The 54,988-nt window shown below is 64.8% G+C and carries 63 protein-coding genes and 3 tRNA genes (2 of these 66 running past the window's edge); 33 read left to right on the top strand and 33 right to left on the bottom strand.

The features are described from left to right. From F464_RS0118315 to F464_RS28945, 14 genes are all read right to left on the bottom strand, one after another. Window positions 1-127 carry the 5' end (the start) of a hypothetical protein gene (locus tag F464_RS0118315; RefSeq protein ID WP_018991298.1) on the bottom strand. 164 nt of this gene lie to the left of the window's left edge, so only the first 127 of its 291 coding nucleotides appear in the window; its start codon is at window positions 125-127; its stop codon lies off the left edge, out of view. Window positions 128-137: 10 nt separating this feature from the next. Continuing rightward, window positions 138-500, bottom strand: a complete 363-nt coding sequence (locus tag F464_RS0118310; protein ID WP_018991297.1) for a DUF2190 family protein — start codon at window positions 498-500, stop codon at window positions 138-140. Window positions 501-552: 52 nt separating this feature from the next. After that, on the bottom strand, window positions 553-2,484 hold the full coding sequence (locus tag F464_RS0118305) for a prohead protease/major capsid protein fusion protein (RefSeq protein ID WP_018991296.1): 1,932 nt from the start codon (window positions 2,482-2,484) through the stop codon (window positions 553-555). After that, window positions 2,481-4,001, bottom strand: a complete 1,521-nt coding sequence (locus F464_RS28970; RefSeq protein ID WP_018991295.1) for a phage portal protein — start codon at window positions 3,999-4,001, stop codon at window positions 2,481-2,483. The genes F464_RS0118305 and F464_RS28970 overlap by 4 nt, the downstream gene beginning before the upstream one ends. Then, window positions 4,001-4,201, bottom strand: coding sequence for a phage head-tail joining protein (locus F464_RS28965; RefSeq protein ID WP_018991294.1), 201 nt, complete (start codon window positions 4,199-4,201; stop codon window positions 4,001-4,003). Before F464_RS28965 ends, F464_RS28970 begins: the two co-directional genes overlap by 1 nt. Window positions 4,202-4,268: 67 nt before the next feature. Continuing rightward, window positions 4,269-4,523 (bottom strand): Mor transcription activator family protein, encoded by a 255-nt coding sequence (locus F464_RS28960; RefSeq protein WP_018991293.1) that lies wholly within the window; start codon window positions 4,521-4,523, stop codon window positions 4,269-4,271. Further along, window positions 4,523-6,562 (bottom strand): phage terminase large subunit family protein, encoded by a 2,040-nt coding sequence (locus F464_RS0118285; RefSeq protein ID WP_018991292.1) that lies wholly within the window; start codon window positions 6,560-6,562, stop codon window positions 4,523-4,525. The genes F464_RS28960 and F464_RS0118285 overlap by 1 nt, the downstream gene beginning before the upstream one ends. Before the next feature lie 5 nt (window positions 6,563-6,567). Next, entirely contained in the window at window positions 6,568-7,038 is a 471-nt protein-coding gene (locus F464_RS28955; RefSeq protein ID WP_018991291.1) for a terminase small subunit, read from the bottom strand. Between the two features lie 131 nt (window positions 7,039-7,169). Next, window positions 7,170-7,973 (bottom strand): hypothetical protein, encoded by an 804-nt coding sequence (locus tag F464_RS0118275; RefSeq protein ID WP_018991290.1) that lies wholly within the window; start codon window positions 7,971-7,973, stop codon window positions 7,170-7,172. After that, entirely contained in the window at window positions 7,970-8,278 is a 309-nt protein-coding gene (locus tag F464_RS0118270; RefSeq protein WP_018991289.1) for a hypothetical protein, read from the bottom strand. Before F464_RS0118270 ends, F464_RS0118275 begins: the two co-directional genes overlap by 4 nt. A 318-nt stretch (window positions 8,279-8,596) precedes the next feature. Further along, window positions 8,597-11,011: a VapE domain-containing protein gene (locus F464_RS30010; protein WP_051092318.1), complete on the bottom strand. Its 2,415-nt coding sequence runs from the start codon at window positions 11,009-11,011 to the stop codon at window positions 8,597-8,599. Then, the gene (locus F464_RS0118260) at window positions 11,008-11,250 is read right to left on the bottom strand and encodes a zinc-ribbon domain-containing protein (protein ID WP_018991288.1); all 243 of its coding nucleotides are present in this window, start codon (window positions 11,248-11,250) and stop codon (window positions 11,008-11,010) included. Before F464_RS0118260 ends, F464_RS30010 begins: the two co-directional genes overlap by 4 nt. Then, a complete protein-coding gene (locus F464_RS0118255) occupies window positions 11,250-11,765 on the bottom strand; it encodes a phage regulatory CII family protein (RefSeq protein WP_018991287.1) in 516 nt (171 codons plus the stop codon). The genes F464_RS0118260 and F464_RS0118255 overlap by 1 nt, the downstream gene beginning before the upstream one ends. A 302-nt stretch (window positions 11,766-12,067) precedes the next feature. Beyond that, window positions 12,068-12,445: a helix-turn-helix domain-containing protein gene (locus tag F464_RS28945; RefSeq protein ID WP_018991286.1), complete on the bottom strand. Its 378-nt coding sequence runs from the start codon at window positions 12,443-12,445 to the stop codon at window positions 12,068-12,070. Window positions 12,446-12,522: 77 nt separating this feature from the next. On the opposite strand from F464_RS28945, the gene F464_RS30005 reads away from it, so the two are divergent. From F464_RS30005 to F464_RS0118145, 20 genes are all read left to right on the top strand, one after another. Further along, a complete protein-coding gene (locus F464_RS30005; RefSeq protein WP_198292291.1) occupies window positions 12,523-13,266 on the top strand; it encodes a S24 family peptidase in 744 nt (247 codons plus the stop codon). Window positions 13,267-13,280: 14 nt separating this feature from the next. After that, window positions 13,281-13,790, top strand: a complete 510-nt coding sequence (locus tag F464_RS31065) for a hypothetical protein (RefSeq protein ID WP_018991284.1) — start codon at window positions 13,281-13,283, stop codon at window positions 13,788-13,790. A gap of 141 nt (window positions 13,791-13,931) precedes the next feature. Then, window positions 13,932-14,213, top strand: a complete 282-nt coding sequence (locus F464_RS0118235) for a class II aldolase/adducin head domain-containing protein (protein ID WP_018991283.1) — start codon at window positions 13,932-13,934, stop codon at window positions 14,211-14,213. Between the two features lies 1 nt (window position 14,214). Further along, window positions 14,215-14,418, top strand: a complete 204-nt coding sequence (locus F464_RS0118230) for a hypothetical protein (protein WP_018991282.1) — start codon at window positions 14,215-14,217, stop codon at window positions 14,416-14,418. Further along, on the top strand, window positions 14,415-14,711 hold the full coding sequence (locus tag F464_RS28935) for a DUF7673 family protein (protein WP_018991281.1): 297 nt from the start codon (window positions 14,415-14,417) through the stop codon (window positions 14,709-14,711). The genes F464_RS0118230 and F464_RS28935 overlap by 4 nt, the downstream gene beginning before the upstream one ends. Next, entirely contained in the window at window positions 14,708-14,968 is a 261-nt protein-coding gene (locus tag F464_RS0118220; protein WP_018991280.1) for a hypothetical protein, read from the top strand. Before F464_RS28935 ends, F464_RS0118220 begins: the two co-directional genes overlap by 4 nt. A gap of 3 nt (window positions 14,969-14,971) precedes the next feature. Further along, window positions 14,972-15,823 carry a hypothetical protein gene (locus F464_RS0118215; RefSeq protein ID WP_198292290.1) on the top strand — a complete coding sequence of 284 codons (852 nt, stop codon included), beginning with the start codon at window positions 14,972-14,974 and terminating at the stop codon, window positions 15,821-15,823. Between the two features lie 12 nt (window positions 15,824-15,835). Then, the gene (locus F464_RS0118210) at window positions 15,836-16,066 is read left to right on the top strand and encodes a hypothetical protein (protein WP_018991278.1); all 231 of its coding nucleotides are present in this window, start codon (window positions 15,836-15,838) and stop codon (window positions 16,064-16,066) included. A gap of 94 nt (window positions 16,067-16,160) precedes the next feature. Continuing rightward, window positions 16,161-16,385, top strand: coding sequence for a hypothetical protein (locus F464_RS0118200; RefSeq protein ID WP_018991276.1), 225 nt, complete (start codon window positions 16,161-16,163; stop codon window positions 16,383-16,385). After that, a complete protein-coding gene (locus F464_RS0118195; protein ID WP_018991275.1) occupies window positions 16,382-17,704 on the top strand; it encodes a hypothetical protein in 1,323 nt (440 codons plus the stop codon). The genes F464_RS0118200 and F464_RS0118195 overlap by 4 nt, the downstream gene beginning before the upstream one ends. A 22-nt stretch (window positions 17,705-17,726) precedes the next feature. Further along, a complete protein-coding gene (locus F464_RS0118190; protein ID WP_018991274.1) occupies window positions 17,727-18,419 on the top strand; it encodes an SUMF1/EgtB/PvdO family nonheme iron enzyme in 693 nt (230 codons plus the stop codon). Between the two features lie 61 nt (window positions 18,420-18,480). Further along, a complete protein-coding gene (locus F464_RS0118185) occupies window positions 18,481-19,392 on the top strand; it encodes an SUMF1/EgtB/PvdO family nonheme iron enzyme (RefSeq protein ID WP_018991273.1) in 912 nt (303 codons plus the stop codon). Between the two features lie 41 nt (window positions 19,393-19,433). Next, window positions 19,434-20,315, top strand: coding sequence for a four helix bundle protein (locus tag F464_RS0118180; RefSeq protein WP_018991272.1), 882 nt, complete (start codon window positions 19,434-19,436; stop codon window positions 20,313-20,315). A gap of 278 nt (window positions 20,316-20,593) precedes the next feature. Then, window positions 20,594-20,851: an H-NS family nucleoid-associated regulatory protein gene (locus F464_RS28930; protein WP_018991271.1), complete on the top strand. Its 258-nt coding sequence runs from the start codon at window positions 20,594-20,596 to the stop codon at window positions 20,849-20,851. Then, on the top strand, window positions 20,848-21,834 hold the full coding sequence (locus tag F464_RS0118170) for an RNA-directed DNA polymerase (protein WP_018991270.1): 987 nt from the start codon (window positions 20,848-20,850) through the stop codon (window positions 21,832-21,834). The genes F464_RS28930 and F464_RS0118170 overlap by 4 nt, the downstream gene beginning before the upstream one ends. After that, window positions 21,831-22,877, top strand: coding sequence for a DUF5131 family protein (locus tag F464_RS0118165; RefSeq protein WP_018991269.1), 1,047 nt, complete (start codon window positions 21,831-21,833; stop codon window positions 22,875-22,877). Before F464_RS0118170 ends, F464_RS0118165 begins: the two co-directional genes overlap by 4 nt. After that, complete coding sequence (locus F464_RS0118160; protein ID WP_018991268.1) at window positions 22,874-24,445, top strand: DNA cytosine methyltransferase; 1,572 nt, start codon at window positions 22,874-22,876, stop codon at window positions 24,443-24,445. Before F464_RS0118165 ends, F464_RS0118160 begins: the two co-directional genes overlap by 4 nt. Then, window positions 24,442-24,918 (top strand): hypothetical protein, encoded by a 477-nt coding sequence (locus tag F464_RS0118155; RefSeq protein WP_018991267.1) that lies wholly within the window; start codon window positions 24,442-24,444, stop codon window positions 24,916-24,918. The genes F464_RS0118160 and F464_RS0118155 overlap by 4 nt, the downstream gene beginning before the upstream one ends. Beyond that, complete coding sequence (locus tag F464_RS28925) at window positions 24,915-25,166, top strand: P-loop NTPase family protein (RefSeq protein ID WP_018991266.1); 252 nt, start codon at window positions 24,915-24,917, stop codon at window positions 25,164-25,166. The genes F464_RS0118155 and F464_RS28925 overlap by 4 nt, the downstream gene beginning before the upstream one ends. A 47-nt stretch (window positions 25,167-25,213) precedes the next feature. After that, window positions 25,214-25,585 (top strand): hypothetical protein, encoded by a 372-nt coding sequence (locus F464_RS0118145; RefSeq protein WP_018991265.1) that lies wholly within the window; start codon window positions 25,214-25,216, stop codon window positions 25,583-25,585. Window positions 25,586-25,781: 196 nt separating this feature from the next. Here the strand turns inward: F464_RS0118145 and phaR are convergent, their stop codons facing one another. From phaR to phaC, 4 genes are all read right to left on the bottom strand, one after another. Further along, complete coding sequence (gene phaR, locus F464_RS0118140; RefSeq protein WP_018991264.1) at window positions 25,782-26,411, bottom strand: polyhydroxyalkanoate synthesis repressor PhaR; 630 nt, start codon at window positions 26,409-26,411, stop codon at window positions 25,782-25,784. 126 nt (window positions 26,412-26,537) lie between these two features. Beyond that, complete coding sequence (gene phbB, locus F464_RS0118135) at window positions 26,538-27,278, bottom strand: beta-ketoacyl-ACP reductase (RefSeq protein ID WP_026296123.1); 741 nt, start codon at window positions 27,276-27,278, stop codon at window positions 26,538-26,540. A 214-nt stretch (window positions 27,279-27,492) separates the two neighbouring features. Next, the gene (phbB, locus tag F464_RS0118130) at window positions 27,493-28,233 is read right to left on the bottom strand and encodes an acetoacetyl-CoA reductase (protein WP_026296122.1); all 741 of its coding nucleotides are present in this window, start codon (window positions 28,231-28,233) and stop codon (window positions 27,493-27,495) included. Window positions 28,234-28,344: 111 nt separating this feature from the next. Continuing rightward, window positions 28,345-30,087, bottom strand: a complete 1,743-nt coding sequence (gene phaC / locus F464_RS0118125) for a class I poly(R)-hydroxyalkanoic acid synthase (protein WP_018991261.1) — start codon at window positions 30,085-30,087, stop codon at window positions 28,345-28,347. 119 nt (window positions 30,088-30,206) lie between these two features. Here phaC and F464_RS0118120 point away from each other — a divergent pair, with 119 nt between their 5' ends. Next, window positions 30,207-30,431, top strand: a complete 225-nt coding sequence (locus F464_RS0118120; RefSeq protein WP_018991260.1) for a hypothetical protein — start codon at window positions 30,207-30,209, stop codon at window positions 30,429-30,431. Between the two features lie 16 nt (window positions 30,432-30,447). Here F464_RS0118120 and pgeF read toward each other — a convergent pair whose 3' ends face one another. Both pgeF and rluD read right to left on the bottom strand, forming a co-directional pair. Next, window positions 30,448-31,191 carry a peptidoglycan editing factor PgeF gene (gene pgeF / locus F464_RS0118115; protein WP_018991259.1) on the bottom strand — a complete coding sequence of 248 codons (744 nt, stop codon included), beginning with the start codon at window positions 31,189-31,191 and terminating at the stop codon, window positions 30,448-30,450. Continuing rightward, window positions 31,188-32,150 (bottom strand): 23S rRNA pseudouridine(1911/1915/1917) synthase RluD, encoded by a 963-nt coding sequence (rluD, locus tag F464_RS0118110; protein WP_018991258.1) that lies wholly within the window; start codon window positions 32,148-32,150, stop codon window positions 31,188-31,190. The genes pgeF and rluD overlap by 4 nt, the downstream gene beginning before the upstream one ends. A 13-nt stretch (window positions 32,151-32,163) precedes the next feature. Between rluD and F464_RS0118105 the strand changes: the two genes are divergently transcribed. Next, window positions 32,164-32,961 carry an outer membrane protein assembly factor BamD gene (locus tag F464_RS0118105; protein WP_040395458.1) on the top strand — a complete coding sequence of 266 codons (798 nt, stop codon included), beginning with the start codon at window positions 32,164-32,166 and terminating at the stop codon, window positions 32,959-32,961. Between the two features lie 55 nt (window positions 32,962-33,016). Here the strand turns inward: F464_RS0118105 and F464_RS0118100 are convergent, their stop codons facing one another. Beyond that, complete coding sequence (locus tag F464_RS0118100; protein WP_018991256.1) at window positions 33,017-34,462, bottom strand: mannose-1-phosphate guanylyltransferase/mannose-6-phosphate isomerase; 1,446 nt, start codon at window positions 34,460-34,462, stop codon at window positions 33,017-33,019. 314 nt (window positions 34,463-34,776) lie between these two features. Here F464_RS0118100 and F464_RS0118090 point away from each other — a divergent pair, with 314 nt between their 5' ends. The 4 genes from F464_RS0118090 (at window position 34,777) to F464_RS0118075 (ending at window position 39,123) form a co-directional block, all read left to right on the top strand. After that, window positions 34,777-35,997 (top strand): lytic murein transglycosylase, encoded by a 1,221-nt coding sequence (locus F464_RS0118090; protein ID WP_018991254.1) that lies wholly within the window; start codon window positions 34,777-34,779, stop codon window positions 35,995-35,997. 407 nt (window positions 35,998-36,404) lie between these two features. Further along, window positions 36,405-37,118: a carbonic anhydrase gene (locus F464_RS28920; RefSeq protein WP_018991253.1), complete on the top strand. Its 714-nt coding sequence runs from the start codon at window positions 36,405-36,407 to the stop codon at window positions 37,116-37,118. Between the two features lie 38 nt (window positions 37,119-37,156). Next, window positions 37,157-38,725, top strand: a complete 1,569-nt coding sequence (locus F464_RS0118080) for a SulP family inorganic anion transporter (RefSeq protein ID WP_026296120.1) — start codon at window positions 37,157-37,159, stop codon at window positions 38,723-38,725. A gap of 191 nt (window positions 38,726-38,916) precedes the next feature. After that, window positions 38,917-39,123 carry a hypothetical protein gene (locus F464_RS0118075; protein WP_018991250.1) on the top strand — a complete coding sequence of 69 codons (207 nt, stop codon included), beginning with the start codon at window positions 38,917-38,919 and terminating at the stop codon, window positions 39,121-39,123. 97 nt (window positions 39,124-39,220) lie between these two features. On the opposite strand, the gene F464_RS0118070 is transcribed toward F464_RS0118075, so the two are convergent. The 4 genes from F464_RS0118070 to F464_RS0118055 all read right to left on the bottom strand — a co-directional run bounded on the left by F464_RS0118070 (window position 39,221) and on the right by F464_RS0118055 (window position 40,094). Further along, window positions 39,221-39,297: transfer RNA gene (locus F464_RS0118070), tRNA-Arg, on the bottom strand. Window positions 39,298-39,421: 124 nt separating this feature from the next. Next, window positions 39,422-39,498, bottom strand: a tRNA-Arg gene (locus F464_RS0118065). A gap of 38 nt (window positions 39,499-39,536) precedes the next feature. Then, window positions 39,537-39,626, bottom strand: a tRNA-Ser gene (locus F464_RS0118060). 102 nt (window positions 39,627-39,728) lie between these two features. Then, a complete protein-coding gene (locus F464_RS0118055; RefSeq protein WP_018991249.1) occupies window positions 39,729-40,094 on the bottom strand; it encodes a carboxymuconolactone decarboxylase family protein in 366 nt (121 codons plus the stop codon). A gap of 150 nt (window positions 40,095-40,244) precedes the next feature. On the opposite strand from F464_RS0118055, the gene mltF reads away from it, so the two are divergent. Beyond that, a complete protein-coding gene (mltF, locus tag F464_RS0118050; RefSeq protein WP_018991248.1) occupies window positions 40,245-41,672 on the top strand; it encodes a membrane-bound lytic murein transglycosylase MltF in 1,428 nt (475 codons plus the stop codon). Here mltF and serS read toward each other — a convergent pair. Next, window positions 41,669-42,952, bottom strand: coding sequence for a serine--tRNA ligase (gene serS, locus F464_RS0118045; protein ID WP_018991247.1), 1,284 nt, complete (start codon window positions 42,950-42,952; stop codon window positions 41,669-41,671). The two genes, mltF and serS, sit on opposite strands and share 4 nt — an antisense overlap. Window positions 42,953-43,217: 265 nt before the next feature. Between serS and F464_RS0118040 the strand changes: the two genes are divergently transcribed. Beyond that, window positions 43,218-43,481: a hypothetical protein gene (locus F464_RS0118040; RefSeq protein ID WP_018991246.1), complete on the top strand. Its 264-nt coding sequence runs from the start codon at window positions 43,218-43,220 to the stop codon at window positions 43,479-43,481. 14 nt (window positions 43,482-43,495) lie between these two features. On the opposite strand, the gene F464_RS28915 is transcribed toward F464_RS0118040, so the two are convergent. The 4 genes from F464_RS28915 to F464_RS0118020 all read right to left on the bottom strand — a co-directional run bounded on the left by F464_RS28915 (window position 43,496) and on the right by F464_RS0118020 (window position 48,584). Next, entirely contained in the window at window positions 43,496-44,836 is a 1,341-nt protein-coding gene (locus F464_RS28915) for a replication-associated recombination protein A (RefSeq protein WP_018991245.1), read from the bottom strand. A gap of 14 nt (window positions 44,837-44,850) precedes the next feature. Beyond that, window positions 44,851-45,492: an outer membrane lipoprotein chaperone LolA gene (gene lolA, locus F464_RS0118030; RefSeq protein WP_040395453.1), complete on the bottom strand. Its 642-nt coding sequence runs from the start codon at window positions 45,490-45,492 to the stop codon at window positions 44,851-44,853. Next, entirely contained in the window at window positions 45,489-47,801 is a 2,313-nt protein-coding gene (locus F464_RS0118025; protein ID WP_026296118.1) for a DNA translocase FtsK, read from the bottom strand. Before F464_RS0118025 ends, lolA begins: the two co-directional genes overlap by 4 nt. Window positions 47,802-47,912: 111 nt before the next feature. After that, entirely contained in the window at window positions 47,913-48,584 is a 672-nt protein-coding gene (locus tag F464_RS0118020) for a Crp/Fnr family transcriptional regulator (protein ID WP_018991242.1), read from the bottom strand. A gap of 24 nt (window positions 48,585-48,608) precedes the next feature. Here F464_RS0118020 and F464_RS31055 point away from each other — a divergent pair, with 24 nt between their 5' ends. The 3 genes from F464_RS31055 (at window position 48,609) to F464_RS30485 (ending at window position 50,831) form a co-directional block, all read left to right on the top strand. Further along, a complete protein-coding gene (locus tag F464_RS31055) occupies window positions 48,609-48,749 on the top strand; it encodes a hypothetical protein (protein ID WP_018991241.1) in 141 nt (46 codons plus the stop codon). Window positions 48,750-48,811: 62 nt separating this feature from the next. Next, window positions 48,812-49,765, top strand: coding sequence for a thioredoxin-disulfide reductase (trxB, locus tag F464_RS0118010; protein WP_026296117.1), 954 nt, complete (start codon window positions 48,812-48,814; stop codon window positions 49,763-49,765). A gap of 82 nt (window positions 49,766-49,847) precedes the next feature. After that, complete coding sequence (locus F464_RS30485; RefSeq protein WP_018991239.1) at window positions 49,848-50,831, top strand: Smr/MutS family protein; 984 nt, start codon at window positions 49,848-49,850, stop codon at window positions 50,829-50,831. A gap of 12 nt (window positions 50,832-50,843) precedes the next feature. On the opposite strand, the gene F464_RS0118000 is transcribed toward F464_RS30485, so the two are convergent. Continuing rightward, window positions 50,844-51,182 carry a P-II family nitrogen regulator gene (locus F464_RS0118000; protein ID WP_018991238.1) on the bottom strand — a complete coding sequence of 113 codons (339 nt, stop codon included), beginning with the start codon at window positions 51,180-51,182 and terminating at the stop codon, window positions 50,844-50,846. Between the two features lie 51 nt (window positions 51,183-51,233). Further along, the gene (locus F464_RS0117995; RefSeq protein WP_018991237.1) at window positions 51,234-52,859 is read right to left on the bottom strand and encodes an NAD+ synthase; all 1,626 of its coding nucleotides are present in this window, start codon (window positions 52,857-52,859) and stop codon (window positions 51,234-51,236) included. A 165-nt stretch (window positions 52,860-53,024) separates the two neighbouring features. Here F464_RS0117995 and F464_RS0117990 point away from each other — a divergent pair, with 165 nt between their 5' ends. Next, a complete protein-coding gene (locus F464_RS0117990; RefSeq protein ID WP_018991236.1) occupies window positions 53,025-53,411 on the top strand; it encodes an MliC family protein in 387 nt (128 codons plus the stop codon). A gap of 72 nt (window positions 53,412-53,483) precedes the next feature. Here F464_RS0117990 and ppa read toward each other — a convergent pair whose 3' ends face one another. Next, window positions 53,484-54,011 (bottom strand): inorganic diphosphatase, encoded by a 528-nt coding sequence (ppa, locus tag F464_RS0117985; RefSeq protein ID WP_018991235.1) that lies wholly within the window; start codon window positions 54,009-54,011, stop codon window positions 53,484-53,486. Window positions 54,012-54,177: 166 nt separating this feature from the next. Here ppa and F464_RS31895 point away from each other — a divergent pair, with 166 nt between their 5' ends. Further along, a protein-coding gene (locus tag F464_RS31895) for an energy transducer TonB (protein WP_084600532.1) crosses the window boundary here: on the top strand, window positions 54,178-54,988 show its 5' portion. Its footprint extends 17 nt past the window's final position; only the first 811 of its 828 coding nucleotides appear in the window; its start codon is at window positions 54,178-54,180; the stop codon falls past the right edge of the window.

Raw genomic sequence — 54,988 nt, 5'->3', positions numbered from 1 at the left:
CGGCGCCATCCAGAGTGGAGACGTCTGCACAGGAGAACATGCCGATGAACGGATCCCCGACAGCCGGGGTTACCGGCTCGCCGAGGGTCGCGTAGATCGTCGCGAGATGCGCCGCAGGATCGAACATGCGCGAGCGCTTACGCCGTCAGGGTGCCGGGGCAGCCGGTGAACTTCACCAGCAGCGAGGTCACGCCGTTGCCGGCAGCCTCGAAAGCGACGGCAGCGGGGCCGGTGATGTCGCCGGACGCAGCAATAGCTGCGTTGTCGTCGAACGCCGCAGCGGAGGCGTCCCAGGTGAGAGTCTCGCCCTGGGCGATCACGGCGCCGGAAACCTTCGGCACCCTGTGCACCCCGTGCAGGCAGACTTCTCCGATGGCGCCGTTGGCAATCGCGTCCGTTGCGACGCCGAGCAGGTTGCCGACGCGGACGACTTGTCCCGACACGATGTCGGCGGAAGCGGTGATGGTCATCACCATGCCGTGTTGCGTGAAGTTTTTCATGTCTTGAGCTCCTGTTCAGGCCGGTTCTAGCCCGGCCCTATGGGGGAATGGGTTAGGCGCCGACGTTCTTCCACAGGCCGCGGTGATCGATGGCCTTGGCGGCGAAGTCGAGGCGGGCCTTGATCTCCATGCCATCGACCTCGAAGCCGTTGCGGGTCTCGAGATACACGCCCTCATTGCCGTCGAGGTAGCAGTACTCGATGGTGTCGATCTGCGCGGGATCGGCGGCGAGATACCACGCCGTTGCGCTCGATGCGTCGAGGCGGGGCTCGGCGATCACCTGCAGCGTGCTGGAGAACGGGTTGATGTCTGCGCCCTTGGTCGAGACGTACGCAGCGCTGGTGTATTGCTGCGCCACGGTTTCGAGCGCGGCCGGCACCAGAAGGAACTGCGGCATCACGTTGATGAGCTGGCCATCGAGGCTGGTCTGCTTGCGCATCGCGGCGCGGCCGATGCCCAGCGACGCCACGGCGATGACTGCATTGGCTGCAGCCAGGTTGCCGTGGTCGGCGTGGAACAGCGCAACGCCGTCGGCCATCGCGGCGTTCGCCGTCACGATGCCCCACACGATGTCCGATTCCAGGTTCGCCGCGGCGCGGCCGAACTTCGCCGGCATGTCGGTGAAGGCGCTCAGGTCATCGTTGATGATGGCCTGACGGGTGATGGCGATGATGCGGCCGTAGGTCGCGAGCTGGTAGGTTTCCTTGCCCTCGCCGATCGTGCCGTAGGTGAATTCGCCGTGCTCGTTCACCTTCTTCAGGGTCGGCGCGTCGCCCACCTGCGTGCGCTGGATCTGCTTGAAGTCCGGCGCGCTGGCCTGCTTTGTGAAGGGGCGGAAGGTCTGCGGCGCGTTTTCATAGGCGGCACGCAGCGTCTTGTTCGCGACGTTCGCGAGGATCGCCGGGAAGTCGCCCGTTGCCTGCATCGAGCGCGTCGCGATCTCCATCTTGTCCAGGCCGCGGGTGTTGATGCCCTGCGCCTCGAGCAGGCTGCGCCCGACTTCCAGCAGCGACAGGCCACGGTACTGACGGCCGTTGTCGTCCAGCTTGTGCTTGCCCGGGGCCGCGCGGTTCAGGATCGCGTTTTCCACGCCAGCGCGGCGCACGTCGACCTCGTCCTGCACGGTCTGGATTTGCGGCGTACGGGGCGCGGTACCGGCTGCATCACGGGCGGCGAGGTGCTCGAGCACGGCGGCACGGGCCTGCTCGACGGTCGAACCGTCGGCGATCAGCTTGTCGGCCAGCGCGACGTTGTGGCGCTTGCACAGGGCGGTGATGTCGGCCGTGCGGGTGCGCTCGGCGGCAATCGCCTCGGAACGAACCTGGTCGGCGTTAATGGGATCGACGGGGGTGCCCGCCGGCTTTTCAGTGGGATCGGCCATCGTGGCGGCTCCTTGGGTGGCGGGCTGGGCCCGGTTGATGAAGATGCATTCGGTACGCTCGGCGCCGGGTTGCGGCGCACTGCGCACCTGTGCATCGGCGTCCGCAGGAATCGCGACGAACGACAGCTCTTGCGGCTCCCAGTCGACGGCGCGGTAGATATCCACCGCGCCCTCTTCCTTGACGATTTCGTACTTGCGCACGGCATAGCCGACGGAGATGTTCCGCAGGATCCCGGCCTTCACGTCGGCGATGATCGCCGCGACGTCGGCGCGCTCCGAAAAGCGCACCAGCGCGCGACCTTCGCCGTTCTCGATCCACGCCCTCACGACTACGCCGATGATGTTGTCGAGGCTGGCCCGGTGATCCTTGAGCAACGGCGCGCCGGCATTGAGGCGCTCCATGCGCACATGCGCGACGTCGAGGCTAAGTTCCTCGTCGTAGTAGCGGTCTTCCCACCAGTCATAGCGCCGCACCTTGGCGCCGGTGCTCCAGACGAGTTCGACGGTGCGCGCCTCCTCGTTCAGCGTGGCGGGCTGGAAGCTCGCCTCGCGCTGCTGGACGGGCAGCGCGCGGCGGGTCTCTCGGGTTGCGGGAGTTGTCATTGGGTCACCTCGGGTTCAACGGCAGGGGCGGGCTCTGCGGTTTTCTTGCTGGCAAAGAACGCGAGCGCTTCGAGCGCGCCACTGTCCTTCAGCTTCTTGAAGTCCGCGCCCAGCTCGGCGAATACCCGGTCGGGCTGATAGCCCCGCTGGCGCAGCTTTTCCGACAGGGACGACATGCCCGACTCGATTTCCATCGCATCGGCCTTGGCGTCCTGCTGCGGATTGACGTACTGCCACTTCGGCGGCGTCCATTCGACGGCAGTGTCGGCAGCGCGGAGCTTCCCGACGAGCACGGCAGCGTCGACGAAGGCACGCCAGATCGGCCAGAGCAGCCTCGGCACGAGGACATGCCACTGTCGCTGTGAGGCAGCGCGGCGAAATTCCAGCAGCCCAACGCGAGCAGACGAGAAATTCACGAGTGACAGATCGCCCGTCAGCATCTCGTACGTCACGCCGAGCCCGGCCGCGAGCGCGTAGAGCTGCACGCGCACATACTCCGCATAGCCCCCGACCGCGGCTGGCTGTGCGACGGTCACGTTCTGGCCATTCGTCGCGAGCACCGCCCCGGGGGCGAGGCTCCCCAGGTTGCCGAAGAGCGCCGCACGATCCTGCGCCGCGGCCACGGATTCCCCCGCGCCTGGGACGGCGAAATCCGCACCATCGCCGGAGACGATCACGGACAACAGCGCTTCGTTCTGCTTGCGGGCGAGCTCGGCATCCTCGTAGATGGCGAGGTCGCGCATGCGGGCGATCACGGGAGCGAAACGCGTGATGCCGCGAGCCTGGCCCGGGCGGTCCGGCGCAAAGAGATGGATGACGGATTCAGAAAGAATCCGCCGACTGGATGCTGATTGCCGGGCGCCCAGGTTCTTGTCTCCCGGATGGGAGTCGAACAGCCAGTACGCCGCGACGCGGCCGATGCTGTTCAGCTCAACGCCCGAGATGATCGGACCGCCCGCTTCGCCTTTCGCAGCGTTGCGGGTCGAGTCGAGATAGTCGATTTCGAGGACTTGCAGTTGCAGCGGCACCGCGAGGCCGTCTTCCGGGCGCCGGGTGCGCAGGCGAATCAGCACCTCGCCGTCCTGCTCCATGGCGCGGTAGGCCTGCGCCACCAGTCCGTTGAAGTCGGCGCGGCCGTCGGCGTCGCATTGCACCGCCCACTCCGCCCACAGCGCGTCGATCACCTTGCGATCCGATGCCCGTTTCGCACGCGACTCGGGAACAATGCCGTCGCCGACGACATTCGCGACCAACGAATCGAGTGCCTTGCGGGCATACGGGTTGTTCTGCACCAGGCTGCGGGCGCGGTGCCGAAGCATCGGCGCGTCGGCGGCGTGATCCGCATTCGGGCCGGCACCGGCGCGCCGCGGAATCCATCCGTCCTTCAGGCTCGCGCCCTCATAGGCGCGGGCAACTACCTTCCCCAGGGACTGGCGCGCAACTGCACGACGCAGCGCCCGCGCCGGATCGAAGATGGCGATTGCCTTGTCGATGAGGTTGTAGGCCGTCGTTGCCATCAGTCGCGACGCCCGGCCGGGGTGAAGTAGTAGACGGAGCGAGCGGGCCGCACGGAGACTTCCCGCTCGATGATCGCCTTGACGCGCTCCATCTCGCGCAGGCTGCGATACGTAACGTTCTGGCCATTGACGACGCACGACAGAACGCCCGATGCGATCGCGGCGTTGATTCGGTCGAGGTCGGTCTGGGTGTAAGCCATGCTGCTGTTTTACGCATGGCCTTGTCGCATTTCCCGGAAATTTGCGACAACTTTTTCAGGGGAGGCGCTACGCCTTTTTCAGGACCCTGTACACCGTGGCACGGTGAATACCCAGCTCTTCAGCCACCTGCCCGGCGTTGCGGCCGTTGAACCGACGACGTACACGGTCCGCAAGTTCGTCCGGCGGAATGCGCTTGTAGATTCGGCATTCCTCACCGCCGAACTCGCGGCGCAGCTGCAGTTCGAGCTCTACCGCCATCGTTTCGGAAAACGTCGGCTCGATGTGGCGGAGGCGTTCAATCATTCGGGCGAGGAGGTCCATTACCAGGCGCGGGCGAGTTTTCGGGAGGGCTGAACGGCGGGACGCGGCAGCAGCGGGGCGGACGCGGGTTCCGATGCAGACGTCTGCGCCGCTGGGCGCTGCGGGGCGGGCTGTGGGTTGGCACCAAATAGGTCTTCAATGGTCGGCTGCACCTGCTCCTCGAGATCGGACCACCAGCGCTTGCGCTTCGGGGCCCACAGGTCGAGGCGCTCTTCCAGCCAGATCGCGTACGCGGTCATGTCGATCACCTCGTTCCGCTTGCGATTCGGCGTCCAACGCGACTGTGTTCCAGCCTGCGTGCGCACCGTGACGCGATCTTCGGCGGCGAGCTGGCGAAACCATTCGTCGGTGTTGTCGGCAGACAGATGCACGTAGCCGGGTCCGGGCTGGGTGATTTCGAGGCGGGCGGCGAGGCGGTCCTTCGCAAGGTTGGTACCCACGTGCCACAAGGTCGGGCCGTGCTTCTCGCGCTTGCCTTGCCAATTGAAGCCGACTTTCGTGTTTCCGTTCTCGATGCTGCGCTCCACTCCAGACGAGCCCTTCACGGCATACACGCGCCGCGCGCGGTGCTTGTGGGCGAACGCATAGACGGCGTCGGCGTGGTGGCCCCCGGAGTCGACGGCGGTGGCGTAGATGCTCTGTGTCGTGCCGCTCGCGTGCTGGTAGGTCTCGCCGAGAATGAATTCCTCGAATTCCAGCCACACATCTTCCTGCGCCGGGTTGCCAAAGAACACGCGGTGATCGATCGTCCACATCTGGCCGCCGAGGCCGTAGCCCCACACCTGCGCCTCGAGCCGGTTTCCTTGGGTGTCGGCGCCACACAGCAGAAGCAGGCAATCACGCGGCAGCAGGCGGATCTTGAAAGGCTCGGCGCGCTGCTTGAGTTCTTCGGCGTCTGTGCGCTCGATCTCCCCTTCCCAGCACTCCCCGCGGGTGGTGTTGGTCCACGCCTTCATCTTGGTTTCGTCGCCCCGCTCCATCGCCTCCCGCGCGGCGAGAAACTCGCGCACGATCTGCGCCCAGGACACGGCCGGGCTGTAGGCGGTCCAGACGTGGAATGCAATGTGCCGGGGCGTGGGCACGCCATCTCCGGCAGGCGTCGTGAAGCGGCCGTCCGCGTGCAGCCAGATCGTCCCGTCCTCGTTGATCCACACGCCCTGCGATTCGACGGCGAGATACTCGCCGTGATCGATGAGGGTGGCGCAGTGGGGGCACAGGTGGCGCGCGGTGGCCGGATCGCGATCGGTGAATTTCAGGCCGTGCGGCTCATCCTTCCCGCCCCAGGTGAGCGCGTGCCGCTCTCCGCAGTGGGGGCACGGGATCTGAAACGTGAAGCGCTCATCGGCCAGGGTGTAGCGCTCGTCGACAAGCGAGAAGCCCTTGAGCTTCGGCGTAGATCCGACGATCACCTTCGGGAAGGTCGCGCCTTCAACGCGCTTGGCCGCGAGGGTGAAGGGGTCGCCTTCCTTCTCCACGTCCCGGTCCATCGCGTCGACTTCGTCCAGCTCGGCAACGTCGACCGAGATCCGCCGGAAATTCTTCGCGGCCTTTGCCCCCTTCGTGTGCAGCATGGAGCCGATGAACTTCTTTGCCTGCAGCGTGTTGTCTTTGTGCCGCGACACATAGGACGGCAGCACGTCGCGCATCACCGGCACGTCGCGCAGCATCGGGTCGAGCTCGGTTTTCACGAACTCGTCGCGGTCCTCGTCGGTGGGCTGCCACAGCGCCTGATTGCGGCGCTTGTGGTGGGCGAAGTAGCCGACGGCCGCGAGCAGGATCTTGGTGTAGCCGACCCGCGCGGATTTCTTCAGGTCGATCTCGTAGATATCGTCGTTCGAGATGCACGCCATGATCGCGCGCTGGAAGGTCCAGGGCGTCCAGCGCTGCTCGACGTAGGACGATTCGGCCGACAGGTAGAAGTGCTCCTGCGCCCACTCGTCCAGCGTCATGGGCTCCGGTACCGCCCACGCGGACATGCCGCGCTGCAGCCTGCGATCGGCTTCCGCTTCGGCAAGACGGGCGATTTCGGAGAGGTCCATTCCGGTCAGGCCTCCACGTCAAGCGCGCCGGAAGAATCGCCGGCCTCGTCCGCCTGGTCGTCCTCGCGCAGGTCGGCGAGCGACACGGCCGCCGCGATGTTGCGGACCTTGGCGATATCTTTCGCGATGGCGGCGATGGTGTCCGCAGAAAGCGACGGCTCACGGCGTCGAATCGTCCCGGGGATCGTGTCCAGGATCTTCGCCGCGCGGGCGCCGGCCTTCGCGAGGACTTCCTCGATCAGCTGCACTGGCGCGAGCTCGCCGCGCGTGACAGCGTTCTGCATGGCCACGCGGTCGGCCTGCTCTTTCGCCAGTCGTGCCCGCTCCCCTGCGAGATCGAGATCCCCGGCGGCGGCACGCCCTGCAGCCTGTTCGCGCAGGCGGCGGATGTAGCGCACGCGGACCTCGTCCAGGGAGGCGGTGCGCCAATCGATCCCGAGGTCGGCACACAGGCCGGAAACCGCCTGCTGCGACATGTCGAGATGATCCGCAATTCCCTGTTGAGTCAGCAACTTACAACCCCCTTAGAAGAAACCTGTGACTAGAGAAACAAGCAGGTCCGAATTACCCTTGACTAGCCTTTCGCGGAAGGACCCAAAGCGCGCGGTCACCGGCTGGCCTCGCGGTTGAAGGCCTCGGCGTACTCGCGCGCGAAGTTCTGCTCGATGGCCTTGCGACCCACACCGTAGAAGTCGAACCGCGGGCGGTACTGCGCACGAGTCACGAACATCAGGATCGGTTCGATTGCGCTCATCCTTCCGCCCCGAGTACCAACGAACGAGAACGACGTTCGCTTGTAGATGCCAGGCTTTAGGTTCTGACGACGGCCCTCCTTCCAACTACCGCCCCCCACACGCCGCCCCGGCATGGCGGCGAAGTACTCGAACCCGCGCTTGGTGCGCGTTCCCTTGCGCCGCTTGTTGCGCCCCTTCTCTCCCATGTTCTGAGTCGATCCAGCGTAGGGCTCTGCCGAGTCGAACCAGGACAGCACCTGCTTGATCTGTCCGACCGACATGTTCCCGTACGCATCGAGCGCCGCCTTCCTGCCCGGCACCGCATACCAGCCCGCAGGTAGTAGGCCGCGCTTGCGAAGGGCCAGTTCGAACGCCTTATCCTTCCGCCCGCCCCCAACGATCTGGGAGTTAAGGTAGTTGTCTGCCCTGTGCCAGTAGCCGTCCTTTACCTGGACACGCGCCGACATCTCGCCCTTGTCGATGACCACCTCGAAGGCATTCAGCGTCCAGCGGGTGGGCCGGTCGAACACCTTGGCCATTTCCTTTTGCTCGATGTCCTTCACGATGCGCGCAGTCTTCAGCAGCGCACGCTGTGCAGCGACCTCGACTTTGCGGTTATGAGCCTTCAGGGCCGTGGCCAGCTGCGGCAGGTCGTGCTTCACGGAAATCCTGATCATCGTGCCGCCCCTTTCTTCTGCTCAGCATCCCGCGCCTCGCGCTCCGACCGCGCCTGGTGGCGCATGCGGGCGAGGCTTCCGCGCACGATCAGATCCCATGCTGCGATGGATGCAGAGAGATCGGCCAGCCACAGCGCCCAGCTCGCGATCATGTCCGGGTCGCCCTTGTCGATTGCCGCCTTGATTGCGACGCCGATCTCGCGTTCGTCCTCTTCCGACCAGTCCTCGCGCGCTTTGCGCACCTCGGCCACGCGCACGAAATCGGCGCGCATCTTCTCGACAACTTGCTTTATCGGCTGCTCCATGCGCCCTCCACGGTGATAACCCCTTCTTTCCCTGCCTGCTTCCCAACCTTTCCCAACCTAAAAACAGAGGTTGGGAAGCAAAAGCCCTTGAATCCCCTGCTACTTCCCAACCTTCCCAACCTTCCCAACCTTTTTTTGTATTTGCTCACGCGCATGTACACGCGCGGGTGTGTGTGCGCCCGCTCGCTCGCACCTGTGCATGCGTGGACGAGGTTGGGAAGGTTGGGAAGGTTGGGAACACCCAACAACGGCGCGGCTTCCAGCTTCCCAACCTCGGCGCCAAGGCTGGGAAGGTTGGGAACGGAGGTTGGGAAGCGGTCAGAACGGCGCATACGTTTCTTCCCCCTCCTGCACCCGCGCCACCCGCGGATTAGCTGCGCTGGCACGGGAATCGCTTCGGGCGCGTGACGGCGGAACATAGAGGCGACGGCGACCCGGATCATCGGCGAGCCTGTCCTCTTGCCGGCCGCAGCCGAGCTTGCGTAGCGTGATCCCGATGCGCGTGACGACCGCAGGCGTGAGCTTGTCGGGCGTCAGCCCGAGCGGGCCCGACGCCACGTCGGCCATCGAGAAGGGCGCAACCTGATCCTTCACCCACTTGGCGAGGTAGTCCTCGAACGGCTCTGGCATGCCCCGCTTGGCCTGCTCGGGGTTGAAGAGCTGCTGTTGCTCCTCGGGCGATGGCCAGCAGCGTTCGCCCGCCCGGTAGTCGGCCAGCGCCTCAGCGAGCATGTTCTCGAGGTTGCCGCGCAGGCCGTCCAGGTTGAGCTCGTCTCCGCACATCACGGGCCAGAAGCGGCGTCCGCCGGTCGCATCCTTGAGGTATTCCTCCTCGTTGGTGGTACCGATGAACACCGACTGGCGCGGCACCTTCGTCAGGCGCTTACCGTAGGGCGGGCGATACTCGTCTTCCTGCCGGCTTAGGAAGGACTTCTGCTTGCGCTCTTCCGCCTTCATCAGCGAACCCAGCTCCGCGATCTCATAGATCCAGTGTCCCGGCAGGGCCAGCAGGGCATCCTTGTTGTTGAGATCGAGGTCAGTGTCGCCGAACCACTTCCAGGAGAGGATGCGCGCAACCGTCGACTTCCCCTTCCCTTGCTCGCCTTCCAGCACGAGGCAGTAGTCGAACTTGCAGCCGGGCTCCATCACGCGCTTGATCATGCCGCGCAGGAAGAATGACCCGACCAGCGCGGTGTATTCGGTTTTCTCGACACCGAGGTAGTCCGACAGCCAGTCTTCATTGCGCCGGACGCCATCCCACGGTGCCAGCCCGGCAAGAGCCTCGCGCACGGGGTGAAAGCGGTTCTGCCGGGCGATCACCTCAACAGCCTGCCCGACAGTCGTGGGCGAGAACTCGACCGCCCACGCCCGCTGCAACCAGATTGCGGCGGTTGTGTCGAGATGATCCGTCCATTCCCCTTGAACAGCTCCGCGCGGGTCGCAAGGCAAAAGCGAGCGGAAGACGGTTTTCTCGGCAAACTCGTCGTACGCGATCACGCCCCGCCATTCGCGCATGCACGAGAGCACCAGCTCCGCATTGGCCAGGCAGGGCGAGATCTCGCCCTTCTTGCGCAGCAGGCGCTCCGGCCAGTCTTCCTGATCCGGTGGTTCCATCCCCTCCCCCGCGGGAGCTTCGGAGGGGTAGAAAGGGGTTTCGTCAGTGGGCGAATGATCGGGGGCAGCCGGGGCGGGCGTGGCGGGCATGGGGGGCTGCGATGCCTTCGCCGGGCGCTGTCGGGCCTTGCGGTCCTTCGCCTTCGCCCAGGGCGACACCCAGCCCAGCCCCTCCGCCAACCCGAAGATCGTGCCGATGGTGATCTTGTCCGGGTTGAACCCGTCCCAGCGCTTGCGGGTGTCGTCACCGCCCGCGTATTTCGGGCTGCGCGCGGACCATGCATCCCACACGTAATAGCCGGCGGTGCCAAGGCCCGCCTTGCAGGCCATGCCAACGTCGATCCATTGCTGGTACTCGTCAGGCGACACATGCCCGAGCGCCTCTTCGGCCAGCGCTACGGTTTCCGCCACACTCCGCTGCCGCCCGCCTGGAAGATTCAACGGGGCCGGCGCCGGGGCACTGGACGGCTGCGCGGGGCGGGCGTGCTCGGGCTTGCCCTTCACCGTGACGTACAGGCGCCTCAACACCTCGGGCGCGATCGGGCGCACTTCGGACGGCGCACCATCCCACACGCGACCCGTGAAGGTGAAGAACTGAACGCCGCAGAAAACTTCGATGCCGACCTTGTTGCTCTTGAACGAATCCGTTTCCCCGGCGCAGATGATGTGCACACCCTTTCCGCTGGGGGAATACTCGGTATAGCTGTCGCAGGCGCGGATGATCTCGGCGCACCGATCGGAGATCTCGCCCGTCTCCGAATCGATCATCCCGTCGAGGTCGATCCCGACCAGCCCGTCACCGGGCAGGAAGGCGAATCCGACGCCGTCGAAATCCCCCCCTGCCACAGCCGCGGCCGCAGCGGAAAAGGGCACAAGCCGAGCGCGATCGCGCTCGCCGCCTTGCTCTTTCCAGCGCTTCCCGCCGGCCGCGTAATACGGCATCTTGCGCGGCTTTTTCTCGGGCGTTTCGCCCGGCTCGTAGCGCCACACTAGCCACTGGGCCAGTTCGGCCAGAGCAGGGATGACCGCTGCCGGCACAGGGCAGCGGCGCCGATAGTCCGCGCGATACGCAGCAAGGTCCGCCCAGGGCGGCGTCTGCTTCTCGTCGTTTCCGGTCATGACTTGTGCGTGGCCCGTCCGCTACGTGCTCGCCAGTCGATCAGGCACGCCGATTCATGCTCACCAGGAGCGACGTACGCACAGAACGTCGCTCCTTCCGGAACTTCATCGCCGCAGTTGTGGCACAGCCCGACCGCCGGAAGCGCGCGGGCCGGGGCTGCCCGGCGGCACGATTCGATGGCGCTGTCGAGCATCGCCAGCTGGTGCGCTTCAGACGACTCGATGAAGTTCTCATCCATCACCGCCCCTCGCCCGCTGAAACGACACGCATGGGCTTCGTGTCGGGCTCGCGCACCTGACTCTCCACTTCCTTCAGGAAGCCGTGCACCGAGCGGATCACACGGCTGCCGACCACGCGCAGGGCTGCGACCTCGTCGCGGGTGATGAGACCGTCGCGGCGCGCCTCAGTAAACTGCGCGGCGAGCTCGCCGAAGCGGCGCATCATCTCGAGCTGCGCCTCGAGGAGGTCATCATCGGCGGCCTCGCCGTCGAGCACCGGCACGAATATTCCGCCGAAGGTTCCGCACTTGGCCTCGATGTAGCCCATGGCGCCGGTCTTCTCCATCACCGCCAGGCCCAGCGCATCGGCTTCGTGGTCGGTTACGTCGTAGTTCGGCATGCTGTCGGCGAACTTGTTGTGCAGCACACCGGGCGAGCGCCCGATCAGGCGAGCCAGGGCAGCGATGCCACCGGGGAAGGCCTTTGAATCCGCATGCAATGCGAAGATGCCGTCGTGCTTTTCTGCGTGTGTCATTTTCTTATCTCCTCAGTCCACTGCGAAAAACGAACGCCCTACACTTTCCTCAACCAAAAAGGTGCCGGCCGACGAGTGCCGGCCGGCATAACAGCCTCGGTGGCTGAGGAGAGAAAACCATGCAACGAGGGGCGCGCACCATGCGGATAGAATTGGAGTTCTCACACACCATGTTCATCACCACAGGAGCGCGCCGTGAAACGACGACGAACGCGAACTGCACTCTCAGATCTGCTCGGCGCATTGATGACCGGCCATCTTCAATCTGTGATCGCGGCCGTCCGCCGGTTGAGCGGGATCCGCTAGACGCACGGAACGATCCCATCGCGCCCGCAATCACCCTCGACCGTTCCCTTCCCGTCGCCCTGCCGCGCCGCGGCGATCATCACCGCATCGTCGGTCGATGCCGGATCTGCGGTCTGACACCCAAGCTTCGCCCCCTGACCAGATTCGGGCAGGGGGCGTGGCTTCGATGGTGGCGGGTGATCACCCCTTTCCGACTCCCGCTCCAGGCGGTTCAGAAACTCGACGAGGCGAAGCCCATCCTCGACAGGATCCGGAACGTCCCCGCTCTCCCATCGGGAGATGCGCGGCTGCGGAATACCAACGGCGCGCCCGATCTCGGACTGGGACAGTCCGCGTTGACGCAGCTTGAGGATGGTGTCTTGTACGGTAGTCATGATCTCATTATACGACGCCGTATAACGCGGTCAATACGCACGCGTTTAATTCACGCGTGCATAGTTTGGGGATGACAGTGCACAAGATCGTCGCCCGCCTAATCGACCAGCTGTTGGACTCGCGCTCTTATCCGAGCGTCAATGCCATCGCGAAAGACATGGGCATGAACCAACCGACCCTCGCCCGCATCTACAACGGCGAATCGCTTGACCCCAAGCGCGAGAGCGTCGAGAAGATCGCGAAGTTCTTCCACCTGACCGTGGATGACCTGTACCGCGACGCCCGACGCGTATCACCTTCGCCGAATGGTCACGCAACGAGCAATGGGGGAGAATTGCCGACCTCAAACGAAGTGCGAGACAACCGGGCGGAATATGCAGCGCAGGTGCAGGACAGTGTTGAAATCCCGCAGTACGATGTGTCGGGCGCAATGGGCAACGACGGACTGATGCTCGCCGACCAACCGGGGGTGATCAAGGATTGGCACGTGACCCCGGAATGGCTGACGAAGAACGTGCCCCACTGCACGGGCGTGCGCAACCTTTGCATCGTCACCGGGTTCGGTGACAGCATGCGACCGCTTTACAACCCCGGCGATCCGCTGCTGGTCGATATCGGCGTGCGCAAGATCGAAGCGGACGCCGTGTATTTCTTCAGGGTCGGCAGTGAAGGCTACATCAAGCGAATCCAGCGCATCCCCGGGCGCGGGTACTTGGTTAAGTCGGCCAACCCCGAGTACGAGACCTGGACGATCACGCCCGACATGGAGGTCCAGGTGCTCGGACGGGTGTTGATGGCGTGGCGCTCGGAAAAGTTCTGACGGAGAACAGAAGCATGACCTACGGGAAAGCGGTTGCTGCGGTGCTACTGATGGCGGCGAGCTGTGCCGCCACCGCACAGGTCTACAAGTGTTCCCAGCCAGATGGGAGGATGGCATACCAGGACCACGCCTGCGCAAGCGGGGCTGGCAAGCCCATCGACGCGCGGCCCGCCGCCGGCAGCTCGAGAACTGCCACCACAGGAGCATCTGCTGCGGCCAGCACGACCAGCAAGGAAAAAGCGTTGCTCGACCAATACGAGCGCGAACGGCAGCTGCGCGCCATCACGTACGACATCGATCAGCTCGAGCGGGCGATGGATTCCGACCAGCAGCGCATGGACGCGGAACTTGACGCGCTGCGCAACCGGAAGCGCTATGCGAACAACAATCTCGCGGGAGCGACATGGGAAGCGAGCATTTCGCAAGAGATGCAGGCCGTGACCGAGCGCTACAACACCAAGGCCGCCGCTGATCGACAACGGCTCGAAGACATGCGAAAGCGCCGGGACAGCCTAGAGCAGTAGCCCGGCCAGACCGAAACAAAGCAGACGCCCGCCTCGCGCGGGCTTTTTCTTATGCACAGTTATACGTTCGCGTATTGACATTCCTATACGCGCTCGTATAAATTTCTCCCATCGCCTAACCCATAGGCACGGGAGAACACGATGATCGGCACCCCCACCACAGACACCCTCGCGCACACCGTCATCAGCGGGTCGGCCACGACCGGCATGACGGTGACCACTCGCGACGGTCGCCCGGCCCGCCTGGCGGTGCTGGACGAGGACGGCAACGTGATCGAGGCCGGCGACGCCGTGGCCCGCGAGGCGTGGAACGTGGCGATCCAGTGTCACCGCAACTTCTGGCAGGCGAATGGCCACCTGGTGGTGCACACGAGCCCGACCGGGCTGGTGACGGCGCCGCCGAAAGGGCGCGCGAGGCGCTGAGATGGACATCGCCGCCGCCTACCAGCGCAGCGCGTTTCCCGCCCTCGGGATCAGCCTGGAGACGGCGACGACGGAACCGGCCCTGCGAGCGACGTTGGAACTGGCGCACTGGATGCGCGAACGCGAGCAGCGCAGGACGGCGAAGCGTGCCGAGCGGATCGCGGCGGGGAAGTGGATCGAGAACACGAACGGAGAACGGACATGAGCACACCGGAGCAAATGGAGGCACTGCAGCGGCTGTGGCAGCTCGCCAACGGCCATAGCGGGCAATGCCGAATCGTCGCGGCCTTCCTGCTCGGGCTTTACAACGGGCGCCGGTTTCCGTTCGACATGACGGATTTTCGCGGCCTGGATACGGAAATCTTCCGCGACTGCCTTGCGGTACTGGCGATGGACAACACGCCGAAAGCAGAAGTGCACGAGCTGCTCGGCGTGCCGGGAGCGCGTTTCGAGAAGCTGGCCGACGACTGGCGCATCAAGGACCGGAGGGCGGCATGACCATCACGCTCGACGAGGCCACCACGCGCGCCGCGTTTCTGGCTTCCACCACCCGCACGAACATGCTGCGCCAGGCGCGCGACGGCCACATGGACCACGAGGCCTATGCAGTGCTGTCGGCCCTGACCTTCTGCGGCTTGCTCCCCGAATCGACCGCCGCCGCGATCCGCGCTGAGGCGGACGCGGCGTGCCAGCAGTTCTATTCGGATGCCCTTGCCGAACTGGGCGTCCCCCGCCACACCACCGAGGAGGCCTAAGCCATGAAGCTTGAACCGTATCCGGCCATCGCCGCCCAGCCACTGGAGTCCATTATGAGCAACGAACCGCAAACCCTTCAGCAGCTCCTCACCGAGCGCGTGACGATGTTCGCCGACGGCGAGCGGCCGCGCGAGATCCTCGATGCAGCCGTTGAGAAAATGTTCGTAGCGGTCATCGAAGACGCCTTCCGCAGTTACGGCGACATGGGCAAAGCCGTCAAAGAGGCGATCACCGCCGCGATGCCGGCCAATGTCAGCAACGTATTCGAGCTTACGCGATACAACGCGTTGATCTCGGAGTCCCTCAAACAGCGCTGGCACCAGGCAGCCGTCGAAAGCACGATGCTCGAGCGCGCAACAGCGGCAATAGACGAGGTCATGTCGCCCGAGTTCATCACGGGGGAGGTGTCGCTGCGCAAGCTGTTCGAGGTGTTCATCGAGCAACACAAGCAAGAGGCCGCTGAGAATCACTGGGAGCACCCGGAGATCCGTTTCCAAGACGGAACGAGCGGCAGCACCGAATTCCTGCACATCTATTTCGACCAGAAGCCAGAGGCCGAATACAAGCGGGATCAAAGCGCTTACTCGTCGGCCCGCGCGCCGCGACGCGACTACGAACTTTCCCACGCTCTTCACGTGTCCATCAATGGTGAGCGCACAGAAGGCGAAGGCCCCTGGAAGACGACCACCCGGATCGGGCGCGTCTATTCCGCGCAGATCGACGAGAAGAAGGTCGCTGTCGACATGCAGATCAGAACAGGGTGGGAACGCATCCTCGCTTCGCTGTACTTCGGCAATGCGACGCTAGTCATTGACTGCGACGCCGACGAATTCAGCTATGGCATCTACGACTGAGGGGACCGCGCCATGAATCTCCGACTGATCCAAGCCCTGACCCGCCACCGCCTGCGCCGCCGCCTGATGATCGAGACGGCACGACTCGAGGAGATGCGCGAGAACGCGAAGGAAACCATCGCAGCGCAGGAGCGCGCCGTGGAGCAGGCGCTGCGCCGCTACGACGCGGAGATCGGGGAGTCGGCAATCGACATCGCCAACCGCATCGACCGGGCCAGCAAGGCCGGATTGCTGGCCGCATGAACCTCCTGACCCTGACCGCACTGATCTGCGCTGCCTGCCTGCTGGTAGGCCTGCTGGTGGCGCAGGCCGTGGGGGATCTGCGCGAGGTGGCGGCGTGAGCGACGTGATTGCGGCGGACGCGCTGCTCGTCGACGAGCGTGTCGCTGTGCCGGTGACGGCCGTGCTGTCGCACGCGGACGCTGTTCGCCTTGAAGTCCTCGTCGCCCGCTGGCGCGGCGTGAATCCCGCCATGGACGAAAACACCATTACCGACGCGGTGTTCGCGGCAGGCCTGGCCGCCGTCGAGCAGCTCGTCGCCACTTTCCCGGAGCAAGCATGAACGCGAAGCACCCCACGACCAGCCTCGCGCCGCTGCGCGAACAGATCGCTCGCCACCTGGACGCGGAACCTGAATCGACAGTGAAGGCGATTGCGGCGACCTGCGGACAGGCGGAATACCCGAGCCGCATCGTCGGCGCGCTGAACGTCATGCGCACAGATGGTGATGTCGAGTGCGAGCAGCGCAAGGGCGAGATGCGGTATTGGCTGGCTCGGCCGCTGGATGTGATTCTCTCGGGCGAACAAGGCGCGATCACTGCTGCGCCGCGCAGGGCGGAGACGCCGCCCGCCCCTACGCGGCAAACGGAACGCGCCGAGCAGCGCCGCGAAATCATCCGCACAGCGATCGCCGGCAAGACTGCAGCGATCGGACCGACGCTGAAGTATTTGGCCGAAGCGTGCGAATGCACCGTTCCGGCGGTCGAGCAGCTGGTTGCCCCGATGCTCAGCGCCGGGACGGTGCGCAAGGCTCGCACCGAGGGCGAACGCTTCAATCGGCTTTTCGATCCGAAGGCAATTGCACCGCCCCAGCCGGAGGTGGGTGAAAACACCGGCAGCGACGGATCGGGGGAGTCAATAGTCCTCGCCGCAGTACCCGAGGCCGGCGCCGGCCAGGAACCCGCCCCGGCCGCTGTGGCGCCAACCGCAGCACCAGGTGCGGAGGACGATATGGAGCGACTCAAGTGCGCCGCCGAGCAGCTCGCGCTTTTCCACGAGATCTGCGAGCGATACGAGATCGGAGATTACCCGGCAGGGCTGGCCGGCCACCTGTCACGGCAGATCGAGCTGCGCGACATGCTTGTTTCCCGCGCCACCAAGGCCGAAGCAGAACGCGACGAACTGGCGCAGCAGTACAAGGACAAGGACGCGGAGCTGCTCAACCAGTCGAGCGTCGTTGTGTCCCTGCGTGCCGAACTCTCGACAGCGGAGCAAAAGCGCATCGACACGACCGGCGCCCTGACGCGCTCCATGCAGGATCTGGACACGATCCGCGAGCTCCTCGCGCCGTTCTCGGGCGATATCGACCCGTCGGACATGACCGAGGTAGAACTCGCCCAGCAGGCCGCAACCCTGTTGGTCAATCTTGCCCGAACCGTCGAGAACATGGCGCAAGGGGATCCCGCGGTCGACGTACTCGACGCCGCATCCGCCTACCTGATTCGTATCCCGAAGCGACGCCCGCGCGTCGTCACCAAGCCCGAGAAGGTCCGCGAGGCCGCCGTCGCTGCCGTACGCAACGGCGCCGAGCGCGCCGACGTGTTTGCACTGATCCCCCTCGGCACCGCCAAGCGCGGCGCCGAATGGACCGACGCCAACTGATCCACCACCCGAGAAGGACATCATGCACAACTTCTTCATCACCGTCCCGGAAACCACGCTCCCCGACGGCACCATCGTCCCGGCCTTTCAGGTCGGCCAGTACGCCTGCAGCCGGAGCAAGGACGGCCAGGCCGTCGTCACCGCCGAGGGCACGCCCTGGGTGCGGATCAACTACCGCGCCGCGATCGAGGACTGCAAGGCCGCGGGCTTCGCGCTCATCACCGAGCGCCAATGGCTCGCGATCGCGCACAACGTCGCTGCGCAGGCCTGCAACTGGACGGGCGGCGCCGTCGGCGAGGGCGAACTCTTCCAGGGGCTGCGCAACTGGATGGTCGAGGAGGCGCAGCCCGGCACCTACCAGCCCACCGACGAGAGCGAGCGCCGCTGGCTGACGCTCTCCAATGGTGAGCGCATCTGCGATCTCAACGGCAACGTCTATCAGTGGATCTTCGACGACTTGCAGGGCGACGAGGAAGGCGTCGTCGCACACCCCTTCGCCGAGGCCTCGCCCTCGATTAAGGCGCCGTTCGAGCGGATGCAGAAGGGTATGGGCTGGCGCCCGCAGGCCGGCGCGGATTGGTCCGGCTACGCCCTCATCCGGGGCGGCTACTGGGACTCGGACTCGCTTGCCGGCGTGTTCCGCCTCAGCTACGTCTGGCCCGACCGCGAGTACGACATCGTCGGCTTCCGCTGCACCAAGCCCATTGGTCTCTGATCCCCGGTCTCCGGTCACTGCGTCAGCGGTGACCGGACCCTCTCAGCACAAGGAATTCGCCATGCAAAAAGCCACCGCATTCGCCGAACGCGACCCCGCGACGCCCGCCACCGAGCAGGGCCTGATTCACAAGTTCAACGTCAGCCGCGTCGACGGCCGTGACGCCCCCGGCGGCGATCGCCACGGCGCGCGCTATTTCGTCCTCGATCTCGACCACGATCCGCACGCCAAGCCCGCACTGCGCGCCTATGCCGAGTCCTGCGAGGACAACTATCCGCAGCTCGCTGCGGACCTGCTCGCACAGATCGACCGCATCGAGCTCGGCGCCTTCGTTACTGTTCCCGAGACAACGCTCCCCTCCGGCCTGGTCGTGCCGGCCTTCCAGGCGAGCCAGTACCTGTGCAGCCAGTCGAAGGACGGCGCGCCGTGGGTCGAGATCAACTACCACGATGCCCGCGCCGCCTGCGAACGCGCCGACACGCGCCTCATCACAGAGACGCAGGCACTCGCCATCGCGCACGACATCGCGCAGCAGGACATCAACTGGACCGGCGGCAAGGTCGGCGAAGGGTCGATCTATCAGGGCCTGCGCAAGGGCAGCGTGAGCGCCGCGCAAGGGTCGAGCCTTGAGCCGATAGACCCCGACGAGCGCCGCTGGCACCTGCTCAGCAACGGCGAACGCATCTACGACTTCGCCGGCAACGCCTTCACGTGGGTTTTCGACGATGTGCAGGGCGACGAACAGGGCCTGACAACGCGCATCGCGGCCGACTCGATCAGCCTGACCACGGCGCCCTTACCGTCACTCGAGAAGGGTATGGGCTGGAGACCGCAGGACGGCGCGAATTGGTCCGGCTTCGCCCTCCTCCGGGGCGGCTACTGGGACTCGCGCTCGCGTGCCGGCGTGTTCTACCTCAGCAACGACTGGCCCGACTACGAGCGCGGCAGCGTCGGCTTCCGCTGCACCAAGTAACGCGGGTCTCTGAACCCTGGTCTCCGGTCACTGCGTAAGCGGTGACCGGCCGCACAGCACCCCAACCGCTCGACACCATGCACGACACCCACCCCACCACCACCGAGCAAACCGAGTTCTCGATTCGTGCCTTTCGCGGCATCGAAGTCGGCCTCGGGCAGGCCGACCCGGTTGCGGCGATCGCCGCCAAGCTCGAGGCGCAGCACCCAGGGCACCTGATCCTGGTGCAGGCCGGCAAGTTCCTGCACGGCTACGACCGCAGCGCCTACGCGCTCAACATTCTCAAGCGCTACAAACTCAAACTCGTCGGCACCGCTACCGATCCGCACCTGCGCGTCGGCTTCCCCGCCGGCAACTTCAAGCGCCGCCTGTGGCCAATGGTCGCCGAGTTCGGCATCCCCTACGTCGTCGCGCTCGGCACCCAGGCGAACGGCCACACCGTCTATGTGTCCGAGCAGCCGTCCGGCAACGCCTCGGTGCTCGCCACCGTCACGGACGAGCTCATCCGCGACACCATCGCCGACCTGCGCCAGCGCGGCGAACTCAACAAGGCCGCCGCCAAGCACCTGCTCACCAATCCTGACACCGCCGGATTCAAGCTCAAGAGCCACGCCCAGGACCTCGACACCGTGCTCCTGCAGGACGTCATCAAGATGCCACGCGACGTGCGCACCACCTACGGCGAAACCCTGCGCGCGACGATGGCGCGGATCATGCGCGCCGTGTTCGCCTTCGGCCTCGAGGAGAACAAGCCGGCGCTGCTGCGCGCCCTGTCGGCTGACGTCGACCTCCTCAAGCACTACCTCACCCAGGCCCCGCGCCTGAGCCCGCTCAAGCTCAACTTCGAGCACCGCGCGGGCTCAGCCGTCGAGCTTGGCCGGCTGGTGGGCGGCCTTCTCAAAGCCCAGCAGGTGCAGCCATGACCGACAAGGGGAGCGCTCTGGAAGGTCCGGCAACGCCCTCATCCGGGGCGGCTACTGGGACTCGAACTCGAATGCCGGCGTGTTCAACCTCAACAACGACTGGCCCGACAACGAGAACGACAACGTCGGCTTCCGCTGACCCAAGGATTCACGGCCTGGACGTCGGCACCGCCGACGGGAGGTCCCTTCTTGGTCGAGCGCTTCCCGGGGCCCCCGCTCCGAAAGCACGGCGCAACAGCGCCCAACCGGGAACCGCCGCGGGGCCTACGGGTGCCGCGGTGGAACACGGTGACCAGCTCGCGCTCCTGTTCCCGCCCGTATGCATCGCGGGACAGCGCTGCTTGCCCTTCATCGGCAACGACAGCCTGAAACGGCTGAGATCACGCGGACTGCTCAAGAAAGGCCAGCCGATCTACCTGCTCAAGAACGGGGGGCTCCCTGTCATGACGTGGAGCGGCAGAGGCCAGCGTCCGGCCTGGGTGCGGGATTGGCTCGCGAATGGCGGTACGCTCCACGAACTGTCGGCGGCAGAATGACCACCTTCGCCGACCTCACCACCATCGACAACCTCTTCGCCTGCTGGCTCAAGGCCCGCCGGAACAAGGGCCGGTGCATCCGCATCCAGCGATTCGCCGAAGACCCGCTGCGCTACCTCGCCACCATCCAGCAGCGCCTGCGCAGCCGTAGCTACACCTTCGGTCCGTACAAGACATTCACCGTCCGCGAGAAGAAGTGGCGTGACGTGGTCGATGCGCCGATGAAGGACCGCATCGTGCACTGGATGCTCTACGAGTACCTGCTGCCGATCTGGCAGCCGCGCTTCATCCACGACACCTACGGCAACCTGCCCGAGCGCGGCACCCATGCCGCCGTCGCCCGTCTCGCCCAGTTCGCCCGCGCGCAGGACGCACGCTGGGTGCTGCAGCTCGACATCAGCAAGTACTTCTACGCCGTCCGCCACGACCGCCTCAAGGCGCGCGTGCTGCGCTACGTCGGCGACCACGATCTGCGGCAGCTGATCACCGACCTGGTGGATTCCTTCCGCACCGACGACCGCTACGACGCGCTCTTCCCGACCGGTAGCCCGTACCACCAGACCGCGGCGAAGGGCATGCCCATCGGCAACCTGTCGTCGCAGCTCTTCGCGAACATCTACCTGAACGACTTCGATCACTGGATGAAGGAGACGCTGCGCGTGCGCCACTACATCCGCTACGTCGACGACATGGTCCTGCTCGGACCCGACCGTGACGAACTTCGCCGCATGTGCACCGCGATCGTCGAGCACCTCTCCGCCGACGGCCTGGTGATCCACCCCCGCAAGGTGCGGCTCGCTCCGGTCGCCGACGGCATTCCTTTCCTCGGATACGTCGTCTGGCAGAACCACCTCAGCGCCGGCCGATACATCCGCAGCCGCTACCACCACCGGCTGCGCCAACACGAAACCCAGGGCATCGACCGGACGGAATCGCTGACGTCCTACCGGGCGATGCTCACGCACACAGGAGCGACACGATGAGCGACTCGACCGGCATCGAATGGACCGATGCCACATGGAACCCGGTGACCGGGTGCAGCAAGGTTTCTGCCGGCTGCAAACACTGCTACGCCGAGCGCGACTGGGCGCGGCTGTCGGCAAACAAGTCGACGCGCTACTTCGGCCGGAAGTTCACCGACGTGCAGTGCCACGATGACGTGATTGCGCTCCCGCTGCGCTGGACCAAGCCGCGCCGTATCTTCGTCAATTCTATGTCTGACCTGTTCCACTCGGATGTACCCGATGCTTTCATCGACCGGGTGTTTGCGGCCATGGCACTGACTCCCCATCACACGTACCAGGTGCTGACGAAACGTCCGGAGCGGATGCGCGACTACCTGTCGTCGAGCGCGCGGCGCGATGACTGGGCCCGAGCAGGCGACATGATCGCTGAAAGCATGGAGCCACAACGGTATGCCAACATCTCGCACGTCGGAGAACCCGGGAATCTCGTCAGCGTGTTCTCCGCGTGGCCGCTGCCTAACGTCTGGCTTGGCGTCAGCATCGAGGACCAGGAAACGGCCGCGGCACGCATCCCGCTGCTGCTCGATACGCCATCCGCCGTGCGCTGGATCAGTGCCGAGCCGCTTCTCGGGTCAGTGGATTTGCGCCTCCTGCAGCAGCCGGACGGTCAGCGCCGAGATGGCCTCAACTACGGACTGCATTGGGTAGTCGTCGGCGGCGAATCCGGCCCGAAGTCGCGGCCAATGCATCCGCAGTGGGCCCGTACCCTGCGTGACCAGTGTGCGGTGGCCGGCGTGACGTTCCTGTTCAAACAGTGGGGCGAGTGGGCGCCGCGCAGCGACTGCTATCACACGCTGACCTGCGGACAAGCGGCGGCTGAAATCGACCCCAGCGCAACGAAATGGCCGTGCATCCGCCTTACCGGCGCAGGCCGCAATGGCCGTGATCTTGCGAACGCTTGCGATGGTGATGACTGCTACATGCAGAAGGTCGGCAAGAAGCTCGCCGGCCGACTGCTTGACGGCGTGTTGCACGACGCATACCCGGAGGCCTTCCGGTGATCCGCGACCAGTTCATCCTCGACCTGCAACAGGAACTCATCGTCGACAACTTCGCCGGCGGGGGCGGTGCGTCCTGCGGCATCGAGCTCGCGCTCGGTCGGCACGTCGACATCGCGATCAACCACGACCCCGAAGCCGTCGCGATGCACCACATCAACCACCCGCAGACGCAGCACCACTGCGAAAGCGTGTGGGATGTGGATCCGCTCCAAGCCACCCAGGGCCGCCCGGTCGGGCTCGCGTGGTTCAGCCCGGACTGCAAGCACTTCAGCAAGGCCAAGGGCGGCAAGCCGCGCGAGAAGAAGATCCGCGGCCTGGCGTGGATCGTCCAGCGCTGGGCGGCGCTCGTGCGGCCGCGCGTGATCATCCTCGAGAACGTCGAGGAGTTCCGCACCTGGGGCCCGCTCACCGCCGACGGCCATCCCTGCCCCGTGCGCAAGGGCCAAACCTTTCGCAGCTTCATCCGGCAGCTGCAGGAGAAGGGCTACGCCGTCGAGCACCGCGAGCTGCGCGCCTGCGACTATGGCGCGCCGACGATCCGCAAACGCCTTTTCCTCATCGCCCGCTGCGACGGCAACCCGATCGTCTGGCCGGCGCCGACGCACGGCGCGCCCAGCTCGCCAGAGGTGAAAGCCGGCCACCGCAAGCCGTGGCGCACGGCCGCGGAGTGCATCGACTGGACAATCCCCTGCCCGAGCATTTTCGAGCGTAGGAAGCCGCTCGCCGAGGCGACGCTGCGGCGCATCGCGCGCGGGATTCGGCGGTATGTGATCGAGACGGCGCAACCGTTCATCGTTGGCATCGATCATCGCGGCAGCGGTGACAGCGCCGCGTGGGCTTCATCGGCCCCCATGACCACCGTCACCAGCGAGGCCCGGCACGCGCTTTGCGTTCCGACATTGGTGCAGACGGGCTACGGCGAACGCCCCGGCCAGGCCCCGCGCGTACCGGGCCTGCACAAGCCGCTCGGCACCGCCGTCGACGGCCAGAAGCACGCCTTGGTCACTGCCTTCCTCGCCAAGCACTACGGCGGCAACGAGACACCGGGCTGGCCGCTGCAATCGCCGATCAGCACCCTGACCACGCAGGACCATCACCACCTCGTCACGTCCAACATGGTGAAGCTGCGCGGTACCAGCAGCGCCGCCGGAACGGACGAACCCCTGCACACGGTCAGCGCAGGCGGCACCCATCACGCCGAGGTCCGCGCCTTCCTGGTCAAGTACTACAGCGAAGGCGGCCAGGATCAGGACTGCCGCGACCCGATGCACACGATCCCGACGAAGGACCGCCTCGGCTTGGTGACCGTCGCCGGCGAGCAATACGCGATCGCCGACATTGGCATGCGCATGCTCGAACCGCACGAGCTCTACGCCGCGCAAGGCTTCCCAGCGAGCTACGTGTTCGCTCCGGTCATCAACGACCGGCGCCTGCCGAAGCACGCCCAGGTGCGCATGTGCGGCAACAGCGTCAGCCCGCCACTCGCCGCCGCGTTGGTGCGCGCCAACGTCCCCGAAATGATCGCCTACAGCCGCAAGGAAGTTCGCCAGATGGAGAAAGCAGCATGAAGCGCCGCAACCCTAATCGCCGTGAAGGTCTGCACCCTCTGATCGCCGCAGGCATCCACCGCGCCGAGAAAGCCCGCAAGGCCGACGTGATCGCGCGCCCGATGCGCGAGCTTTTCGCGCTGCTGATGTCGGGCGAAGTCATGGAGATCGACGGCCGAGCTGTAATGCGCATGCCAGAGATAGACACGACGATTACCGAGCAGGCGCAATGGTGCGAGATCGCCCCCGCGATCCGCGGCTGGATCGACTGCTGGGGCCACCTCGCGGCGGAAATTCGCCTGTACCACATGGGCGTGCTGGCAGATCGCCTGGAGCGCGATCAGGAAATCACCCCGCGCCTGGTGGAGCAGGCCCGCGACGAGTTCGAGCGGACGATCAAGCGGCTGCCGTCCCTGCCCGACGGCGCGATCCTGAGCGCGATCAGGACGACCGAGATCGGGTGGGAGTTCGAAAAACTGGAGCAACAAGCATGAGCATCATCATCCATGGGCCGCAGGGCTGCGGAAAGAGCAGAAACGCCGAAGCGCTGCGCCGTCATTTCAAGATGGAGCGGGTCGTCGACGACGCTGAGTGCGCCTACCCGCGCACGACCGATCTACCCAGGTTCGAGGCAGGCCGCACCCTCTATCTCACGAATCAGGAACCCCCGGAACACCTTCGCAGTGCTCGACGCGTGGTCAGCTATGAAGCGGCGATCGCGCAGATACGGGACGGGCGGTGACAGAACGACCAAGGCAAGCGGGCCGCCAAAAGCGAAAGGAGAAGACGATGGATGCAACACAAGACGCGGTACTCGACTGGCTGAATACCGGCGAGACTGGAACCAGCAGCAAGTGCATGGCGATGTGGCTTGCCTTCGGCAAGCGAACCAGAGGCGGCACGTTCGGCAACCACCCGCACGACCCGGACGACATGGACCGCTGCCTGAAGCTGCTCGCGACGGCTCCGGGGCTGCGCGAACGCCTGCCGAAAATGGCCAAGCTATCGAAGACGTGGGCTGCGCTTGTGGCGCGGTGGGACGAAATCGAGGCGATGCAGATGGACGAGATTGGCCTAAACTGGACGAAGTCGAGGAGCGCACCAAAGACCTACGCGCTGATGAAAGAGGTGATCGACGGAGCGCGGAAGCGAGCCGCATAGCGATTAATCAGCATAGCCAAAGCAAAAAGCCCCGCGAGCCGGGGCTTTTTCATGTCCTGCACTATGGTTTATATGGCGTATCACTCAGGCAGCCGAGGGAGACGAAACCGACTCGCGGTACGCCTGGGGTCTTGTGCTGGGTCATGCTCTGAGGGGGGGGTGTTGGCCGGAATCCGGGATGGCCCCGGCCGAAATGTTATTTCTGGCTCGAACGGCCGCTCTTCGCCGCAGGTGCTTCGGGCTTTGCTTCCTTCGCAGCCTGGGGGGCGGCCTGCTCATCCTTGGCAGCCGGGGCGTAGTTCGGGAAGGGGAAGCCGGTGAAGATACTGCGCGTCTGGTTCTCGATCTGTTCCTGCATCTGCGAGAACATCTTCTTGCTCTGATCGACGTAGGTGCCCATCACACTCTGCAGCGCGGGCCCCTGGAAATTGAGGAACTGGGCCCACAGATCCTGGCTGATCGGGCTGTTCTCGCCGTAGATCGCCTGCGTCTGCTCCTGCAGCTTGGCCTGCATTTCGGTGAAGGCCTTGATGTTGTTCTCGAGGTACTTGCCCATCATCCCCTGCGTCGCATTTCCGTAGAAACGGATCATGTGCGCGAGCAGGTCGCTGGTGAACATGGGGGCTCCGCCCGCCTCTTCCTCGAGGATGATCTGGAGGAGGATGCTGCGCGTGAGATCCTCGCCGGTCTTGGCATCGACAACCTGAAATTCCTCCCGCCCCAGTACGAGTTCCTTCACATCAGCCAGCGTGATGTAGGAACTGGTCCGGGTGTCGTACAGACGGCGGTTGGGATACTTCTTGATAAGACGTGCCTGCTCAGCCATCAATGCCTCTCCTCGTCGGCGGTGAATTCCGCTCTCCACGTTCAACAAAATTATACCGCGGTGCAGAAATAAAAACCCCGCCGTTCGGCGGGGTCTCGCAGCGATCCGCCTACGCGGAATACTGCATCAGCACATGTGCAGGCCACCGTTGATGTTGATAGTGGCACCCGTCACATAGCCGGCCAGCTCGGACGCGAGATAAGAGCACAGGGCGCCGATTTCCTCCGGCTTGCCGAGACGCTTCATCGGGACGGTATCGATGATGCCCTGGCGGATGTCATCGCGGATCGCCATGACCATTTCGGTGCCGATGTAGCCCGGGGCGATGGCATTGACGGTCACACCCTTGGTCGCCAACTCGGCGGCCAAGGCCTTGGTGAAGCCCAGCACGCCGGCCTTGGCCGTGGAGTAGTTGGTCTGCCCCGCCTGACCCTTGACGCCATTCACCGAAGAGATATTGATGATGCGCCCCCAGCCGCGCTCGGCCATCTTGGGCGAGACGTGATGGGTGACGTTGAACAGGCTGTTGAGGTTGGTGTTGATCACCGCATCCCACTGCCCCTTCTCCATCTTGGGGAAGAACTTGTCGCGGGTGATGCCGGCGTTGTTCACCAGAACCTCGATCGCGCCGACTTCAGCTTCGATCTTGGCGACCATTGCCTTGCAGGATTCGTAATCGGACACGTCACCTTCGGCAGGAATGAACTCGAAACCGAGTTCCTTCTGCTTGGCAAGCCACTCATCCTTCTGCGGGAAACCCGGCAGACAGTTGGCGACGACCTTCAGGCCGTCCCTGGACAGGGCCTGACAGATCGCGGTGCCCAAACCGCCCATGGCGCCGGTAACGAGTGCGACTTTTTGAGTCATGGTGCAATCCTCTTGCAGATTGGTGATGGGAGGCGCGTCCGGCCGCGCGACAAGCGTCCGCAGTGCACCTCCTCTGACAACCGTGCGGCAGTGCATTACCGCAAAGCGGGTAAATTATAGGGATTTTTGAAGGAGTTTGCTGCACTGCAAAAGGAAAATAAAACGGCGCGCTCCTTTCGGAAACGCGCCGTTCGAGAACCGGATACGGTCCCGGTCAGAACATGTGCTGACCGCCGTTGATGGAGATGTTGGCACCGGTCACGAATGCAGCCTCCTCGGACGCGAGGTAGGCCACCAGGCCGGCGATTTCCTCGGGCTTGCCCAACCGTGACACCGGAATCTGCGGCAGGATCTTGGATTCAAGGATTTCCTGCGGGATTGCCGTCACCATTTTGGTACCGATGTATCCCGGCGAGATGGTGTTGACGGTTACTCCACTACGCGCAACTTCGAGCGCCAGCGCCTTGGTGAAGCCATGCATCCCCGCCTTCGCAGCGGAGTAGTTGGTCTGGCCGAATGCACCTTTCTGGCCATTCACCGACGAAACGTTGATGACGCGCCCCCACTTGCGCTCGACCATGCCGTCCATGACCTGCTTGGTCATGTTGAACACGCTGTCGAGGTTGGTGGAGACGACGGCATCCCAGTCGGCCTTGGTCATCTTCTTGAAGGTCATGTCGCGGGTGATCCCGGCGTTATTCACCAGCACATCCACAGGCCCCACTTCCCGGGCGACGGTTTCGACGCAGGTCTTGCACGAATCGAAATCCGACACGTCGCAGGGATAGGCCCTGAAGCCGTAGCCCATGTTGTTCATGGTCTGCAGCCATTCAGCGGCCTTGGTGTTGCCCGGGGAATGCGTCGTCACGACCCTGTAGCCCAGCGCGGCGAGCTTGATGCAGACCGCCTCGCCCAGGCCACCCATGCCACCGGTCACTAGTGCAACTCTTGCCATAAACTTACTCCTCTCCCGTTGATCGATCCACGAAGGGTTTCCAGACACTTCCGGCAGCGCCCCCCGTGTCCGCTGCCGCTGGGTAATTCTTGTTCCCGGGCCGCTTATCCGTCAGGCCTTTTCCTTGACGTAACGACCGGGCGCGGGCTCAACCGGCGCGTACTTCGCATTGCCCAGCCGGTTGCGCGCCGCAACCTGCTTGCCTCCGTATGGCCTGAGCCATTCGATCCAGTTCAGCCACCAGCTGCCCTTCTGCTCGACCGCCCCGTCGAGCCATTCCTCCGGGTCGGCCGCGTTTGAGGCATTCACCCAGTAGCTGCGGCGATTCTTCGACGCCGCATTGATCGCTCCGGCGATGTGGCCGCTCGCACCGAGCACGAAGGTGGTTTCCCCACCCAACAGGCCGCGCGAAAGGTAGGCGCCCTTCCACGGAACGATGTGATCCTCACGCGTCGCGAGCAGATATGCCGGCACGTCGACTTTGCCCAGATCAACCTTCACGCCGAGCATTTTGAGCTTGCCCGGCATACGCAGGTTATTTTCCAGATACATGTTACGCAAATACCAGGTCAGGAACGGCCCCGGCAGATTCGTGCTGTCGGAATTCCAGTACAGCAGGTCGAACGCCTGCGGCTTGTTGCCCTTCAGATAGTTGCCGACGACGTATTGCCAGATGAGGTCGTTGGCACGCAGCGCCGAAAAGACGTTTGCCAGCTCTTGCCCGGGCAGCAGCCCCCCTTTGCCGATCGCAGCCTCGCGTGCGGCCACGCTTGCCTCGTCGACCAGGCAGCCGAGCTCGCCCGCGTCCGCGAAATCGAGCAGCGTCGTCATTAGAGTAAGGCTCGCCACGGGATCTTCGCCACGCGCACGCGCGATACCGAGTGCCGACGTCAATATCGTGCCACCAACGCAGAAGCCGAGCACGTTCGGTTTCTTCACGCGCGTGACGGTGCGCACGACCTCCAGCGCCTTGAGCGGCCCCTTCTCGAGGTAGTCGTCCCAGGTCGCCGCGGACTCGGCCGCCTTGGGATTCTTCCACGATACGAGGAAGACCGTGAATCCCTGCTCCACGGCAAATCGCACGAGCGAGTTGTCGGGCTGCAGATCGAGGATGTAGAACTTGTTGATGCAGGGCGGCACGATCAGCAGCGGCACCTGTGCGACCTTGTCGGTGAGCGGCGCGTACTGGATGAGCTGCATCAGCTCGTTTTCGTAGATGACCGCTCCCGGCGACACGGCGATGTTGCGTCCGACCTCGAAGGCGCCATCGTCGGTCATCGACACGCGTCCCTTTTCGAGATCGGCGATCAGGTTCTTGATCCCGCGCGTGATGCTCTCGCCTTCGGTGTCGAGGGCCGTCTTGATGAATTCGGGATTCGTCGCGGCGAAATTGGACGGCGCGAGCGCATCGATGTATTGCCGCGTCAGGAACTGCAGACGCGACTTGGCACGGCCGTCGGCCATCGGCAGTTCGTCGGAAACCTGGCTGAGGAAGCTGGCGTTCAGCAGGTAGGCCTGGCGGATGTAGTCGAAGACCGGGCTATCGTTCCATTCCGGCGCCGAAAACCGCCGGTCTCCCGGCCCGGGGGAAATGACGGGCGCGGCTTTCTCGCCCGGCTTCAGTTGCAGCATCGACGACCACAGCGCAACGTGGCGCGCGGCGAAATCCTGCTGCAGACGGGTAAACGCGTCGGTTTCGGGCATCGTGACGCCTGACGCCGCCTCGCCGCTGCTGTCCTGCATGACCGCATGCTGGCGCGCGATGGCCTGAAAGAAGTTCTGCGCCATTGCCTGGCCGAACTGCAGCATTCCCTCGATTGCGGGGTTGCCCTGGTTGTTGTCGGATTCGGACATCAGCCCCTCCTGAGGCGCAGGTTCGGACGCATGCGGATTTCACTGGTCATCTTGATTCTCCCTGGACCGCATGCGGTCCCCGGCGCCACACCCGCAGTGCCGCAGGTAGAATCGGCGCCATGTACATTATTGCAATCGCCTGGTTGTACGTCGTGCTGATCGCGGCGATCTCGGACACGACGGTCATTGGCGGCGTGCTCACCTTCGTGTTCTGGGGGCTCGGCCCACTGGCCCTCTTCCTCTGGCTTGCCGGAACACCGGCACGCCGCCGCGCCGCAGCCCGCCGCGAAGACGCAAACGAGGCACCGTCGAACGATAGAACCGATTCGAATATCGATCAATAGCGGGAAAGGCCGGCCTTCAATCGGAGAGCCATACGAGCGAAGCCAGCCGTCCCGTCACGCCGTCGCGACGGTAGGAAAACCAGCGCAAGGGGTCGGAGTATGTGCACACGTCGCCGCCGTACACCCGCTCTACCCCGATCGCACGCAGGCGCTGGCGCGCCAGTTCGAACAGGTCCGCATACCACTTGCCGGCGGATTCTGCGGGGAGGAACGCACGCGCGGCGTCCTTGTCGGCAGCAACGAAGCGCTCCCTGACCTCGCTACCGACTTCGAAGGCATCCGGTCCGATGGCGGGCCCCATCCACGCCATGATGCGCGCGGGCGCCACATCCATGCGTGCGACCGTCGCATCGAGAATGCCGGACGCCAACCCCCGCCACCCGGCGTGAGCGGCGGCCACGACCGAGCCGTCGTCATCGCAGAACAGCACCGGCAGGCAGTCCGCGGTCATCACGGCGCATACTGCGCCGGCCTTGCGCGCGACCGCAGCGTCGGCACGCGGCACAACGCCCTCAGCGCCCGCGCTTGCGGCATCCCACACGTCCGTGCCGTGAACCTGGTTCAGCCAGCATGGCTCCGCCGGCACGACGGCACGCAGGATGGCCCTGTTGCGGGCGACCGCGATCGGCGAATCACCAACATGGGCACCCAGATTCATGCTCGCCCAAGGCCCATCGCTGACTCCGCCGTGTCGCGTCGTGACCAGCGCGCGCACGCGCTCGGGAGCGGGCCAGTCGGGTTCGAACCAGTCTGGACTCATGCGGGCGTCTCCGCGCGGATGATTGCAAGCAGGCTGTCGAAGTCTTCGGGCAAGGGCGACTCCCACGCCATCTCCTCGCCGCTCGCGGGGTGAACAAGACCCAGGCGGAAGGCATGCAGGGCCTGGCGCGGGAAATCATCGAGAATCGGGCTGCCGCTGCGCCGGCGGCCGTAGGTCGCGTCGCCGACCAGCGGATGGCCGATGTGCGCCATGTGTACGCGGATCTGGTGTGTGCGCCCGGTCTCGAGCCGGCATTCGACGAGTGTCGCGCGTGCGAAATGTTCACGCACGGAATAGCGTGTGACGGCCACACGCCCGGCCGAATGCACGGCCATCTTCGTGCGCTGGGACGGGTGCCGGCCGATCGATGCATCGACGACGCCGGGCCCGGTCACCATGCCATGCACAAGCGCGAGATAGTGACGCCTGACGGTGCGCGCCTGCAGCTGGCGCACGAGATCGGTCTGCGCCTCGAGGGTCCGGGCGACGACCATCAGGCCGCTGGTGTCCTTGTCGAGGCGATGTACGATGCCGGCGCGCGGTATGTTGGCAAGTTCCGGCGCGTGGTGCAGCAGCGCATTGAGAAGCGTCCCGCTCCAGTTGCCGCTGCCTGGATGCACGACGAGACCGGCCGGCTTGTCGATGACGAGGATGTAGGCATCCTCGTAGGCGACGTTCAGCGGGATATCCTCGGGGGCCTCGGCGACCTCTTCGGGGGTCGGCGCCGCGTCGACTTCGAGGACTTCGCCGCCCCAGACCTTGAACTTCGCATCATGAAGGCCGCCGTTGAGGCTGACGCGACCGGACTTGAGCCAGCCTTGCAGGCGACTGCGCGAGTGCTCGGGAAACAGGCGCGCGAGTGCTTGATCGAGGCGCAGGCCGGCACAGTCGCCCGGTATCGTCAGCCTGTGGTGCGAAGCAGCCTCGTCCAGTGGGCTATAATCGTCCAGTTCATTCACGCGAGTTTTTTCGATGGCCAGGTTCACCCTTGGAAGTTTAGCGGTTATCGGTGCATTGCTGCTCGGCGGATGCGGCCTGTTGCCGGAACAGATCGACGAGACGGCGGGCTGGAATGCCCAGAAGCTGTACTCTGAAGCGAAGAACTACATGGCCGAGGGTTCCTACGAACAGGCCATCAAGCTCTTCGAAAAGCTCGAGGCACGCTTCCCCTATGGGCGTTATGCACAGCAGGCGCAAATCGAGGTCGCCTACGCCCACTACAAGTCGTATGAGCCGGCACTGGCCATCGCGGCGGCGGATCGCTTCATCAAGCTGCACCCCAACCATCCGAATGCGGATTACATGTACTACCTGAAGGGCCTGGCGACCTTCAACGAGGATCTCGGGCTGCTCGCCGGACTGTCGAACCAGGACCTGTCCGAGCGTGACCCGAAGGCCGCACAGGAGTCCTTCGACACCTTCGGCCAGCTGGTAAACCGCTTCCCGAGCAGCCGCTACGCTGAAGATTCACGGCAGCGCATGCAGTACCTGGTGAATTCGCTCGCCCAGCATGAAGTGCATGTCGCGCGCTACTACTACAAGCGCGGCGCCTACGTGGCGGCCATCAACCGGGCGCAGGCGACGATCAAGACCTACCCGAATGCCCCGGCGACCGAAGAGGCGCTGTTCGTTCTGGTCAAGAGCTACGATGCACTGGGCATGAGCGACCTGCGCGACGACGCGGAACGCGTGATGCGCAAGAACTTCCCCAACAGCGTGTATTACGCGGGCGGTCCGAAGGACGGCCGTCCGTGGTGGCAGCTCTGGTAATAGGAGCCGCCCCGCCGTCCGGACGGACGCCAGGTCCGTCCGCCAAGTGCCCCTGTCACTTGCGACCGTAGGTATCCTCGAAGCGCACGATGTCGTCTTCGCCGAGATAGCTCCCGGACTGGACCTCGATCATCTCGAGCATCATCTTTCCCGGGTTCTCGAGACGGTGTGTTACCCCCAGCGGGATGTAGGTCGACTGGTTTTCGGTGAGCAGGAAGGTTTCGTCGCCCCGCGTGACCTTCGCGGTGCCACGCACGACGATCCAGTGCTCGGCACGGTGATGGTGCATCTGCAGGCTGAGCGCGGCACCCGGTTTCACTTCGATGTGCTTGACCTGGAAGCGCTGTCCATCGTCGACCGAATCGTAACAACCCCACGGCCGGTGGATCTTGCGATGTGCGTAAACCTGGCTACGCTTGTCCGCCTTTAGGCGCGAGACGACCTTCTTGACGTCCTGCGTGCGGTCCCTGTGCGCGACCATCACGACGTCGGGCGTTTCGACGACGACGAGCCCGTCCAACCCAACACATGCGACCATGCGGCTGGTGGCATGGACGAGGCTGTCGGTGGTGCCCTCGAATACGACGTCGCCGCGCGCCGCATTGCCGGCGCAGTCCTTCTCCGCAAGAGACCACAGCGCATCCCAGGCGCCGACGTCGGACCAGCCGACCGACATCGGCACGACGCACGGTGCGATACCCAGTTCGGGCGCACCGGCAAGCTTCTCCATCACCGCGTAGTCGATCGAGTCGGATGGGCAGGCCTCGAAAGCGTCCCGCCCTATCCGTATGAAGTCGATGTCGCGAACCGCGCCGTCCAGGCTGGCCTCGCACGCGCTCAGCATCGCCGGGTTGAAGTGGCCGATCGCGTCGAGCCATACGCTGGCGTGCACCATGAACAGGCCACTGTTCCAGAGGTAGGCCCCGCTTGCGACGTACTCCGCCGCGGTGTCCGCGTCCGGCTTCTCGACGAAGGCTGCGACCTCGCGCACACCCGGACCGCATTCGCTGCCGGAACGGATGTAGCCGTAACCGGTTTCCGCGCGTTCCGGGACGATGCCAAACGTGACCATTGCGCCGCCCTGCGCCGCCTCGAGCCCGATCGCGACGGCACGATGGAATGCTTCAGGCTCGCGGACGACGTGATCGGCAGGCATGACCAGAAGCACCCCGTCACCGTTTTCGCGCGCCACCGTAAGGGCAGCGAGTGTCAGCGCCGGAGCGGTATTGCGGCCGATGGGCTCGAGCAGGATGCGGTACGCCGGACGTCCTGTCGCACGCAGCTGCTCGGCCGTGATGAAACGGTACTCTTCGTTACACACAACGATGGGCTCGGCTGCAACGGGAAGGCTTCCGGCAAAACCATCGAGCCGGGTCGCGGTCTGCTGGAGCATGGTGTCGTCGCCGATCAGCGCCAGCAGCTGCTTGGGATATTGCTCGCGGGAGAGCGGCCATAGCCGTGTGCCGGAACCGCCGGAAAGGATTACGGGGTGAAGGTGCATGCTGATCTACCGTCGACATTCAGGGGTGCGAATCGGGGAAAGGCGGAGCACTCATGGTCCGGCTCCCGCCCGGCGCGTCCGAAGGATACGTCAAGAACGCCGGATCCCGCCCGGGACGCACCACCGTGAACGTAAGCAAATTCTGCGGCACACGCATGCACGTCGCTTCGCCGGCAGCGATCACGACCGCCCGCGACAATCGCTCATCGCGTTGAAGGCTGACGCAACGGTCCGCTCAGCGCATTCCCGCCTCCGCACCAGTCGCATCGGGAGTACCATTTACTCGAAAATCTGCGACCCAAAGTCCATTCGCGATGATCCTGAAGCCCGCCGTTGCCTGCAGCGCCCTTTTGACCACCCTGTTGTCGCTGCCCGCAGCAGCCGATGCATCCTTCGAACGCTGCATCGGCGAGTTGCGCGCGGAAGCACAGACGCGTGGCATCAGGACGGAAACCTTCGATGCACTCACACGGGCGCTCGAACCCGACCGTTCTGTCCTTGACCAACTCGATTACCAACCCGAGTTCCGCACGCCGATCTGGGACTATTTGTCAGGACTCGTTGACGACGAACGCATCGCCGATGGCCAGGCGATGATGGCACAGTGGGCCACGACACTGCAGGAGGTCGAGACGCGATACGGCATCGACCGGGCAACGATCGTGGCTGTATGGGGCATCGAGAGCAACTTCGGCCGCAACTTCGGCAAACGCCCGCTGCTGGCCTCGCTCTCCACCTTGTCCTGCTTCGGTCGACGGCAGAGTTTTTTCCGCAGCGAATTCTTCGCAACCCTGAAAATCATCGAGAGCGGCGATGTCGACGCAGCGCGGCTGACCGGCTCGTGGGCGGGCGCCTTCGGGCACACGCAGTTCATGCCTTCAACCTTCGCACGGGTGGCGGTGGACTTCGACGGCGACGGCCGGCGCGATCTCATCGACAGCATTCCCGACGCTCTCGCCTCGACGGCGAATTTCCTCGCCCAGGCCGGCTGGGTCAGCGGACAACCGTGGGGGCATGAGGTGACACTGCCGGCCGGATTCGACTTCGCACTCGCGGGCAGGCACAACAAGCGCTCGATCGCGGAATGGGGGCGACTGGGCGTCCGGCGTATCGACGGTCTTCCGCTCGAGCCCTCGACCACCGCAGCGGCCATCCTGCTGCCCGCGGGCGAGGGCGGGCCCATCTTCCTCGTGCAACGGAACTTCGAGGCGCTCTATTCGTACAACACCGCCGAAACCTATGCGCTTGCGATTGCCCACCTGTCCGATCGGCTGCGCGGCGGTGGAGCTTTCGTCAAACCATGGCCGACGGACGATCCCGGCCTCTCACGGACCGAACGCCGCGAGGTGCAGGCCCTGCTGACACGCCTGGGTTATCCGGTCGGGGAGATCGACGGGATAATCGGGAAGACCAGCCGAGAAGCCATCCAGGATGTCCAGAAGATGAACGGACTGGAGCCGGACGGCCGGGCCGGCCGCTACATGCTGCGCGTACTGCGCCGGCTCGCCGGAGAAGCGCAGGGCGGGGGCAGCTGAGGGCGACCGGGTTTCGGACCCTGATCTCCGCACCCCTGGAGCAATGCGCCCCGCGCCTGGGATAAGGTGCAGGAAGATCCTGCGCCGCTGACGGTTACCGCCCACGATCGCCGAACGCTTCGCTGCGGAACGGTACGACGGTCATCGGTTCGGGCGCGGACACCCCGGGGAGGCCGTCGCTCTCCGGCGACACGAATTCTCTCAGCAAATCAATAGCCTGCAAAATAGACACGAATGAAGTCGTCAGGAACCGACAGTTTTTTGGCGCGCTGCAGCACCACGTCCGTACAGCGCCTTCCCCTGCGCGCTAAAGACCTTGATCGGAAAGGGTTTTTAATTCGTTGGCATGGAAACTGCGGTAGGGACCGGCGGCAAGTGCCGTTCCCCGTCTTCACAGGAGCTTCAACATGGTCGATTCCCTCGTCAAAGGCGTCGCACGGTTCCATCGCAGCTACTTCCGGAAGAACCGGTCGAAGTTCGTCGAACTCGTGCGCGAAGGGCAAAACCCCGACACGCTGTTCATAACCTGCGCTGACTCCCGCATCATCCCGCATGCACTCACCCAGTCGGACCCGGGCGACCTGTTCGTGATGCGTAATGTCGGCAACATGGTTCCCGCGCACCGTCCGGGACAGGAATGCAGCTCCACCGGCGCCGGCATCGAGTACGCGGTATCCGTCCTTGGAGTATCGGAAATCGTCGTCTGCGGCCACTCGCACTGCGGCGCATGCGCCGCCCTGTACCAGACCGAACATCCCGACGAACTGGCGCTCACCCGCAAATGGCTCGCACAGGGAAGCCGGGTGCGCGATCTCGTACTGGCACAGCGGGCTCATGGCGCCCCCTCCGCCCGGCCGCGGTTCGGCGGCCGGGTGGAGCGCGAGCACATGATGCGCGCGACCGAACAGGCCATGGTCGTCCAGCATCTTGCAAACCTGATGACGTACCCGGCAGTGGCCCGTCGCGTCGCCGACGGCAGCCTGGCTCTCCACGGCTGGTATTACGTCATCGAGCGAGGAGTCGTCGAAGCATACGACCCCGAGCAACTTGCCTTCGCACCGGTTGTCCGCCGCAGTCTTCCGGCCCGACCGCGTACCACGGCCCTGCTTGCGGCGTCGTGAGCCATCGCGTCACGCGCCCACTGATTCAGGAGGTCAGCTTGAAAACACTCATATCGGGATTCAGCCCCAACAACATTTTTGCCGGTTTCATCGTTGCGGTCGTCGCTCTCCCGCTATGCATCGCCTTCGCGATCGCATCGGGAGCAAACCCCATGGCCGGCATCGTTTCGGGGGTCGCAGGCGGCTTGATCGCCGGCCTGTTCGGCAGCTCCCGCTTCCAGGTTTCCGGCCCTGCAGCGGCCTTCATCACCATCATCTACGGGTTGATCGCCGAACACGGCCCGCAAGTCCTCCTCGCGGCGACATTCCTCGCCGGGCTGGTCGTCATCGCCATCGGCCTCCTTCGCCTCGGCAAGGCAATGGAACTGATGCCGCACTCGGTCATCGTCGGATTCACCACCGGCATCGGGGTCCTGATCCTGCTCGGCCAGATTCCGGCCGGACTCGGAATCGAGGCCAAGGGACACGACATCATCGAAAAACTCGCCTACACGGCCACTCACCTGCGCGACGGTAACCCGTGGGAGCTGGTGGTCATGATCACCACGGTCGCCGCTGCGCTGCTGTGGGGCCGGACGCGCCTGGCGAAATGGCTGCCAGCACCCCTGGTCGCACTACTCACCGGCACCCTCCTGTCCCTGGCGCTGGCCAGCGCCGCTCACCCCGTACGCACCATCGGCGCGCTATACGAGATTTCCGTCGCCAGCGTCGGTGTTTCGCCGGATTTCCTCGCAACACTGACAACCCATCTGGACAAAATCGTCCCTGCCGCATTCACGCTCGGCATCCTGATCGCCGTCGAATCGCTACTCTCGTCCAAGGCGCTGGACGCGATGACGAACACCCGTCACAACCCGGACCGCGAACTGTTCGGCCTCGGTCTGGCGAATCTCGTCGTCCCCTTCATCGGCGGACTGCCGACATCGGGCGTGATCGTGCGCGGCAGCACCAATGTCATGAGCGGCGGGACGGAAAAGACGGCCGCAATCCTGCACGCTGTGTTCCTCGCTGCCTTCGTTGCCCTGCTCTACGGCGCCATCAGCCTGCTGCCCATGGCCTCGCTTGCCGCGGTGCTGCTGCTCACCGCGCACCGCCTCATCGAAGTGCATGAAATCCGCACCATCGCGAGAATCGACCGGCGCGAGGGCATGCTCACGGTGCTGACGGTGCTCTTGACCGTCACCATCGACCTGACGGTCTCGGTTCCGGTGGGTATCGCCCTGATGCTCGTCCTCGCCTTGCGCGGCATGCTGGGCGACCATCGAGTCGACGTGCGCGACCTGCGCGGACAGGCGGTACTCTCGGTCAATCAGGGGATCAGCTTCCTGACGAGTTCGAGCGTGGCAGGCGAAATCGCCGCACGTCTCGCGGACGGAAAGGTGCGGACGCTGGACCTGTGCGAGATGTCCTACCTCGACGCCACCGGCGCGCTGATGCTCGCCGAGCTGCTCAACCGCCATCCGCAGGTGCAGGTGTGGGTCGCAGAACGCAGCAATTCCGACAAGCTGCACCGTGCCGGGGTTGCCCTCCCGCGCATCGAATTGGTCGGCAACCGCGTCGTGAATCTGCCGGAGGTGTTCCAGCGCATCCAGACTGCCGCCGGCTGACCGGACATCCGACCGATCGGCCCGTATGCCGCCTGCACGGGGGACGCAGCTTGCGTCCCCCTTTTCGTTTCCCCGGCCTGCACGAACCGCTCTACTCGGATGCGCTCGATAAGCGTGTCTATACTGGAAGTGGGTCGCTACCGGACGCGGCCCGACATGAACGAATAGACGTTCGGGAGGAGGGGTCCATCATGTCAGCCATCAACTACTATCCCGGCCCTGGCACACCGCCGGAGCTTTCCACCGAGGACCGTCGAACACACGCGGCCGATCCGGAAGCAGCACCGAAACGGCGACTCGACGACACGTGGTTCAACAAGGTTCGCTGGCCGGCTTTTCTCGTTTTCTGGTTCGTAATGGGCTTGGTCGTGTTTGCCTACCTGTTCCAGGCAATGTAACGGTGCGCGGGAAGGCCCCGGGAAGCTCGCAAGTTCGAATCGGGCGCACGGAAAGCAAAAAGGCCAGTCTTTCGACTGGCCTTTTTGCTTATAACCGTGGCGCGCCCGGCAGGATTCGAACCCACGACCCCCTGGTTCGTAGCCAGGTACTCTATCCAACTGAGCTACGGGCGCTAAAGAAGCAGCATTATAGCCTGCTTTTTGAATCGGTCAAGTCCGCACGCTCCGCATTCCTGCGTGCCAAATTCCCCATCCATAAACGAAAAGGGCACCCGAAGATGCCCATTTCAATCAAGACTGGCGCGCCCGGCAGGATTCGAACCCTCGACCCCCTGGTTCGTAGCCAGGTACTCTATCCAACTGAGCTACGGGCGCATTTGCTGACACAGTCCCGTTCGGGACCTGGCAACAGCTGGCGGAGAGGGTGGGATTCGAACCCACGGTAGGCTCGCACCTACGCCTGATTTCGAGTCAGGTACATTCGACCACTCTGCCACCTCTCCGACTCCCACATGGGCTAGCCTTGCGGGAGGCCGAATTATACGCAGAAAATTCCGCGCGGCAACAACAACACAAAAAATTTTTTATGCGCGCGCCCAATGGCATCAGGCCGGCACCTTCGCGCCGACTTCCTGAAACTCCTCGTATGCCCGAACCGCCTCCGCCGCATACATCAGGGTCGGACCGCCGCCCATGTACGTACAGATGGCACGGGCCTCCATCAGCTGGCCGCGGGCCACCCCGAGGCCGATCAGGGTCTTCACGTTAAAGCCTATGCAGGCATCGCAGCGTGAAGAGACGCCGATCGCCAACGCAATCAGTTCCTTGTGCAGCGCAGGAAGCGCCCCGTCGCGCAAGGCGCCGCGTGCAAGCTGGCTGAATCCGTTCATTGCCTCGGGGGTTTCGGCACGCAAGGTGTAAAGAGCCTTGGACACATCGCGCGTGATCTGAACGAAGGACTTTCCGGCCATGATGCTCCCCATGCATTTAAGTGTTTTCTAACGCATCAAGATCGCACACGCCCGGGAAGCATCCGCCGCAGGACGGCGGAATTCGCCCGGCATTGCCCAATCCTCCGGACTCACTCAGAATCATGCGGTTATGTTCAACGGTACGACTGCTTGCGCACTTTTCTGATCATCGTCGCTGCTCTCTTCGTCGTCGGCTGCGAGCCGGGCGCAACACCGAAGCTCGCCGATCTCCATCAGGTCGCCGACTATCGGAGCGCTGGCGAACTACGCGTTGCGACCCGGATCGATCCGGCCTCCTATCGCAACAATGGCGACGGAAAGGCATCCGGCTTCGATCATGACCTGCTGCAAAAGCTGGGCGAACATCTCGGCATTCCGGTCCGCTTTATCCTCTTTCCCGACGCCACGAGAGCACTGGAGGCTGTCATCCGGGGGCAGGTCCATCTCGCCGCAGCGGGAGTCGGCCGCAACGACAGGTTGCCGCTCACGTGGACCAGCCCGCTACGCGAGATCGATTACGTCGTCGTCGGACGCGCCGAAAACCCGGAATTCATCGACGAAAAGGCATTGGCGGGACGCACGGTGTCGGTGCGGCATGGTTCGCTCGCGGCCGACCACCTGAACCAGGTCCGCAAGCGGGTTCCGGGCATGAACCTCCATTTCCCGGCGAACGCTGCCGACGCGCGCCTGCTCGACGAACTGGCCGCGGGCCATCTGGACCTCGTCGCCACGGACCGGGTTCATTTTGCGCTGGCCGCGCAGACGTCTCCGAACCTGGCAGTCGTCTTCGACCTGCCCGTAGGTTCCACGGTCGGATGGGCGCTCCCCCCGGATGCGAAAGGCGGCCTGGCGACCGAGATCGAAGACTTCCTCGCCGGCACGCGCACCAACGACACCCTCGCACGCCTGTCCGACCGCTACTTCGGCCACATACGCCGGCTCGACGACTCCGCGGTCACGGCCTTCCTTGCCCGCATCCAGGCCCGCCTTCCGCACTACCGCCCGCATTTTCAGGAAGCGCAGGCGCGGACGGGCGTAGACTGGCGCTTTCTCGCCGCCCTCGCCTATCAGGAGTCGCACTGGGATCCGCTCGCGACCTCGTGGTCAGGCGTGAGGGGAATGATGATGCTGACGTCAGAAACAGCGGACCGCCTGGGCGTGCACGACCGTCTCGACCCGCGCGAGAGCATTCTCGGAGGCGCCCGCTATTTCGCCATGCTCAGGGAGCAGCTCCCGGACGACGTGCCCGAGCCGGACCGTTCGTGGATGGCGGCGGCCGCCTACAACCTCGGGATGGGGCACATGAACGGCGCCCGGACGATCGCCCAACGGATGGGCAAGAACAACGCCAGCTGGCTGGACATGAAGGCGGTGCTGCCCCTGATGTCGAGGCCCGAATACGCCAGCCGCCTGAAGGCGGGCGCGGCCCGGGGCGGCGAGGCCGTGATCATGGCGGAGAACATCCGCAACTATCACGACATCCTGCTGCGCCTCGAACACGCCTATATCCCGCCCCTTCAGCCGACAGGACTGAAGCTCGGGGCGACCGCGAAAACGCCGCACCCAAGCGACGGTTAGCCGCGCGGTTCGAGCACCTCGATACCGCCCATGTAGGGCACCAGCGCCTTCGGCACGACAACCGAACCGTCGGCCTGCTGATAGTTTTCCAGCACGGCCACCAAGGTCCGGCCGACCGCAAGACCGGAGCCGTTGAGTGTGTGCACGAGCTCGTTCTTGCCCTGCGCATTCTTGAACCGCGCCTGCATGCGGCGCGCCTGGAAGGCCTCGAAGCAGGAGCACGACGAAATTTCGCGATAGGTGTTCTGCGCGGGCAGCCACACCTCGAGGTCGTAGGTCTTGGCCGACGAGAAACCCATGTCGCCCGTGCACAGCACGATCTTGCGATAGGGCAGCTCGAGCTTGCGCAGGATGGCCTCCGCGTGGCCGGTCATCTCCTCGAGGGCCGCCCAGGAATTGTCCGGATGCTCGATCCGCACCAGCTCGACCTTGTCGAACTGGTGCTGGCGGATCATGCCGCGCGTGTCGCGCCCGTAGCTACCCGCCTCGGACCGGAAGCAGGGCGTGTGGCTGACGAATTTGAGCGGCAAGGCGTCGCAGGGGAGCAGTTCGCCACGCACGATGTTGGTGACCGGCACCTCGGCTGTCGGAATCAGGTAGAAGCGCCCGTCGTCCCACGGCACGGCAAACAGGTCCGCCTCGAATTTCGGCAGCTGGCCGGTTCCGAACATGCTGTCCGCGTTGACTAGGTAGGGCACGTACACTTCGGTGTAGCCGTGTTCGCGCGTATGCACATCGAGCATCATCTGCGCCAGCGCGCGATGCATACGGGCCACTCCCCCACGCATGAGCGCGAAGCGCGAGCCGGTGATCTTGACCGCTGTCTCGAAGTCCAGGCCGCCCAGACCGCCCCCGACGTCGACGTGATCGCTGACCTTGAAGTCGAATTCGCGCGGAGACCCCCAGCGGCTCACCTCGACGTTCGCTGCCTCGTCCTTGCCGACCGGCACGCTCACGTGCGGCAGGTTCGGCAAGCCGGCAACCAGCGCCTCGATGCGCGCGAGCAGCACGGACAGCGCCTGTTCGTTGGTCTTGAGTTCGTCGCCGATGCCGGCCACCTGGGCCATCACGGCCGCGGCGTCCTCGCCCTTGCCCTTCAGGATGCCGATCTGCTTCGAAAGCGAATTGCGCTGCGCCTGAAGTTCCTGCGTACGGGTTTGCAGATTCTTGCGCTCGTTCTCGAGCGACACGAACTCCGCGGAGTCGAAACTCATGCCGCGCGCGGCCAGCGCGCTGGTTACGACGTCGATCTGATTGCGTAGCAGTTGGATGTCAAGCATGGTTTTTCCGAAAGTCTTTCAAATCAATGAATAGGCGATCAATACTGCGACGGCACTTCGTAATCCGTCGCCAACTCGTTCTGTCTCATGACATTTTAGGGCAAAATTGCCGCAATGCCGCAACGCACAATTATATTATTCAAATCAATCATTTATCGACACATTTTGAGCAAACAATTCCTTGAATTCGGCGCCTCGTGGCTTATAGTAAATATCCGAAGGAAGCGCCGCACAGACGGCGCACGCCACATTTGAGGAGATACGCATGCTGTCGATCCGTGACTGCCTTGATTATTGCGATTTGACCGACGACGAAGTTGCGCTGATTGCCGAACATGAAGGAATTCCCGATGGAGCCGCCGCACAGATCGTCTGCGGCATGGTCCAGACGACCGAAGGCGTGCTCGTACTCACAGGCTATATGCAGGACCTGATCGACCGGGCCACCGAGCGCGGCGACATCGCACAGGCCGAACGCGCCAAGAACGTCCAGGCCCGTTTCATGGCCGACCATCCCCTACCCCACTGAGCCCCCGGACCGCCTTATTCCTTCCTGCCGCGCTCGCCGGACCTGGGTTCCGGCGTCACAGCCGCATCGAGTTCGCGCAGATGTTCGAGCTTGGCTGTGATGCGCGCTTCCATGCCGTAAGACGTAGGCCGATACCAGCCCGGCGGCGCCAGCCCGTCGGGGAGGTAGGTTTCGCCCGCAGCGTAGGCTTCCGGCTCGTCGTGGGCATAGCGATAGGTCTTGCCGTAGCCCAACTCCTTCATCAGCCTCGTCGGCGCATTGCGCAGATGCAACGGCACCGGGCGCGACACGTCGTTCGCCACGTGCTGCCGCGCAGCGTTGTAGGCCTTGTAGACGGCGTTCGACTTCGCCGCGCAGGCAAGGAAGATGGTTGCCTGCGCGAGCGCCAGTTCGCCTTCGGGCGAGCCCAGCCGCTCGTAGGTCGTGCAGGCGTTCAGCGCGATTTCGAGCGCGCGCGGATCAGCCAGGCCGATGTCCTCGACAGCCATGCGCACAAGCCGGCGGCCGAGGTATAGCGCATCCGCGCCGCCATCCAGCATCCGGCACAGCCAGTACAGGGCGGCATCCGGGTTGGAACCGCGCACCGACTTGTGCAGGGCCGAAATCTGATCGTAGAAGGCTTCGCCTCCCTTGTCGAAGCGCCTGAGCTTGCTCGACAGGGCGTCGTCGACGAATTCCGGGGTGACCGGATTCACGCCCGCCGTCTCGGCGGCAACCTGGACCTGCTCGATCAGGTTCATCAGCCGCCGCGCATCACCATCGGCGAAACCGATCATGCGTTCGCGCGCCGTCTCGTCGAAGATGAGTTGCGGGCATGCCGTCGCCCTTCCGCGCTCGAATAATCCGCCCATCGCATCATTGTCGAGCGGCTCCAGCACATACACCGCCGCGCGCGAAAGCAGGGCGGAATTGACCTCGAAGGAGGGATTTTCCGTCGTCGCGCCGATGAAGGTGACCAACCCCTGTTCGACAAAGGGCAGGAAGGCATCCTGCTGCGCCTTGTTGAAGCGATGCACCTCATCGACGAAGAGGATCGTGTGGCGTCCTCGCGCCTTGGCGGCCTGCGCCTGGCTGACAGCCTCGCGGATATCCTTGACGCCCGAGAACACCGCCGACAGGGCGACGAAATCGGCATCGAAGGCCTGCGCCATCAGCCGCGCGAGCGTGGTCTTGCCGACGCCGGGTGGCCCCCACAGGATCATCGAATGTGGCTTGCCGGATTCGAAGGCGAGCCGCAGGGGCTTCCCCGGGCCCACGAGATGGCGCTGGCCGGCAATATCGTCGAGCCGCTTCGGCCTCATCCGCTCTGCCAGCGGCACACGCTGCGGTTCCACCGAATCGAAGAGATCAGCCATCGCCGGCCCCGGTCTCAGTCGCCTATCACGTCGGCCCCGGGCGGCGGCACGAAACGGAACTGTGCGGGATCGGGGCGTGCGCCGGCCACCAGCGAGCGGAACTCGATAAGCGTCGTCTGTCCGAAGTTGTCCTTGAGCTCCATGCGCTTCAGGGTACCGCCTGCAAAGCCCATGCGCATCGACTCGAAGCTGCTGTCGGCCTGTCTCGGCTTCGCGTGCACCCATTCCAGCCCTTCCGACGCTCCCGCCTCGGCGAGCTCGAAATTGCGCTCGATCGCGTCGTCCCCGGAAAGGATCGCTGCCGGCGTGCTGCCCAGTGCGTCGCCGAGGCGCTTGACCGTGACCTGATTCAGGTCGCGGTCCCAGGACCACAGCTTGTCGCCGTCGCTGACGAGCACCTGTGCATACGGCTTGTCGTACGTCCAGCGAAACTTGCCCGGACGCGCGAATATGAAACTGCCGCTCGCGCGCTGCGGCTTGCGCCCCGACGCCGCGAACACGGTCTGCTCGAACTCACCCTGCGCGCTGCGCGCGGTATCGACAAACTGCCGCAGCTGCGCAATTCCGCCAGCCGAAGCGACGCCCGTCGCGCACACCAGCGCCAACGCGGCGCCAAGGCGCAGCCCTGTCCTGAATACAACTCCGGTAAGACTCACTCGCCCTCCTTGGCCGGCACGATCACTTCGCGATTGCCGTTCGCTCCCATCGCCGACACGAGCCCGGCGCGCTCCATCTGCTCGATCAGACGGGCCGCACGGTTGTAGCCGATGCGCAAATGGCGCTGCACCAGCGAAATCGACGGACGCCGCGTCTTGATGACCACCTCCACCGCCTGGTCGTACAGAGGATCGGCCTCGCCATCCCCCTCGCCGCCTCCGCTGCCGCCGAGCGCCGCATCGAGATCGTCCTCGGGCGCGGACAGGATGCCTTCGACGTAGTCGGGCGGGCCGCTGCGCTTGAGGTAGTCGACGACCTTGTGCACCTCCTCGTCGGCGACGAAGGCACCGTGCACGCGCACGGGCAGGCCCGTACCCGGGGCCAGGTAGAGCATGTCGCCCATGCCCAGCAGCGTTTCCGCCCCCATCTGGTCGAGGATGGTGCGCGAATCGATCTTGCTCGACACCTGGAAGGCAATGCGCGTCGGCACGTTGGCCTTGATCAGGCCGGTGATGACGTCGACCGACGGGCGCTGCGTCGCGAGGATCAGGTGGATGCCGGCCGCGCGCGCCTTCTGGGCGAGCCGTGCGATCAGCTCCTCGACCTTCTTGCCGACCACCATCATCATGTCCGCCAACTCGTCGACGATCACGACGATGTGCGGCAACTGCTCGAGCGGCTCGGGATTGTCCGGGTTGATCGCGAACGGGTTGGTCAGCGGTTTTTCGGCCTTCTCCGCTTCGATGACGGCCTTGTTGAACCCGGCCAGGTTGCGCACGCCGACTGCCGCCATCAGCTTGTAGCGCTTGTCCATCTCCACCACGCACCAGTTGAGCGCGTTGGCGGCGTGCTTCATGTCCGTGACGACCGGCGCGAGCAGATGCGGGATGCCCTCGTAGATCGACAGCTCCAGCATCTTCGGGTCGACCATGATCAGGCGGACCTTCTCGGGCCCCGCCTTGTACAGCAGCGACAGGATCATCGCGTTGATACCGACCGACTTGCCGGAACCGGTCGTACCGGCAACCAGCAGGTGCGGCATCTTGCCCAGGTCCGCGACCGCCGGCTGGCCGCCGATGTCCTTGCCGAGCGCCACCGTCAGCGACGAATGCATGTCGTGATAGGCCTTGGAGCCGAGGATCTCGGACAGACGCACGGTCTGGCGCTTCACATTCGGCAGCTCGAGTGCCATGCAGGACTTGCCAGGCACCGTCTCGACGACGCGGATCGACACGAGCGACAGCGCACGCGCGAGATCCTTCGCAAGGTTCACGACCTGGCTACCCTTCACCCCGGTCGCCGGCTCGATCTCGTAGCGCGTCACGACCGGCCCGGGATAGGCCGCCAGCACCTTGACCTCGACACCGAATTCGCCGAGCTTGGTTTCGATGAGGCGTGAGGTGAATTCCAGCAACTCGGCCGCGGGCGGCTCGATTTCGCCCGAGGGCTGGTCGAGCAGACTCAGTGGCGGTATCGCCCCGGCCGCCACGGGCAGATCGGTAAACAGCGACTGCTGCCGCTCCTGCCGGAGCTCCTTCTCGACACGTTCCGACTTCGGCACTTCGGCGACCGCAGGCTCGATGCGCAGCTGCGGAGCGGGCGCCACCACCGTCTTGCGGCGCTTCGTCTCGACAACCGCCTCGCGTTTCTGAGCGACCTGCTGTCCGGCCTTGCGGTCCTGCCATCCCTGCCACGCGGTCTGCGCACCCAGCCACGCCCGCTCGAGCGAAAGGCCGACCCGCTCGATCGCCGAAAGCCAGGATATGCCGGAGAACAGGCTCAGCCCGGACGCGAATAGCGCCAGGAGCAACAGCGTGCCGCCGGTGAAGCCGAGGTAACGCTGCACCAGCTGACCCAGTTCGACGCCCACGAGACCGCCCGGCCCCAAGGGCACGCTGGCACCGTGCGAGTAGAAACGCAGTGCCTCCAAGGCGCTGCTCGACAGCAGCACCACGAAGAACCCGGTCAGAACGAAGAAGAAGGAGCGGCGATCGAGCTGGACGTCATGGCGCAGACGCCGGAATCCCCACACGAGGGCATAGGCGAGGAACACGACCCACCACCACGCGGACAGACCGAACAGGTAGTAGAGCAGGTCGGCCAGCCAGGCGCCGAAACGCCCGCCGGGGTTGCTGACGCGCGCGACTTCGGCGGCGTGCGACCAGCCGGGGTCGGACTTGCTGTAGCCGAGCAGGACCAGTCCGACATACAAGGACATCACGCCGAGAATCAGCCAGCGCGCTTCCTGCAGCAAGAGGGAAATCCGCTCCGGCAGCGGCTGGAAACGGGAAGACTGACGGGACGACATCGGCGCGGGACCCAAGGCCCTGGAGAATCGACAATTCGCGATTATATGCGATCAGCCATCCCGACCGATGACGCTGTTGCGAAGCGATACAGCGAACGCTGCACCCCGGCCTCAGACGTCATTCAGGCGGTCGCGCAGGACGATGCCGTGATCGGTTTCCTCGATGAGCCCCTGCGATCCGAGGTCCTTCATCACGCGGCTCACCATCTCGCGGGAGGCGCCGATCATCTTCGCGATGTCCTGCTTGGTGATCTTGCGCACGACGATCGCCTCGCCATCGACGTCTTCCGACATCTCCAGCAGCAGTCGCGCGACCCGCCCGTACACGTCCATCAACGCGAGCGACTCGATCTTGCGGTCGGCATTGCGCAGGCGATCGGCGAGGTTGCACATGATGCGCCAGGCCACCTCGAAGTTATCCTGCATGATGCGCCGGAAGTCGTGCTTGGCGATCAGCACCAGGTCGGCCGGCGTCACCGCGACGACCGACGCCGATCGCGGCTGCTCGCCGAACATCCCCATTTCCCCGAAGAGCTCGCCCTGCCCCAGGATGCTGAGGATCACCTCGCGCCCATCCTCGTCGCTGACGATCACCTTGAGGCTGCCGGTGAGCACGAAATACACGAAGTCGCTGCGATCACCCGCATGCAGCACGCCCTGGCCGCGGGGAATGCGGCGCATCACGGCCGAGTGCGCCACCGCCAGCAAGGTCTCGTCGGACAGCCCGTGAAACAGCGGAAACGTCCTCAGGGCGGCCGTGGAAACTGCAGTAGCCTGTGTCATGGATCCTCCGGAAACGGCGGTGCGATGAGTATCGGCGCGAACATCGCCGACGGCGCGACAAATGTGGCCCATTATAAGCTGATTGATGCTGCCCGAATCCATGGCAAGGTCGCCCCGCCGATCGAAACCGGGCAGGCGATTAGTCGAAGCTATGACCGTCATTGAATCGAACGGCCATGCCCCTCGGCTATAATTATGGGATTGCCAACCAGAAAGAAGACATCGCCATGACGACCAAGCACGCACGTCTGCTCATCCTCGGTTCCGGCCCCGCCGGTTACACCGCTGCCGTCTATGCTGCACGCGCGAACCTGAATCCGGTCCTCGTCACCGGACTCGCTCAGGGCGGTCAATTGATGACCACCACCGAGGTCGACAACTGGCCGGCCGATGCGGACGGCGTCATGGGTCCGGATCTGATGGCGCGCTTCCAGAAACATGCGGAGCGCTTCAACACCGAGATGATCTTCGATCACATCCACACCGTGAAGCTCGCCGAAAAGCCCTTCCGGCTTGTCGGTGACGCCGGCGAATACACCTGCGACGCACTGATCATCGCGACCGGCGCAACGGCCAGGTACCTCGGCCTGCCGTCCGAGGAGAAGTTCGCCGGCCGCGGCGTTTCCGCCTGTGCCACCTGCGACGGCTTCTTTTACAAGAACCAGGACGTGGCAGTCATCGGTGGCGGCAACACCGCAGTCGAGGAAGCGCTGTATCTGGCGAACATTGCGAAAAAAGTCACCGTCGTGCATCGCCGCGAGAAGTTCCGCGCCGAGAAGATCCTCATCGACAAGATGATGGAGAAGGTCGCGGCCGGCAAGATCGAGCTGGCGCTCAACGCCACGCTCGACGAAGTGCTCGGCGACAACACCGGCGTGACGGGCATGCGCGTGAAGGACATGAACACCGGCGAGACCAAGGACGTCGCGCTGCAGGGGGTGTTCATCGCGATCGGCCACAAGCCGAACACCGACATCTTCGAGGGCCAGCTCGAGATGGAAGGTGGCTACATCGTCACCAAGGGCGGCCGCGAGGGCGACGCGACCTCGACGAGCGTGCGCGGCGTATTCGCCGCCGGCGACGTGCAGGACCACATCTACCGCCAGGCGGTGACCTCGGCCGGCACCGGCTGCATGGCCGCCCTCGACGCGGAACGCTACCTCGACGCGCTCGGCAGCTGATCCCGTGCCACGCCCGCCCCGCCCAGCCTCGTCCGCTGACCGGAGCGGGCCTTCGAACAGCCCGTTCGACGGGCTGGCCCCGTTGCGGGGCAAGCTGCGCGAAGAGCGGGTGTTCGGCCGCCGGATCGAGCGCCCCGCCACCGGCAGCGATACGGGCCAGACTCCGGCCGCCGATGCGGACGACGCCGACACCGGCCTCTTCCGCGCCGCGCTGCAGGACGTGAAGCCGCTGCCGCCGTCGGCGCGCAGGGCCGAGCTCGAAACCCCCAAACCGCCTCCCGTTCGCCGCCCGCAAGCACCGGAAGCCGAAGACGCATCGCCTGCCGCCCCTCAGCGGCGGCGGCCGCCTCGCAACGACAGCGAACTCTTCCGCTTCGCGATGGATGACGTCATCCCCATCGATCACGGCAACCGCGCCGAAGTCGGCGTGGATCGCCGCCGCGCGCGTCATCACGACACGCACGGCTCCGCACCGTCCGACGCGCGGGAGCCTGATTTCCTGCTGCTGCCCGCCGATGCGGACAGCGCCGACCCGACCGATCTCTTCCACTACGCGGCACGTGGCGCCAAACCGGTCGACACGCGCAATCGCGCCGAGATCGAAGCCCCCCGGGCCGAGCCCCACCCGTTGAAGCACGTCGAGGATGAGCGCGAAGCATTGCGCGAATCGATGGAAGCGCCGATGACGCTGGAAGACAGGCTGGAAACCGGCGAAGAAGCGGCTTTCCTGCGGCCGGGGCTACCGCGCCGCGTGCTCACCGACCTGCGCCGCGGCCGCTGGGTGCTGCAGGCCCAACTGGACCTGCACGGCTGCAATCGCGACGAGGCACGTGAGGAACTCGCGCATTTTCTTGCCGCGAGCCTGCAGCAGGGCCGGCGCTGCGTGCGCGTGATCCATGGCAAGGGTCACGGCTCGCCGGGCAAGCAGTCCATACTGAAACACCTGTCGCGCGGCTGGCTCGCGCAACGCGAGGAGATCCTGGCCTTCTGCCAGGCGGGCCCGCACGACGGCGGTTCGGGGGCGCTGCTGGTGCTGCTCAGGGCGAGTAACGCGACCCGCCCCTGATACCGGCGCCGCTCAGATCGCGGCTTCGTTCGTCTCGCCGGTGCGGATGCGCACGACCTGCTCGACCGGCATCACGAAGATCTTGCCGTCGCCGATCTTGCCCGTGTGAGCGGCCTTGATGATGGCATCAACCGCCTGATCCACCAGGTCGTCGCCGATGACGATCTCGACCTTGATCTTCGGCAGGAAGTCCACGACATACTCGGCACCGCGGTATAGCTCGGTATGCCCCTTCTGCCGGCCGAAACCCTTCACCTCGGACACCGTCAGGCCGGCGATGCCGACCTCCGAAAGCGCCTCGCGGACTTCGTCGAGCTTGAACGGCTTGATGATGGCTTCAATCTTCTTCATTTCGATCTCCTCGGCGGGATGGCGCCACGCGGCCCACCGCCCGCGGCACGGTCAATTTTCGTCCTGATAGCGCGATGTTATCGGATAACGCCAGTCTCTGCCGAATCCTCTCTTGGTGACGCGGATTCCGACCGGGGCCTGGCGGCGCTTGTATTCATTGCGCTTGAGCATCGCCACTGTGCGACGCACCTCCGCCTCCGGGTAGCCCGCCGCGACGATCTCCCGCGGCGATTCGTCGCGCTCCATGTAGGCCTCGATGATCGCATCGAGGACCTCGTACGGCGGGAGAGAATCCTGATCCTTCTGGTCCGGCTTGAGCTCCGCCGAGGGCGGGCGCGTGATGATGTTCTCCGGAATCACCGGACCGACCGTGTTGCGCCAGCGCGCAAGCCGGAACACGAAGGTCTTGTAGAGATCCTTGAGCACCGCGAAGCCGCCCGCCATGTCGCCGTAAAGCGTGGCGTAGCCGGTCGCCATCTCGCTCTTGTTGCCGGTCGTGAGCACGATCGCGCCGGTCTTGTTCGACAGCGCCATGAGGATCATGCCGCGGATGCGGCTCTGAAGGTTCTCCTCGGTCGTGTCGGCCGGCAGGCCGCGGAACTGGTCCGCGAGCATGCCCGCGAAGGTGTTCATCGCCGGCTCGATCGGAATCTCGTCGTAGCGCACGCCGAGGTTCGCCACGAGCTCGCGCGAGTCGTCGAGGCTCATTTGCGCGGTGTAGGGCGATTGCATCATCACTGCCCGCACCTTGTCGGCGCCGAGCGCATCGACCGCAATGCACAGCGTCAGCGCGGAGTCGATGCCGCCGGAAAGTCCGATCAGGGCGCCCGGGAATCCGTTCTTGCCCAGATAGTCACGCACGCCGACCTTGAGCGCTTCGTACACTTCGGCTTCGATCGGACGTGCTTCGACCTCCTCGCCATCGGCCCAGCGCCCGTCATGCAGCCGGACGATGTCGAGGCGTTCGTCGAACGCGGACGCCTGCCATGCGAGCGTCCCGTCAGAGTTGAGTGCAAACGAGGCGCCGTCGAACACGAGCTCGTCCTGCCCGCCGACCATGTTGCAATAGACCACCGGCAGGCCGGTACCGCCGACACGCTCGCGCAGCACCTCGTAGCGGCGCTGCAACTTGTTCATGTGGTAGGGCGACGCATTGAGGCCGAGCAGCACCTGCGCCCCTTCGGCGCGCGCAAGTTCGGCCGGACCGGATTCCCACAGGTCCGCGCAGATATTCACACCGAGCTTCACGCCCTTCAATTCGAACACGCAGGCGGCCCGTCCGTGGTCGAAATAGCGTTCCTCGTCGAACACTTCGTAGTTCGGCAGGCGATGCTTGTGATAGGTGGTCAGGACCCGGCCGTCGCGGATCACCGATGCGGCGTTGTAGCGCTTGGCCTGCCACGCTTCCGGATGGCCGAGCACAAGCGTGATGCCCTGCGTGTGCTCGGCGATGCGCGCCACCTCGCGCGCGCACGCGCGGTAAAAATCGGGGCGCAGCAGCAGGTCTTCGGGCGGATAGCCCGACAAGGCGAGTTCAGGGGTCAGGACGAGGTCGGCACCGAGCGTGCGGGCTTGATCAAGGGCGCGGATGATCCGGTCGGCGTTCGCCTTCAGGTCGCCCACCGTGCAATTCAGCTGGGCAACGGCGATGGAGAGCGATTGAGCATGCTGTTTCATGGGCGCAACTATACCGCGTCGGCCAGCATCCCGGCAGCAGGACACCCGCGCGAATCGACCCCTGACCAGAGAAACCTTCTGTTACGCTTGACTGCGAGCAACCCGGACGGTGCCCGACAGAGGGGAACTAAAATGCAATCATCAAGTTCTCCTTCGGATCATTCGATGCTCATCCGCTTCGCGCTCCTCGCGTCGCTTCTCGCGCTCACCGCCTGTTCGACCATGCAGCCCCCGCCCCCTGCAGCGGGCGTACTCGAGACGCCGGCAGCCGTCGACAACAACCAGCAGCTCGAATTCAAGCTCGCAAGCGGCACCTATCGCTGCGACATGGGGCAGCGCGTCGACGTTCAACGCACTGGCGGCAATGCGAACCAGATCCAGATCGGATGGAGCGGCAAACGCTATCAGCTCGCGCGCAATCCGTCGCACTCGGGTCTCCCGCGCTTCGAGGACGATCGCAGCGGACTGGTGTGGATCGACCTGCCGTGGAAGAGCATTCTCCTCGATCGCGACACCAACAAGCCGCTCGCCAGCGATTGCAAGCTGGGGTAGGATTTCCTCCCCCGAAAATGACGATGGCCCGCTCTCTGGCGGGCCATCGTCGTCCGGCGAACGCTGTCGGGCTTAGTTGCCGGCGTTCTTGAGGCCGTCGAGGATTTCCTTCTTGGCGTCGTCGACCGAGCCCCAGCCCAGCACCTTGACCCACTTGCCCGGCTCGAGATCCTTGTAGTGCTCGAAGAAGTGCACAGTCTGCTTCATCAGCAGCTCGGGCAGATCGTCGGTGGTCTGGACCTTGTCGTACAGCGGGGTCAGCTTGGAAACCGGAACCGCGACGACTTTCGCGTCCTGGCCCGACTCGTCTTCCATCTTCAGCACGCCGACGGGACGGCAGCGGATCACCACGCCGGGCAGCAGCGGGAAGGGCGTCACGACCAGCACATCGACCGGGTCGCCGTCACCCGCGATGGTGTGCGGAACATAGCCGTAGTTGATCGGATAACGCATCGAGGTGCCCATGAAACGGTCGACGAACACGGCGCCGCTGTCCTTGTCCACCTCGAACTTGATCGGATCGGCCTGAGCCGGAATCTCGATGATGACGTTGATATCGTTCGGCACGTCCTTGCCGGCTTTCACCTGATCGAAACCCATACTTCCCTCCCGTGAAAATTTTGTGGGGCGAATTATATGTGGAAATGCCCCCCGTCGTCGGCAGCTTGAAACATTCGGCGACCAGACCGTACGGCTGGCAGCCCCGGGCGTCCCGCCCGGCACGCTATAATCGCGCGCCCTGATTGCATGAACGCCCCCGCTTCGGATGCACGCAACGCCTCCCTTGGCCTCGCCACCATCGTGCCGCCCGAAACATGGGCTGCGGGCGATCCATTGGGGATGGCTGGCTGCAGTCGCCGGCGCCCATGCCGCCGGATTTGCCGCGCTCTCGGGCCTGGGCGGCGAGCCGCAGCAAGAACTGCAACCGGCGGAAGCTGCGCCTATCAGCGTCCGCCTGCTTGCACCCGATTTCCGCCCCCGGCCCGACACGGGCATCGCATCACCGGATCCGCACGCCGCACCGACCACGCATGCAACCGTTCCCGCCCGGGGAAAGCTTGCTCCGCCGCCCGCACACACCCGCGGACGCCGACCGGATGCCCTTGCCAGCCCCCCGCCCTCCGCAGAAGCGCCCTCCCCCTCGGTCGGACAGGCAAGGCCCGAAACGCACTCGCCGCAGACCCATGAAGAACCGCGGCAGCCGGTCGGACACCCGAACGGCCCCGAGACACCCGATACATCGGCACCCGCTAACGTTGCAGGGGTTGCGCAGGCACATACCGCGACCGCTGCGGGGGCAGGGACGTCGTTCCACGCACCGAGGTACGACGCCGCCTATCTCGACAACCCGGCGCCGCAGTACCCCAAGCTGTCGCGCCGCCGCGGCGAGGAAGGGAAGGTCACATTGCGTGTGCGCGTTCGCGCCGACGGACGTGCGGAAGCCGTCGAAATCGCCCACGGCAGCGGACACCCGCGACTGGACGACGCTGCGCTCGCAACCGTGCAGTCATGGCGGTTCGTGCCGGCACGCCAGGGCGAAACACCCATCGACAGTTCGCTGCTGGTGCCCATCGTTT

It is taken from the genome of Aromatoleum toluclasticum ATCC 700605 (genome assembly GCF_000378245.1).
Classification (GTDB): Bacteria; Pseudomonadota; Gammaproteobacteria; order Burkholderiales; family Rhodocyclaceae; genus Aromatoleum; species Aromatoleum toluclasticum.
The sequence above is the reverse complement of the archived record's forward strand: the minus strand, read 5'-3'. Positions and strand labels throughout refer to the sequence as shown.

Coding starts and splice junctions, on each gene's coding strand:
- F464_RS28935 (WP_018991281.1), top strand. CDS start 14,415: ATGAGCACACCGGAGCAAATGGAGGCACTGCAGCGGCTGTGGCAGCTC.
- F464_RS0118145 (WP_018991265.1), top strand. CDS start 25,214: ATGGATGCAACACAAGACGCGGTACTCGACTGGCTGAATACCGGCGAG.
- F464_RS0118105 (WP_040395458.1), top strand. CDS start 32,164: ATGGCCAGGTTCACCCTTGGAAGTTTAGCGGTTATCGGTGCATTGCTG.
- F464_RS0118310 (WP_018991297.1), bottom strand. CDS start 500: ATGAAAAACTTCACGCAACACGGCATGGTGATGACCATCACCGCTTCC.
- serS (WP_018991247.1), bottom strand. CDS start 42,952: ATGCTTGACATCCAACTGCTACGCAATCAGATCGACGTCGTAACCAGC.
- F464_RS0118155 (WP_018991267.1), top strand. CDS start 24,442: ATGAAGCGCCGCAACCCTAATCGCCGTGAAGGTCTGCACCCTCTGATC.
- F464_RS0118000 (WP_018991238.1), bottom strand. CDS start 51,182: ATGAAGAAGATTGAAGCCATCATCAAGCCGTTCAAGCTCGACGAAGTC.
- F464_RS0118235 (WP_018991283.1), top strand. CDS start 13,932: ATGATCGGCACCCCCACCACAGACACCCTCGCGCACACCGTCATCAGC.
- F464_RS0118170 (WP_018991270.1), top strand. CDS start 20,848: ATGACCACCTTCGCCGACCTCACCACCATCGACAACCTCTTCGCCTGC.
- F464_RS0118195 (WP_018991275.1), top strand. CDS start 16,382: ATGAACGCGAAGCACCCCACGACCAGCCTCGCGCCGCTGCGCGAACAG.
- trxB (WP_026296117.1), top strand. CDS start 48,812: ATGACGACCAAGCACGCACGTCTGCTCATCCTCGGTTCCGGCCCCGCC.
- phaC (WP_018991261.1), bottom strand. CDS start 30,087: ATGTCCGAATCCGACAACAACCAGGGCAACCCCGCAATCGAGGGAATG.
- F464_RS0118040 (WP_018991246.1), top strand. CDS start 43,218: ATGCTGTCGATCCGTGACTGCCTTGATTATTGCGATTTGACCGACGAC.
- ppa (WP_018991235.1), bottom strand. CDS start 54,011: ATGGGTTTCGATCAGGTGAAAGCCGGCAAGGACGTGCCGAACGATATC.
- pgeF (WP_018991259.1), bottom strand. CDS start 31,191: ATGAGTCCAGACTGGTTCGAACCCGACTGGCCCGCTCCCGAGCGCGTG.
- F464_RS31065 (WP_018991284.1), top strand. CDS start 13,281: ATGACCTACGGGAAAGCGGTTGCTGCGGTGCTACTGATGGCGGCGAGC.
- F464_RS0118190 (WP_018991274.1), top strand. CDS start 17,727: ATGCACAACTTCTTCATCACCGTCCCGGAAACCACGCTCCCCGACGGC.
- phaR (WP_018991264.1), bottom strand. CDS start 26,411: ATGGCTGAGCAGGCACGTCTTATCAAGAAGTATCCCAACCGCCGTCTG.
- F464_RS0118260 (WP_018991288.1), bottom strand. CDS start 11,250: ATGGATGAGAACTTCATCGAGTCGTCTGAAGCGCACCAGCTGGCGATG.
- F464_RS0117995 (WP_018991237.1), bottom strand. CDS start 52,859: ATGAAACAGCATGCTCAATCGCTCTCCATCGCCGTTGCCCAGCTGAAT.
- F464_RS0118100 (WP_018991256.1), bottom strand. CDS start 34,462: ATGCACCTTCACCCCGTAATCCTTTCCGGCGGTTCCGGCACACGGCTA.
- F464_RS28970 (WP_018991295.1), bottom strand. CDS start 4,001: ATGGCAACGACGGCCTACAACCTCATCGACAAGGCAATCGCCATCTTC.
- F464_RS0118090 (WP_018991254.1), top strand. CDS start 34,777: ATGATCCTGAAGCCCGCCGTTGCCTGCAGCGCCCTTTTGACCACCCTG.
- F464_RS0118230 (WP_018991282.1), top strand. CDS start 14,215: ATGGACATCGCCGCCGCCTACCAGCGCAGCGCGTTTCCCGCCCTCGGG.
- F464_RS30010 (WP_051092318.1), bottom strand. CDS start 11,011: ATGACCGGAAACGACGAGAAGCAGACGCCGCCCTGGGCGGACCTTGCT.
- F464_RS0118215 (WP_198292290.1), top strand. CDS start 14,972: ATGAAGCTTGAACCGTATCCGGCCATCGCCGCCCAGCCACTGGAGTCC.
- F464_RS0117990 (WP_018991236.1), top strand. CDS start 53,025: ATGCTCATCCGCTTCGCGCTCCTCGCGTCGCTTCTCGCGCTCACCGCC.
- F464_RS0118120 (WP_018991260.1), top strand. CDS start 30,207: ATGTACATTATTGCAATCGCCTGGTTGTACGTCGTGCTGATCGCGGCG.
- F464_RS0118210 (WP_018991278.1), top strand. CDS start 15,836: ATGAATCTCCGACTGATCCAAGCCCTGACCCGCCACCGCCTGCGCCGC.
- F464_RS0118270 (WP_018991289.1), bottom strand. CDS start 8,278: ATGGAGCAGCCGATAAAGCAAGTTGTCGAGAAGATGCGCGCCGATTTC.
- F464_RS0118020 (WP_018991242.1), bottom strand. CDS start 48,584: ATGACACAGGCTACTGCAGTTTCCACGGCCGCCCTGAGGACGTTTCCG.
- F464_RS28945 (WP_018991286.1), bottom strand. CDS start 12,445: ATGACTACCGTACAAGACACCATCCTCAAGCTGCGTCAACGCGGACTG.
- F464_RS0118025 (WP_026296118.1), bottom strand. CDS start 47,801: ATGTCGTCCCGTCAGTCTTCCCGTTTCCAGCCGCTGCCGGAGCGGATT.
- phbB (WP_026296123.1), bottom strand. CDS start 27,278: ATGACTCAAAAAGTCGCACTCGTTACCGGCGCCATGGGCGGTTTGGGC.
- F464_RS0118285 (WP_018991292.1), bottom strand. CDS start 6,562: ATGGACCTCTCCGAAATCGCCCGTCTTGCCGAAGCGGAAGCCGATCGC.
- F464_RS28920 (WP_018991253.1), top strand. CDS start 36,405: ATGGTCGATTCCCTCGTCAAAGGCGTCGCACGGTTCCATCGCAGCTAC.
- F464_RS0118165 (WP_018991269.1), top strand. CDS start 21,831: ATGAGCGACTCGACCGGCATCGAATGGACCGATGCCACATGGAACCCG.
- F464_RS0118255 (WP_018991287.1), bottom strand. CDS start 11,765: ATGACACACGCAGAAAAGCACGACGGCATCTTCGCATTGCATGCGGAT.
- F464_RS0118220 (WP_018991280.1), top strand. CDS start 14,708: ATGACCATCACGCTCGACGAGGCCACCACGCGCGCCGCGTTTCTGGCT.
- F464_RS28925 (WP_018991266.1), top strand. CDS start 24,915: ATGAGCATCATCATCCATGGGCCGCAGGGCTGCGGAAAGAGCAGAAAC.
- F464_RS0118075 (WP_018991250.1), top strand. CDS start 38,917: ATGTCAGCCATCAACTACTATCCCGGCCCTGGCACACCGCCGGAGCTT.
- phbB (WP_026296122.1), bottom strand. CDS start 28,233: ATGGCAAGAGTTGCACTAGTGACCGGTGGCATGGGTGGCCTGGGCGAG.
- F464_RS28915 (WP_018991245.1), bottom strand. CDS start 44,836: ATGGCTGATCTCTTCGATTCGGTGGAACCGCAGCGTGTGCCGCTGGCA.
- F464_RS31055 (WP_018991241.1), top strand. CDS start 48,609: ATGAGTATCGGCGCGAACATCGCCGACGGCGCGACAAATGTGGCCCAT.
- F464_RS28965 (WP_018991294.1), bottom strand. CDS start 4,201: ATGGCTTACACCCAGACCGACCTCGACCGAATCAACGCCGCGATCGCA.
- F464_RS28960 (WP_018991293.1), bottom strand. CDS start 4,523: ATGGACCTCCTCGCCCGAATGATTGAACGCCTCCGCCACATCGAGCCG.
- F464_RS28955 (WP_018991291.1), bottom strand. CDS start 7,038: ATGTCGCAGCAGGCGGTTTCCGGCCTGTGTGCCGACCTCGGGATCGAT.
- F464_RS0118055 (WP_018991249.1), bottom strand. CDS start 40,094: ATGGCCGGAAAGTCCTTCGTTCAGATCACGCGCGATGTGTCCAAGGCT.
- F464_RS0118275 (WP_018991290.1), bottom strand. CDS start 7,973: ATGATCAGGATTTCCGTGAAGCACGACCTGCCGCAGCTGGCCACGGCC.
- F464_RS0118305 (WP_018991296.1), bottom strand. CDS start 2,484: ATGACAACTCCCGCAACCCGAGAGACCCGCCGCGCGCTGCCCGTCCAG.
- F464_RS0118185 (WP_018991273.1), top strand. CDS start 18,481: ATGCAAAAAGCCACCGCATTCGCCGAACGCGACCCCGCGACGCCCGCC.